This window comes from Streptomyces zhihengii (genome assembly GCF_016919245.1).
GTDB lineage: Bacteria > Actinomycetota > Actinomycetes > Streptomycetales > Streptomycetaceae > Streptomyces > Streptomyces zhihengii.
The window spans coordinates 3529136-3585276 of record NZ_JAFEJA010000001.1; the positions used below are offsets into that span (position 1 = coordinate 3529136).

Below are 56141 nucleotides of genomic sequence, written 5' to 3' on the forward strand. Positions count from 1 at the left end.
TGGGCGTCGCGTACTGAACGCCCCCTCCGCGCCGCGCTGTTCAGGCCCCAGGGCCCTCCGGCGCACCGGGGCTGCGGAGCCGAGGCGCTCCGGGGCTCAGAGGCTGACGCCGACCGTCACCGGCTCGTTGACCAGGGTGACGCCGAACGCGTCCCGGACCCCGGCGACCACCTCGCGGGCGAGCGCCAGCAGGTCCTCCGTGGTGGCCTCGCCCCGGTTGGTGAGGGCGAGGGCGTGCTTGGTGGAGATGCGCGCCGGGCCCTGCCCGTACCCCTTGGTGAAACCGGCCCGGTCGATGAGCCAGGCGGCGGAGGTCTTGGTGAACCCGTCGCCCGCGGGATACGCGGGCGGGGCCACGTCGTCGCCGAGGCGGTCGCGGACCCGGTCCAGGAAGTCGGCGTACTGCGCGGCGGTCAGGATCGGGTTGGTGAAGAAGGAGCCCGCCGACCAGGTGTCGTGGTCCGCGGGGTCGAGCACCATGCCCTTGCCCGCGCGGAGCGCCAGCACCGTCCGGCGCGCCTCGGCGGCCGGGACCCGCTCGCCGACCTCGATGCCCAGACGCCGTGCCGTCTCGGCGTACCGCACGGGGGCGGACAGGCCGCCCGCGTCCTCCAGCGCGAACCGTACGCGCAGGACGACATAGCGCTCGGGGTGCTCCTTGAAGCGGCTGTGCCGGTACGAGAAGGCGCACTCCTCGCCGGTCAGCGTGACCGTCTCGCCGGCCGTGCGGTCGTACGCGACGACCTCGGTGATCGTGTGCGACACCTCCTGGCCGTAGGCGCCGACGTTCTGGATCGGGGTGGCGCCGGCCGAGCCGGGGATGCCGGCGAGGCACTCGACGCCCGCCAGGCCCGCCTCGACGGTGCGGGCGACCGCGTCCGTCCAGTTGTCCCCCGCCGCCAGCTCCAGCCGGGTCCCGTCGAGCGAGAAGCCGCGGGTGGCGATGCGCAGGGCGGTCCCGTCGAAGCCCTTGTCGCCGATGACCAGGTTGCTCCCGCCGCCGACGATCAGCAGCGGGGTACCGGTGTCGTCGGCCTCACGGACGACGGAGATCACCTCGTCGTCGGTGGTGGCCACCACCAGGCGGGTGGCCGGACCGCCGAGCCGGAAGGTCGTCAGGGGAGCGAGGGGGGCGTCGTGGAGTACCTGCACGGGGACAAGGGTACGGTCCGCGCCCCCGCCACCTGGGCGGGGCCGCGGCCGGGCGACGCGGCGACCCGGTGCCCCGGGACCGTGCGGCCCCGGGGCACCGCGGCCCGGCCTCACCCGGCCGCCGGTGCCGGCTCGCCCCGGGCGGGGGCCGCGGCGCCGGCGGCGGCACCCGGCTCGGTGGCCACGGCCCGGCCGCCGCGCGGCACCCGGGCGGAGGGGATCATCAGGGCGGCCGCCGCGGCGAGGGCGACCACCGCCGCGCCGATCCACAGCGCCGGGACCGTGCCGTCGGTGAACGCCTGCCCCGACTCGTACCCGCCCCGCGCGGCGAACACCGCCCCGAGGACCGCGATGCCGAGGGCGCCGCCGACCTCGCGGAGGGCGTTGTTGGCGCCGGAGGCGATGCCCTGCTCGGCGGGGCGGACGCTGCCCATCACCACGCTCGCCGCGGGGGCGAAGAACAGCGCCATCCCGAGCCCGCCGAGGATCAGCCCCGGGAGCTGGGCCGGGTACGACATCCCGGGCTCCAGGACCAGGGCGTACAGGCCGAGCCCGGCCGCCTGGAGCGCCAGGCCGGCGGCGACGACGGGGCGCCCGCCGATCCGGTCGGAGAGGATCCCGGCGAACGGCGCGACCAGCAGCGGCATCCCCGTCCAGGGCAGCATCCGCAGCCCGGCCTCGGTGGGCGAGTAGCCGGCCACCGTCTGGAGGAACTGGCTGAGCAGGAAGATCGAGCCGAACATGCCGAGGAACATCAGCAGGCTCGCGGCGTTGATCCCGAGGAAGGCGCGGTCGCGGAACAGGCGCATCGGCAGCATGGGCGCCCGGGCCACCGTCCCGTGCCGCACGAACGCCGCCAGCAGGGCCGCGCCGCCGACGAGGGCGAGCAGCACGCGGGGGCTCGTCCAGCCGTGGCCCTCGCCGTTGACCAGCCCGTAGACGATCCCGAAGAGGCCGCCGCTGACGAGCAGGGTGCCGGGCACGTCCAGCCGGGCGCCGGGGGCGCGGGACTCGCCGAGCCGGAAGCGGGCGAGGGGCAGCAGCACGGCGCCGACCGGCACGTTCAGCCAGAAGATCCACTGCCAGGAGAGGTGCTCGGTGAGCGAGCCGCCGACCAGGGGGCCGCTGGCCACGGCCAGCCCGGTGATCGCCCCGAAGACGCCGAGGGCGGCGCCGCGGCGGGCGGCCGGGACGGCCGCGGTGAGCAGGGTGAGGGTCAGCGGCATCATGATCGCCGCACCCACGCCCTGCACGGCCCGCGCAGCGACCAGGGCACCGATGCCGGGGGCGAGCGCGGCGGCGGCGGAGGCCCCGGTGAAGACGGCGAGGCCCACGACGAAGAGCCTGCGCCGGCCGAACCGGTCACCGAGCGCGGCGCCGAGCATCAGCAGGACGGCGAAGGTCAGGGTGTAGGCGTTGACCGTCCATTCCAGGTCCTCCAGCGTGCCGCCGAGGTCGGCGCGGATAGAGGGGAGGGCGGTGGTGACGACGAGGTTGTCGAGGGCCGCCATGAATCCGGCGACGCTGGTGACGACGACGGTCCACAGCGCGGTGGCGCGCGGGACGGGACGCTGTTTCGGGTTCACTGCTCCCCCATGGGGTTAGTTATTGATGACTAACTTTTGCGGGCAGAACTCGGTGCAACGGGTGAACGCGGTGGAACGGACGGAACCGGAGGGAACGTGCCTCACGACCGGGACGGGAAGCGCGGTCACGCGGTGCGCGACGGCCGGCCGGTCACTCCCGCGGGCGGTGCGACTCCCCCTCCCCGCCCTCCGGGACGTCCTGACCCGGCGGTGGAGCGGGGCGGGCCGAGAGGTAGAAGCCGGACCAGATCCGGTGACCGGCCGGGAAGCCCATGGAGACCAGGACGTTGGCGAGCATCCCGTAGGCGAGGAACGTCGTGGTCTCGTCCACGTCGGCACCGAGGCCGACGTGGACGCCGTCCCACAACTCCAGCCAGCCGCGCCGGATCCGGTCGCCGAACGCGTGGTCGCCCTCGGCCTCGGCCGCCGCGACGGCGACGTACGTCTGCATCTGCATGAGCAGCTTCTCGGGATCCTCCGCGATCAGCCGCTGATAGGCCCCCGCCATGCAGTCGAGGGCCTCCCGGCCCTCCAGCCCGTCGGCGGCCCCGGCCAGCACGTCCCGCACATCGGTGAGACAGCGGGTGGCCGCCGCGAGGAAGATCGCCTGCTTGTTCGGGAAGAGCCGGAAGAGGTACGGCTGGGAGACGCCGACCCGCCGGGCGATGGCCTCGGTCGACGTGCCGTTGTACCCGGCACGGGCGAACTCGGCGATCGCCGCACGGACGACACTCTCCCGGCGCTCCTCGGCGCTCATCCTGACCATGCGATTAAGTTAGTGGCCAATAACTAACTTGGTCAAGCCCGTACGCGGCCCCGGCACGGGAGAGGGGGGCGCCCGTCCGGGCGCCCCCCTCTCCGTCACCGCTCACCGCTCACCGGCCGGCCGGCCCGCCGCGTCAGGCGAGCTGGACCACCGCGCGGGCCATGCCCAGCACCTTCTGGCCGGCGCAGGTGGCCGTCAGGTCGACCCGCACCCGCTGGTCGTCGAGGAGCGCCGCGACCTTGCCGCTGACCTCGACGACCGCGCCCTTGTCGTCGTTCGGCACGACGACGGGCTTGGTGAAGCGGACGCCGTACTCGACGACCGCGCCCGGGTCGCCGAGCCAGTCGGTGACCACCCGGATCGCCTCGGCCATGGTGAACATGCCGTGCGCGATGACGTCCGGCAGGCCCACCTCGACGGCGAACTTCTCGTTCCAGTGGATCGGGTTGAAGTCACCGGAGGCGCCCGCGTACCGCACCAGCGTGGCGCGGTCCACCGGGAAGCTCGCCGGGGGCAGTTCGGTGCCGACCTCGACGTCCGCGTACGCGATCTTCGCTGCCATCACGCCTCCTCGGCGGCGCGCGCCACCAGCTTCGTCCACGCCGTCACGACATGCTCGCCGGCCTCGTCGTGCACCTCGCCGCGGACGTCCAGGATGTCGTTGCCGGCCATGGACTTGATCGCCTCGATGGTGGAGGTGACCGTCAGCCGGTCCCCCGCCCGCACCGGGCGGCGGTAGGCGAACTTCTGGTCGCCGTGCACCACCCGGCTGTAGTCCAGCCCGAGCTGCGGGTCCTGCACCACCTCACGCGCCGCCTTGAAGGTGATGGCGAAGACGAACGTGGGCGGGGCGATCACATCGGCGTGACCGAGCGCGGCGGCCGCGTCCCGGTCGGTGTACGCCGGGTTCGCGTCACCGACGGCCTCGGCGAACTCGCGGATCTTCTCCCGGCCCACCTCGTACGGCGCGGTGGGCGGATAGGTCCGCCCGACGAAGGACTGGTCGAGCGCCATGGACTGGTTCCCTCCTTGGTTGACACGGTGATGCGGCTGCCGAGCACGGACAGGCGGCCCGTTGATCTCCGCCGGACCGCGCGAGGCGTCCGCACAAACGACACGAGGCCGCCCCCAGTGGGGACGGCCTCGTGCACAAGCCTGGTTCAGCGCGTTTCGCGGTGCGCCGTGTGCGAGTTGCAGCGCGGGCAGTGCTTCTTCATCTCAAGACGGTCCGGGTTGTTGCGCCGGTTCTTCTTGGTGATGTAGTTCCGCTCCTTGCACTCCACGCAGGCCAGCGTGATCTTCGGGCGGACGTCGGTGGCAGCCACGTGAGTGCTCCTTGACGGACGATGGACGGATGGATGCCCCTTCAGCGCCGAATGGCATTGATGGGGACATAAAAGAGTAGCCGATTGAAGGACCGACCCCGCAATCGGCTACTGTGTGTAGCGGTGACCGGACTTGAACCGGTGACACAGCGATTATGAGCCGCTTGCTCTACCGACTGAGCTACACCGCTTTGATGACGGATCCCCTCGCCCGAAGGCGAGGTTCACCGTTCACCAGAGCCCCAATACGGAATCGAACCGTAGACCTTCTCCTTACCATGGAGACGCTCTACCGACTGAGCTATTGGGGCGAGCGATGAAGACATTACACGGTCGCCCGCCGATCGCCCAAATCCGTTTCACCGCCCCGTCCCGGGCTCGGCGACGCCCCGGGCACCCCCGCCGTCACCCCGCGGCCACGCCCCCGTTGTCCGGCTTGCTCCCGGGGCGCCCCGCGCGTCCCGTACGCCACGAGTGACCACACCGGTACGACTATTGCGCTCCTCCTCGAAGCGCACCGCGCACACCCCTAGGCTCGCCTCACGCCTGGGGCGTGTTGCCGGTACGGCCAGAGTCCCCCGCCCTCACAGGAGCGCGATGCCCGACAGCCAGCCGCAGCCCTCCGACGGCGCGACCGCGGACTCCAGCGCACTGCTGCTGTGCGGCGCCCGGCTCACCGACGGGCGCACCGTCGACGTACGGCTCGGCGGCGGCCGCATCGAGGCGGTCGGCACGGCGGGCAGCCTGCCGCCCCACTCCGCCCGCATCGACCTCACCGGCCATCTGCTGCTGCCCGCGCCCGCCGAGCCCCACGCCCACGGCGACACCGCGCTCAGCGCCGAGACCCCCGGCCCGGTCTCGTACGCCCCCGCCGATGTGCAGCGCCGCGCCACCGAGGCGGCCCTCCTGCAACTGGGCCACGGCGCGACCGCACTGCGCTGCCATGTGCGGATCGGGGACGTGCAGGGGCTCGGCACGCTGGAGGCCGTGCTCGGGGCCCGGCGGGCGCTGCGCGGGCTGGCCGACCTGACCGCCGTCGCCGCGCCCCGGCTGCTGACCGGCGCGGCGGGCGCCGACGGGATCGCCGTCCTGCGGGACGCCATGAAGATGGGCGCCGGCGTGGTCGGCGGCTGCCCGGACGCCGACCCCGACCCCATCGGCTACACCGAACGCGTCCTGGAGATCGCCGCCGAGCACGGCTGCCCGGTCGATCTGCACACCCACGGTGACGACCCCGCCCGGCTGGCCCGCCTGGCGGCGATGGCCGGGGGGATGCGGCCGGGGGTCACCATCGGCCCCTGCGCGGGTCTCGCCCGCCTGCCGCGCGACGTCGCCGCGAGGACCGCCGACCGGCTGGCGGCGGCCGGTGTCCATGTCGTCTCGCTGCCGCAGGGCGGCTGCGCCGGGGTGGAGCACCGGGGGAACGCGCCGGTGCGGCTGCTGCGGGCCGCCGGGGTCCGGGTGGCCGCGGGCAGCGGCGCCCTGCGGGACACCGTGTGCAACCCGGCGGGCCGCGGCGACCCGCTGGAGGCGGCCTACCTGCTCGCCTCGCAGGCCGGGATGCGCCCTTCGGACGCGTACGACTGCGTGGCGGGCGCCGCCCGCGAGGTGATGGGCCTGCCCGAGGTGCGGGTGGAGGCCGGTTTCCCGGCGGAGCTGCTGGCGGTGCGCGGCACCCAGCTCTCGGGCGTGCTGTCCCTGGCGTACAGCCGCATCGTGATCCACCGGGGCAGAGTGGTGGCGCGCACCAGCGCGGTGCGGGAGTACTGCGACTCGGCGGCCGCGGTCGCGCTCGAACTCCCGCGCCAGGGACGGCCGGACCCCGGCCCCTGACGCCCCGTCACGGTGCGGGCCCCGGGCCCGACGCGCCGTCACGCGGAGCCGATGCGCGGTGGGGCAGCCGGTCGCCCGTCCGCCCGGCGGGCGGTGGCGGGGGTGTCGCGGGGCGGCTTCGTGGGCGGGGAACGGGCTTCGGACGTACGGTCGTAGGCATGCGCATCGTCATCGCAGGTGGACACGGTCAGATCGCCCTCCGTCTCGAACGGCTGCTCTCCGCGGCGGGTCACGAGGTCGCGGGCATCATCCGCAGACCCGAACAGGGCGACGCCCTGAGGGCGGCCGGCGCCGAGCCGGTGCTCCTCGATCTGGAGAGCGCCTCCGTGGAGGAGGTGGCCGGGGTGCTCCAGGGCGCGGACGCCGTCGTCTTCGCCGCGGGAGCGGGCCCGGGCAGCGGGACCGGCCGCAAGGACACGGTGGACCGCGGCGCGGCCGTGCTCTTCGCCGACGGCGCCGAACGGGCCGGTGTGCGGCGCTGCGTCGTGATCTCCTCGATGGGCGCGGACTCCGCGCACGAGGGCGACGAGGTCTTCGACGTGTACCTGCGGGCCAAGGGGGCCGCCGACGACTACGTGCGCAGCAGGAGCGCGCTCGACTGGACCGTGCTGCGGCCCGGCATGCTCACGGACGACGCCGGTACGGGCCTGGTGCGCCTGGAGGCGTCGACGGGCCGGGGACCGGTCCCCCGCGACGACGTCGCGGCCGTGCTCGCGGAGATGGTGGAGTCGACCGCCACCGCGGGGCTCACCCTCGAACTCGTCTCCGGTTCCGTGCCGGTGGCGGTCGCCGTGAGGGACGTCGCCGGCAACTGAGGCGCTCCGCACCGATGAATTCCGCCCCCTCCCGAAGTCCTTGAGGTCATGAACCGACAGACACCCGGCATCAGCCCGTCGATCGTCACGCGGGACGAGCAGGTCTACGCCTACATCCGCGGTTCCGTGCGCATGGACGAGTTCGCCGTGCTCGCGGACCGGCTGCCCGAACTGGTCGGCTGGCTCGCCGGACGCGGGACCCCCTTCGCCGGGGCGCCGTTCTTCCGGTACAACGCCCTCGACATGGACGCGGAGTCGGTCGTCGAGGCCGGCGTGCCCGTGACCGTGACGCCCGAGCCCGAGGGCGACATCGGCATCGGCGTCCTCCCGGCCGGCCGCTATGTCACGGTGACCCACCTCGGCCACCCCGACGAGCTCTTCGACGTCGTGACCCGGCTGCGGGAGTGGGCCCGGCACGAGGGCCTGGAGTGGGACATGACCGAGGTCGGCGGGGTGGAGCACTGGGCCTGCCGGCTGGAGTCCTATCTGACGGATCCCCGGGTGGAGCCGGACCCGTCGAAGTGGGAGGTCGAACTCGCCTTCCGGCTGGCCGACTGAGCCGCCTCGGGCGGCCCTCCCGCCCACGGCGGGCCGGCTCCCGCGTCACGTGCACAGCAGAACGGCCCCTGATTGCGTTTCCGCTGATCAGGGGCCGTTCCATCGCGTGGCGGCGCCAGGATTCGAACCTGGGTAGGCTAAGCCGACGGATTTACAGTCCGCTCCCATTGGCCACTCGGGCACACCGCCATGGGATTGCCGCCGGAAGCGGACCCTCTGCGGGGCTGTGCTCCGTGGCGACGACGTAAACGATACCCGATGCGCGGGGGTGCTCCGCCACCCGATTGATCAGCACTCGGGGCGGGGGCGGGTGGCTAGGCTTGGGCGAGCGGTGCGGGCTTTCAGGACCGCACCGAAGCCACCCGACGAAGGAGCCACAGGACATGGCCGACTCCAGTTTCGACATCGTCTCGAAGGTCGAGCGGCAGGAGGTCGACAACGCCCTCAACCAGGCCGCCAAGGAGATCTCCCAGCGCTACGACTTCAAGAACGTCGGCGCGTCGATCGCCTGGTCCGGCGAGAAGATCCTGATGCAGGCGAACTCCGAGGACCGCGTCAACGCGATCCTGGACGTCTTCCAGACGAAGCTGGTCAAGCGCGGGATCTCGCTGAAGGCGCTGGACGCGGGCGAGCCGCAGCTCTCCGGCAAGGAGTACAAGATCTTCGCCTCCATCGAGGAGGGCATCTCCCAGGAGAACGCCAAGAAGGTGGCGAAGGTCATCCGCGACGAGGGCCCCAAGGGCGTCAAGGCGCAGGTCCAGGGCGAGGAGCTGCGGGTCAGCTCCAAGAGCCGGGACGATCTGCAGGCCGTGCAGGCGCTGCTCAAGGGGCAGGACTTCGACTTCGCGCTCCAGTTCGTGAACTACCGGTGACCTCGCCCGGGTGACCGGGTGCGCACGGGGGCGGACGGCTCGGCCGTTCCGCCCCCGCGTCGTCGCACGGGGGCGGGCGGGGCGGCTGGGCTGGGCGGGCTGGGCGTCCGAATCCCGCCAGCGGGCGGCCGGGGCGGGGCGCAGACTCGTAGGTGCAAGGCGAGACGGAACACCTTCGGAAGGACCCGGGCCATGGCCACCGTGCACGAGATCGTCGACAGTCCGCTCGGCGAGCTGCTGCTGATCGGCGAGGCGTCCGACACGGCCGCGGGCGGCACCGCGCTCACCTCCCTGTCGCTGCCCGGGCAGAAGGGGGCCGCGCTCGTGGCGGACGGCGGGCGGCGGGAGCCGGCGGCGTTCCGGGAGATCGCGCGGCAGCTGGAGGCGTACTTCGCCGGGGAGCGGATCCGTTTCACCGTCGCGTGCACGCCCGGCGGGACGGAGTTCCAGCGCAGGGTGTGGCGGGCGCTGGAGGACGTGCCCTACGGGCGGACGACGACGTACAAGGAGATCGCCGCCCGGGTCGGCACGTCCGCCGTCGGCGTGCGTGCCGTGGGCACGGCGATCGGGCGCAATCCGCTGCTCGTGGTGCGCCCCTGCCACCGGGTGATCGGCGCCGACGGCGCGCTGCGCGGCTACGCGGGGGGACTGCCGGCCAAGGCGCACCTGCTGGGCCTGGAGGGCGCGCTCCCGTCGTGAACGAGGAGCTCTTCCCGAGGGAGCGGGCGGTCGTCGCGCCCGGGGCGGTGCACGTGCCCGGGTGGCTCGGCGCGGATCTCCGGCGCGAGCTGGTCGACGCCTGCCGTGCCTGGGGCCGCGGGCCGGTGCCGTTCCGGCACACCGCGCTGCCGGGCGGCGGGGTGATGTCGGTGCGGACGGTGTGCCTCGGCTGGCACTGGCAGCCGTACCGGTACTCCCGCACCGCCGACGACGTGAACGGCGCGAGGGTCGCGGCGTTTCCCCCGTGGCTGGTCGGCCTGGGGCGACGGGCGCTGGCCGAGGCGTACGGGGAGGACGCCGGTGCCGGGGGCGTGGCGGCCGGGGCGTACGGCGTGGAGGCCGGGGCCGGGGGCGTGGCGGCCGGGGCGTACGGCGTGGAGGCCGGGGCCGGGGGCGTGGCGGCCGGGGCCGGGGGCTACACGCCGGACACCGCGCTGATCAACTTCTACGAGGGGAACGCCCGGATGGGGATGCACCGGGACCGGGAGGAGCGCTCCACGGCCCCGGTGGTGTCCCTGAGCATCGGCGACCCCTGTGTCTTCCGGTTCGGCAACACCGCGTCGCGGGGCCGTCCGTGGACGGACGTGGAGCTGCGCTCGGGCGACCTCTTCGTCTTCGGCGGGCCGTCGCGCTTCGCGTACCACGGGGTGCCGAAGGTGCTGCCGGGCGCCGGGGATCCGGCGGCCGGGCTGGCGGGCGGCCGGCTGAACATCACCCTGCGGGAGACGGGTCTGCCCCGGGGCGCCTGAGGGCCGCCGTACCGTGTGCGCCCGCCGGTCACGCGGTGTTCGCCCGCCGGACGCCCCGCGGCCCGGGACGGGGCCGTGCGTGCCGGTACGGTGCCGCGCATGACCGACACGCTGCGCCGCTCGCTGGGGATGTCCGACGCGGTGGTCGTCGGCCTCGGCGCGATGATCGGGGCCGGGATCTTCGCCGCCCTCGGCCCCGCCGCACGGGCGGCCGGCTCCTGGTTGCCGGCGGGGCTCGCGCTGGCGGGTGCCGTCGCCTACTGCAACGCCATGTCCTCGGCGCGTCTCGCGGCGCTCCACCCGGAGTCGGGCGGCACCTACGTCTACGGCCGGGAACGGCTCGGTGACTTCTGGGGCTGGCTCGCGGGGTGGGCGTTCGTCGTCGGCAAGACGGCCTCGTGCGCGGCGATGGCGCTGACGGTGGGCGTGTACGCCTGGCCGGAGCAGGCGCACGCCGTGGCCGTCGCGGCGGTGGTGGCGCTGACCGCGGTGAACTGCGCGGGCGTGCGGAAGTCGGCCCTGGTCACGAGGGTGATCGTCGCGGCGGTGCTGGCGGTCCTCGCCGCGGTGGTCGTCGCCTGTCTGTCCTCGGACACCGCCGGTGCCGCCCCGGGGTCCGCGGCGGCCGGCGTGACACCGGGCGGGGTGCTCCAGGCGGCGGGCCTGCTGTTCTTCGCCTTCGCCGGGTACGCCAGGATCGCCACCCTGGGCGAGGAGGTGCGGGACCCGGCGCGGACGATCCCGCGGGCCGTGCCGGTGGCCCTCGGCATCGCGCTCGCCGTGTACGCCGCCGTGGCCCTCTCCGTCCTCGGGGTGCTGGGGCCCGGCGGCCTGGCGGAGGCGACGGCGCCGCTGGCCGACGCCGTGGCGGCGGCGGGTGTCCCGTGGCTGGGGCCCGTGGTGCGGGCGGGTGCCGTGGTGGCCGCCCTGGGCTCGCTGCTCGCGCTGATCCTCGGCATCTCGCGCACGACGCTGGCCATGGCCAGGGACGGCAGGCTGCCCCGCACGCTCTCGGCCGTCCATCCGCGGACCGGGGTGCCGCACCACGCCGAGATGGCCGTGGGGGCCCTGGTCGCCGTGGTGGCGGCGACGGCCGACCTGCGCGGGGCGATCGGCTTCTCGTCGTTCGGGGTGCTGGCGTACTACGCCGTCGCCAACGCGGCCGCCTGGACCCTGGGCACACCGGTGGCGCGGATCACCGCGGGCTGCGGCCTGCTGGGCTGTGCGGCGCTCGCCTTCTCGCTGCCCGCCGCCTCGGTGGCCGGCGGGGCGGGGACCCTGGCGGCGGGCGCCGTCGTGTACGCGCTGGTCCGGAGCCGCGAGCGGCGCCGGGACACACGGGGGTGACGGGCCGTGCGGCCGCTCGGACGTACGCGGAACCGTGGCCCCCGCGGACGCCGGGGCGGACGCGGGCCCACCGTGCCGGGCGGTCGCTCAGACGCCGGCGAAGGGGCGGTCCGTCGGGACGATCTCCCGGCCGAGCGGCATCAACGACACGGGGATCAGCTTGAAGTTGGCGATGCCGAACGGAATGCCGATGATCGTGACGCAGAGCGCGAGGCCGGTGACGATGTGGCCGATCGCGAGCCACCAGCCCGCGAGGACGATCCACAGCACGTTCCCGACGAGGGAGGGCGCGCCGGCGTCGTGGCGGTCCACGGTGGTGCGGCCGAAGGGCCAGAGCGCGTAGACGCCGATCCGGAACGCGGCGAGGCCGAAGGGGATCCCGATGATGGTGATGCACAGCAGGAGACCCGCCAGCAGATACCCCAGGAACAGCCAGAAGCCGCTCAGGACCAGCCAAATGACGTTCAGAATTGTCTTCACGGGCGATGACCTGCCATCTGCTCGAGTCGGGCGATCCGCTCCGCCATCGGAGGGTGCGTGGAGAACATCTTCGACAGTCCGCCCCGGCCGGGACCGAAGGGGTTGGCGATCATCATGTGACTCGCCGTCTCCAGCCTGGGCTCCGGCGGCAGCGGGAGCTGCTTGGTGCCGGCGTCGAGTTTGCGCAGGGCGCTCGCCAGGGCGAGCGGGTCGCCGGTCAGCTGGGCTCCGGAGGCGTCCGCCTCGTACTCCCGGGAGCGGCTGACCGCCAGTTGGATCACGGACGCGGCGAGCGGGCCCAGCAGCATGATCAGCAGCATGCCCACCAGGCCCGGTCCGTCGTCGTCGTCGGAGCGGCCTATGGGGATCAGCCAGGCGAAGTTGACCAGGAACATCACGACCGACGCCAGGGCGCCCGCGACGGACGAGATGAGGATGTCGCGGTTGTAGACGTGGCTGAGCTCGTGGCCGATCACGCCGCGCAGTTCCCGCTCGTCGAGGAGCCGCAGGATGCCGTCGGTGCAGCACACCGCGGCGTTGCGCGGGTTGCGGCCGGTGGCGAAGGCGTTGGGCGCCTGGGTCGGGGAGAGGTAGAGGCGGGGCATCGGCTGGCGGGCCGCGGTCGACAGCTCGCGGACCATCCGGTAGAGCGCCGGGGCCTCGAACTCGCTGACCGGGCGGGCGCGCATGGCCCGCAGGGCCAGTTTGTCGCTGTTCCAGTAGGCGTAGGCGTTCGTACCGAGGGCGACGACGAGCGCGACGAGCAGCCCCGTCCGGCCGAAGAAACTGCCGATGACGAGGATGATCGCGGACAGCCCTCCGAGGAGTACGGCTGTCTTGAGCCCGTTGTGCCGGCGGTGCACGGTACGCCCTCCAAGTGGTGCGGCGGGGGGACCCTTTGCGTGGTGTCGCTCCACTCTCCAGTGGACCCTTCTCTACTGGTCAACGCCAGGCGAAGGACGCGGGTTCCCCGGGCTCCCGGGCGGCGGGCGTGGGCCGTCCGGGTGGCGCCCGGAGCGGGGCGGTGCCGCTCAGAACAGCGTGTCGGCCGCGAAGCGCAGCACGAGCTGCGGATATCCGGAGAGCACGACGCCGATGACCGCGGTCAGGGCGATGGCCGCGGTGACGGGCGCGGGCGTGCGCCGGCGGACCGGCCGGGGGGCCTCGGCGGCGTCCGGCGCCTTCGCCGGGGCGCGGAAGAGCAGCGCCGTCCAGCGCAGGTAGTAGAAGAGCGCGATCACCACGTTCACGCCCATGACCACGGCGAGCCAGCCGAGTCCGGCGTCCACGGCGGAGGAGAAGACGGTCACCTTGGCGAAGAGGCCGATGATGCCCGGCGGCAGCCCGGCGAGGCAGAGCAGGAAGAAGCCCATGGCGAGCGCGGCGAGCGGGCGGGTGGCGTACAGGCCGCGGTAGTCGGCGACCCGGTTCGCCGGGTGGCTGCGCGCCACCAGCGCGGCGACCGCGAAGGCGCCCAGGTTCACCACGGCGTACATCAGCGCGTAGGCCACCGTGGCGCCGATCTGGTCGTCGCTGGAGTAGGCAGCGGCAGCGACGGGGACCAGCAGATAGCCCGCCTGCCCCACCGACGACCAGGCCAGCAGCCGGATCGCGCTGCCGTCCCGGGTGGGCGACTGGCGCAGCGCCGCCGCGTTGCCCGCCGTCATGGTCAGCGCGGCGAGGACGGCGAGCGCAGGGCCCCAGATGTCCGCGTAGCCGGGGAAGGCGACCACGGTCACGAGGATGAGGCCGGTGAAGCCGACGGCCTTGCCGACCACGGAGAGATACCCGGCGACCGGCAGCGGGGCGCCGACGTAGGTGTCGGGCACCCAGAAGTGGAAGGGGACCGCCGCGGTCTTGAAGGCGAAGCCCACCAGGGTGAGGGCGACGCCCGCCTCGGCGAGGGTGCCGAGCTGTCCCGGCACCTCCTCCAGGCCGGCGGCGACCTGGGTGAGGTGGAGGCTGCCGGTGGCGGCGTAGACGAAGCTGACGCCGAGCAGGGTGACGGCGGTGGCGGTCACCGAGGAGAGGAAGAACTTGAGCGCCGCCTCGCTGGAGCGCCGGTCCCCCCGCTTCAGGCCGACCAGGGCGAACGCGGGCAGGGAGGCGACCTCCAGGGCCACGATCAGCGTCGCGAGGTCCCGGGAGGCGGGCAGCAGCGCGGCGCCGGCCGCCGAGGAGAGCAGCAGGAACCAGTACTCGCCGGCCGGCAGCCGGCGCCGGGTCTCCGTCAGCGAGAGCACCGCGGTGAGCAGGGCGCCGCCCAGCACCAGGAACTGGATGGCGAGGGTGAAGTGGTCCGCGGTGTAGCTGCACGTCCCGGGGTCGGTGGTGAGGCAGAACGTGGAGCGGTCGCCCTCGCGCAGCGGCGCGAGGGAGAGCAGGGCGGCCGCCAGGCCCGCGATCGCGACCGCCCCGAGGAGCGGCTTGCGCCGCTCCTCGACGAAGAGGTCCGCGACCAGGACCACGAGGGCGGTGAGGGCGGTGATGGTCGGCGGGGCGATCGTGAGCCAGTCGACCGACTGGACGAGGCTGGTGACGCTGTCGGCGGCCACGGTCACGACTTGCCTCCTGCGAGGAGCTGCTGCACTGCCGGGTCGGTGAGGCCGAGGAGGACCGCGGGCCACAGTCCGGCGAGGACGGTGAGGGCGACCAGGGGCGTCCAGGCGGCGAACTCGTGGCCGCGGACGTCGGTCAGGCCGGGGGCGTCCGTCTCCGGGACGGGCCGGGGGCCGCCCATGCAGACCCGCCGCACGACGATCAGCAGATAGGCGGCGGTGAGCAGGGTCCCGAACGCGGCGATCGACATGAACACCAGGAACGCGGGCCGGCTGAGCCCCTCGGCGGGGTCGAAGGCCCCGAACAGCGCGAGCATCTCGCCCCAGAAGCCGGCCAGGCCCGGCAGCCCCAGGGAGGCGACGGCGGCGAAGGCGAGCAGGCCGCCGAGCCGGGGCGCCCGGCCGTAGAGGGCGGCGCCGCCGGCTCCGGCGAGGGTGTCGAGGTCGGCCGTGCCGTAGCGGTCCTTGACCGCGCCGACCAGGAAGAACAGCAGGCCGGTGATGAGGCCGTGGGCGACGTTGGCGAAGAGGGCGCCGTTGACGCCGGTGGGCGTCATGGAGGCGATGCCGAGCAGCACGAAGCCCATGTGGCCGACGGAGGAGTAGGCGATGAGGCGCTTCAGGTCGCCGCGTGCGCCGTTGCGGGCCAGGGCCAGGCAGGCGAGGGACCCGTAGACGATGCCGACGACGGCGAAGGCCGCGAGGTAGGGGGCGAACACGCGCATCCCGTCGGGCGCGACCGGCAGCACGATGCGCACGAACCCGTAGGTGCCCATCTTCAGCAGGACGCCCGCGAGGAGCACCGAGCCGACGGTCGGGGCGGCGGTGTGGGCGTCGGGCAGCCAGCTGTGCAGCGGCCACATCGGGGTCTTCACCGCGAGCCCGATCCCGATCGCCAGTACGGCGGTGACCTGCACGGACGTGGTGAGGCCGCGGCCGTTGTCAGTGGCGAGTGCCACCATGTCGAAGGTGCCGGCCTTCAGCCCGATCAGCAGGAGGCCGAGCAGCATCACGACCGAGCCGAGCAGCGTGTAGAGGATGAACTTCCAGGCGGCCGCCTGCCGTCCGGCACCGCCCCAGCGGGCGATGAGGAAGTACATCGGGACGAGCACCATCTCGAAGGCCAGGAAGAAGAGCACCAGGTCCAGGACGGCGAAGGTCGCGAGGGTGCCGGCCTCCAGGACCAGGAGCAGGGCGACGAACGCCTTCGGGGAGGGTCCCGCGGGCCTGGTGAAGTAGCTGTGGAGCGCGCAGAGGAAGGTCAGCAACGCCGTCAGCACGAGAAGGGGGAGCGAGATGCCGTCGACACCGAGGTGGATCCGCACGTCCAGTGCCGGGATCCAGCTGATGTCCGTCGTGGCCTGCATCGCCGAGGGGCGGTCGTGGTCGAAGCCGAGCGCCAGGACCACCGCGGCGACGAGCACCGCGCCGGTCACGGTCACACCGTGGCGCAGCACGGCCTGGTCGGGGCCGGATCCGCGCAGTCCGGGCGGTGCGGGCAGCAGCGCGGCGGCGGCCCCGGCGAGCGGGGCGAGGACGACGAACGCGAGAAGGAACTGCATCACGGACTCGCTGATATCGATCACGGCTCACGACCCCGCGTTCACGTTGGACAGGACGACGGCGACCACGGCGAGGACGACCGAGCCCGCGAGCAGCGCCGCGAGGTAGGTCTGCACATTGCCGGTCTGCGCACGCCGGACGGCGGTGCCGAGCCAGCGGACTCCGGTGCCCGATCCGCTGACGTAGGTCTCGACGACCTCGCGGTCCAGGAAGCGGACGAGCCGCGCGCCCGCCCGCACCGGGCGTACGAAGAGGGCGGAGTAGACGGCGTCGAGGTGGAAGCCGGCGGCGGCGTGCCGGTGCAGCGGGCCGAGCAGCAGCCGCGAGGGGTCGGCGGGGTCGGGGGCGTCCGAGACGGAGCCGTACGCCGGGGTGTGCGAGGCGATGGCCTCGGCCTCGGAGACGGCCGGTTCCGCGTCGGGGTGGGCGGCGACGGCGCCGATCGGGGGGTGGCCGGCGAAGGCCGTGGCGTGGCGCCAGGCGGCGTAGGTGACGAGGCCGCCGACGAGGGCGACGCCGGTGCCGAGCACGGCCGTGGTCAGCGTGGGCGCCAGGTCGTGGCCGTCGAACCAGCCGGGCAGCAGGCCGGTGGTCAGCCCGAATCCGAGCGAGGGCACCGCGAGGACCCAGAGCACGGCGGTCATGGCGACGGGCTGCCTGCCGTGGTCGGGCGCCTCGGTGCCCCGGCCGCGGAAGGCGAGCAGCCACAGGCGGGTCGCGTACGCGGCGGTCAGCAGGGCGGTCACCAGACCGGCGATCAGCACGGCCCAGCCCGCGGCGGCGGGGGCGGTCCCGGAGTCGCCGAGGGCGGTGTGCTCGGCGGCGACGAGGACGGCTTCCTTGGAGAAGAAGCCGGCGAACGGCGGGATCGCCGCGAGGGCGAGCAGGGCGACGGTCATCGTCCAGAAGGCGTCCGGGACGCGCCGGGACAGGCCGCTCATCCGGGACATGGCGGCGAGCGAGTTGGTGCCGGCCGCGTGGATGATCACGCCGGCGGCGAGGAAGAGCACGGCCTTGAAGGCGCCGTGGGACAGGAGGTGGAAGACGGCGGCACCACGGTCGCCGACGGCCAGCGCGCCGGTCATGTAGCCGAGCTGACCGATCGTGGAGTAGGCGAGGACGCGTTTGATGTCGTCCTGGGCGAGGGCGGCGAGCGCGGATCCGGTCATCGTCACGGCGGCCATCACGGCGAGCACCGTCATCGCGGCCGCGGAGGCCGCGAACAGCGGGAGGAGCCGTGCGGTGAAGTAGACGCCGGCCGCGACCATCGTCGCGGCGTGGATCAGCGCGGAGACGGGCGTCGGGCCCGCCATCGCGTCGGGCAGCCAGGTGTGCAGGGGGAACTGCGCGGATTTGCCGGCCACGCCGGCGAGGAGCAGCAGGGCGACGAGCGTGGGGTTCTCGACGGTGCCGGCGGCGACGGCGTCGAGGATGCCGGTGATCCGGAAGGTGCCGGCGTCGGCGGCGAGCGCGAACAGCCCGATGAGGAACGGGACGTCACCGAGCTTGGTGACGAGGAACGCCTTCAGGGAGGCGGCGCGCGCCTCGGGCGTCTCCCAGTAGTGGCCGACGAGGAAGTACGAGCAGATGCCCATGATCTCCCAGCCGACCAGCAGCACCATCAGGTCGCCGGAGTAGACGACGAGCAGCATCGCGGCGGTGAAGAGGGAGACCAGCGCGGCGTAGGAGGGATAGCGCGGATCGTCGCGGAGGTAGGCCGTGGAGTAGATCTGCACACAGGTCGCGACGACGCCGACGAGGACGGCGACCAGGGCCGCGAAGCCGTCGATGTACAGGGCCAGGTCGATCGGGACGGAGCCGGTGGGGGTGAGTTCGGTGGCGGCCTCGATCGCCCGGCCGCCGTCCTGCCGCAGGGCGACGACGACGGCGAGCACGGTCGCGGCGAGGACGGGCAGGACGGCCAGCGGCCGCACGAACCCGGGGGCGGTGCGGCCGAGCAGCAGTCCGGCCGCCGCGCCGAGGAAGGGAAGGAGGGGGACGAGGACGGCGAGGGTCGTGGTGGTCACGCGGTGGCCTCGGCCTTCTCCTCGCGGTCCGCGGGTGGGTCACCGGCGTCGGACGGCGCGTCGTGGCGGCTCTCGGCGGTGTCCCTGAGGCGGTCGACGTCCGAGGAGCCGCGGTTGCGGTAGACCATCAGCACGATCGCGAGGCCGATCCCGATCTCGGCGGCGGCGATGGCGATGACGAAGAGGGTGAGCGCCTGGCCGGCGTGGAGCGTGTCGCGCAGCCAGACGTCGAAGGCGACCAGGTTGAGGTTGACGGCGTTGAGCATCAGCTCGACGGACATCAGCACGAGGATCGCGTTGCGGCGGGCGAGGACGCCGTAGAGCCCGACGCAGAAGAGCAGGACCGCCAGGACGGCGGGGTAGGCGAGGTGCATCAGCGGGTGCCCTCCGGGTCCTCGGTGTCCTTGATGTCCTCGGCGTTCTCGGCGTTCTCGGCGTTCTCGGCGTTCTCGGCGTTCTCGGCGGGGCCTCCGCCGCCGGGGCGGGGCCCGCTCACCGTCCGGGAGCGGGTGGCGCCGGTGCCGGCGGCCGCCCGGTCGGCCGCGCCCTTGCGGGAGAGGACGATGGCGCCGACGAGGGCGGCGAGCAGCAGGACGGACAGGCCCTCGAACGGCAGCACCCAGTGCTGGAAGAGCATCTGGCCGGTGACCTCGGTCGAGCCGTGGGCCGGTCCGTCCAGGTCGATCCAGGTGGTGCGGAAGGCGTCCAGCACCACCCACAGGAGGGCGGCGGCCGCCGCGGCGGCGACCCCGACGGCGAGCGGCCGGTTGCCGGAGTCGGCGTCCGGGGAACGGCCGATGGGGGCCCTGGTGAGCATCAGCCCGAAGAGCAGCAGGACGACCACGGATCCGACGTAGATCAGCACCTGCACCCAGGCGATGAACTCGGCGGTCAGCAGGAGGTACTCGACGGCGAGGCCGCCGAGCGCGACGACCAGCCAGAGCGCGGCGTGCACGAGCTGACGGGTGGTCACGGTGATGAGGGCCGCGCCGAGGGTGACGAGGCCGACGAGGAGGAACGCGACCTCCACCCCGGTCGGGGAGAGGAAGCCCTGCGGGGCCGCCTGGGCGAGCGTCATGCGGGGCCTCCCTCGCCGGAAGCGGGGCCGGGGCCGGAAGCGGGGCCGGGGCCTGGGCCGGTGGCCGGTCCCGGGCCGGGCGGGTCCGGGGTCGCCGGGGTCTCCGCCGCGGCGGCTGCCTCGGCCGCCTCGGCTGCCGCGAGCTTCTCGGCGGCCTTGCGCGCCGCCGCGACCTCCTTGGGCTCCTCGGCCCCCGGGTCGAGCGGCGGCGGTGCGGGCACCGTCCACATCCACTCGCGGAGCTTGTCGCGCTCATGGGTGAGCTCGTGGATGTCCGTCTCCGCGTACTCGAACTCCGGGGACCAGAAGAGCGCGTCGAACGGACACACCTCGATGCAGATGCCGCAGTACATGCAGAGGGAGAAGTCGATGGCGAACCGGTCGAGGACGTTGCGGCTGCGCTCGCGGCCGCCGGGGGCCGCCGCGGGCACCGTCTCCTTGTGGGAGTCGATGTAGATGCACCAGTCCGGGCACTCCCGGGCGCAGAGCATGCAGACCGTGCAGTTCTCCTCGAACAGGCCGATCACCCCGCGGCTGCGGGGCGGCAGTTCGGGCAGGACGTCCGGGTACTGCGCGGTGACGGACTTCCTCGTCATCGTCCGCAGGGTGACGGCCAGGCCCTTGGCGAGGCCGGATCCGGGGATCGGGGTCACGACTGGATCACCACCTTGACGATGCCGGTGAGGGCGATCTGGGCGAGGGCGAGCGGTACGAGCACGGTCCAGGCGAGCTTCTGGAGCTGGTCCTCGCGCATCCGGGGGTAGGACACCCGCAGCCAGATGACGACGAAGGCGAGCACCGCGGTCTTGAGCAGGGTCCACACCCAGCCCAGCCCGTCGGCGCCGAACGGACCGTGCCAGCCGCCGAGGAACAGCACGGTGGTCAGCCCGCACAGGACGACGATGCCCGCGTACTCGGCGAGCAGGAACAGGGCGAAACGCAGGCCGGTGTACTCGGTGTAGGCACCGAAGATGATCTCGGAGTCGGCGACCGGCATGTCGAAGGGCGGGCGCTGGAGTTCGGCGAGCCCGGCGACGAAGAAGACGACGGCGCCCGTGATCTGCCAGGGCAGCCACCACCACTCGAAGGCGTCGAGGATGCCGGGCAGCGAGACCGTGCCCGCCGCCATGGCGACGGAGGCGGCGGTGAGCAGCATCGGCAGCTCGTACGCGAGCAGTTGGGCGGCCGTCCGCAGACCGCCGAGGAGGGAGAACTTGTTGGCGGACGCCCAGCCCGCCATGAGCGAGCCGAGCACGCCCACGCCCATCACGGCGAGCACGAAGAAGATGCCCGCGTCGACGACCTGCCCGACCGCTCCCTCACCGGGGCCGATCGGGATGGCGACGAGCACCAGGAGGTAGGGCAGCAGGGCGACGGCGGGGGCGAGCTGGAAGATGCGGCGGTCGGCGGCGGCCGGGACCACGTCCTCCTTCTGCGCGAACTTCACCCCGTCGGCGACGAGCTGGGCCCAGCCGTGGAAGCCGCCGGCGTACATGGGGCCGAGGCGGCCCTGCATGTGCGCCATGACCTTGTGCTCGGTCTGGCCGACGACCAGCGGGAGGACGAGGAAGACGGCGAAGACGACGAGGAGCCGGACGGCGACGTCGAGAACGTCGTTCACGCGGGGTCGCCTCCGGTGCGGTCGGTCGGGGTGTGGTCGGTCGCGGTGGGGCGTCCGGTGCCCTCGGCGGGGGTGCCTTCGGCCGGGGCGGCGTCCTCGGCGGAGGCGCTTTCGGCAGGGGCGGTGCCTTCGGCAGGCTCGCCCTCGGCGGGGGCGGTGCCTTCGGCCGGGTCGCCGTCGGCCGGGGCGGCGCCCTCGGCCGGGGCGGGCGAGGCCGGGGCGGGCGAGGCCGGGCGGGCCTCGTCCTCCGCCGGACGCGGGGCGCCTCCCGCCGGGGTGGCCTCGGTGGGGGTGGCGTCCCCGGAAGGGTCGCCATCGGCCGGGGCGGTGCCTTCGGCAGGCTCGCCATCGGCAGGGGCGGTGCCTTCGGCAGAGTCGGCGCCCTCGGCCGGGGCGGGCGAGGCCGGGCGGGCCTCGTCCTCCGCCGGACGCAGGGCGCCTCCCGCCGGGGTGGCCTCGGTGGGGGTGGCGTCCCCGGAAGGGTCGCCTTCGGCCGGGGCGGTGCCTTCGGCCGGGGCGGTGCCTTCGGCCGGGGCGGTGCCGTCGGCAGAGTCGGCGCCCTCGGCCGGGGCGGGCGTGGCCGGGCGGGCCTCGTCCTTCGCCGGACGCAGGGCGCCTTCCGCCGGGGTGGCCTCGGTGGGCGGGGCGTCCGTGGGGGCGGCTCGCTCGGCGGGAATGGCCCCGGTCGGCGCCGTTCCCCCGGCGGGGGCAGGTGCCGGGCGGGCGGGGCCTTCGGACGGTGTGCCGTCCGCGGTGCCGTCGCCCTCGGCGGGGCGGGGCGGTGGGGCGTCGAAGGCCGGGCGGGCGTGGTGCCACGGGGCGTCCGAGCTGCGGGGGCGGTCCGCGGGCGCCGGGGAGGCGGGGGCCGCCGGCGGGGCGGCCTGGGAGGCCGAGCCCTCGGCGGCGCTGCGCGAACGACGCGGCGGCGCCGCGGGGGCCGCGGCCTGGGAGGCGGAGCCCTCGGAGACGCTGCGGGTGCGGCGGGGCGGGCGTTCGCCCGGGGTGGCGGCTGCGGCCGTGCGCGGGGTGCGGGCCGGGCGGGACGGGGCCGGCGGGAGCTGGCCCTTCAGTGGGCCCCACTCGTTCGGGTCGGGCACGCCCGGCGGCAGCATCTGGCGGCGCTTCGGGCCGTCGTGGCCCGCGGCCGCCTCCCCCGGCTCCTTCGCGCCCGGCCATGCCTTGGCCACCCGGGCCGCGAGGACGAAGTCCTTGCGCAGCGGATGGCCCTCGAAGCCGTCCGGCAGCAGCAGCGGGTCGAGGTGCGGGTGGCCGGTGAAGGAGATGCCGAACATCTCGTGGGTCTCCCGCTCGTGCCAGCCCGCCCCGGCGTACACGCCGACGGCCGTCGGCAGGGCGGGCGCGTCGTGGGGGACGGTGGTGCGGACGAGGAGGCGGCGCACCGCGCCGTCCGCGAGGGCGACGAGGTGGGCGCAGACCCGGAAGCCGGTGCCCGGCTCGTCGACCGCGCTCAGCCAGTCGAAATAGGTGCAGCCCAGGGTGGTGCGGGCGGTTTCGAGCGCGGTGGTCCAGGACGCGGCGGGGACGTCCACGGTGAGGAGCTCGTAGCCGCGTTCGGCGGTGGCGTCCGGGCCGAAGATCTCGGTGACGGCGCCGGGCAGGCGGTCGTAGGCGTTCACCGGTCGCCCCCGTCCGTCCCGGGCGCGGGAGGCGGGGTGACCAGGCCACTGCGCAGGGCCGCCGCAGAGGGGCGGGGGCCGTCGTGGCGGTAGCGCTCGCCGAGCGACTCCCGGGCGATCTTCTCCTGGAGCTTGAGGATGCCCTGGAGCAGCGCCTCGGGCCGCGGCGGGCAGCCGGGCACGTAGACGTCGACGGGGATGATCTGGTCGACGCCCTTGGTGACGGAGTAGGAGTCCCAGTACGGACCGCCGCAGTTGGAGCAGGCGCCGAAGGAGATGACGTACTTGGGCTCCGGCATCTGCTCGTAGAGGCGCTTGACGGCCGGGGCCATCTTGTCGGTCACCGTGCCCGAGACGATCATCAGATCGGCCTGGCGGGGACCGGGCGCGAAGGGGATCACACCGAGCCGGATGAAGTCGTGACGCGCCATGGAGGCGGCGATGAACTCGATGGCGCAGCAGGCCAGGCCGAAGTTGAAGACCCAGAGGCTGTAGCGGCGGCCCCAGTTGAGGACCACCTTCATCGGTTCGGGGGCCAGGCGCGACAGCGCGCCGAGCCGCTTCGGCCCGGGGAGGTCCACAGGGGTCACGCCCATGTCAGGACGCCCTTCTTGTACGCGTAGAGCAGTCCCACGGCCAGGAAGCCGAGGAAGATGAACATCTCGACGAGGGTGGTCGCGCCGTAGCCGTCGGCGGCGAAGACCGTCGCCCAGGGGAAGAGGAAGATCGAGTCGACCGCGAAGATCACGTAGAGGAACGCGTAGACGTAGTAGCGGACCTGGGTGTGCGCCCAGCCGTCGCCGACGGGGTCGACACCGCACTCGTAGGTGAGCAGCTTCTCCGGTGTGGGCACCACGGGCCGCAGCAGACGCCCGGCGCCGAAGGCCACCGCGACGAAGAGCACCCCGAGCACACCGAGCAGTCCGACGACCGCGTAGCTCTGGAAGTAGTCCGCCGCGAGTTGGGCCACGGTCGGTTCCGGCACGTCCGTCCTCGCTCCCTGTGACGCCGGCGATCCCCGCTCGTCGCCGCGCTGCTCCGGCCCCGCGCCCCCCGGGGGCCCGCGCGCCCGGCGGCCGGGCCGCCGCCGGCCGGGACGCCGTACGCCGTCTGTCGTCTGTCTCGTACGCACGGGAGTCTAGGCCCTGCCCACGGGAGGGTGAGCAGTCGCGTCACGTATCAGGTGGGGTTATCCCTACATCCTCCCACCCATGTACCCCATGGCGTACGTCCGTGGCGCCGGGCAGGCTTGGCCCCATGACCAGCAGCAGGACGGCAGCCGCCGACGACCAGGGGGGACCCCCGCCCGTGCGCCTCGCATTCGACCGCCAGACCTGGAAGGAGATCGCCCACCTCCTGGCCAACTTCCCGCTGGGGGTGGTCGCCTTCGTCTACGCGGTGGTGACCGTGTCCGTCGGCGCGGGCCTCGCCGTCACCGTCGTGGGACTGCCCCTGCTCGCCCTCGGACTCGTCGGCGCGCGCGGCATCGGCCGGGCGGAGCGGGCGAGGGCCCGGGCGCTGCTCGGCGTGCGGGTCGAGGAGCCGAGTCCGCAGCGCGGCGGTGCGGGGGCCCTCGCCTGGATCTGGACCCGGGTGGCGGACCCGGTGGGCTGGCGCGCGGTGCTGTACTCGGTGATCCGGCTGCCCTGGGGCGTGCTGACCTTCTCCGTCACGCTGGTGGGGCTGATCGTGCTCTGGCCGCTGCTGCCGTTCCTCGCCCGGGGCATGGCCAACGCCGATCGCGCGATGGTCCGGGGACTGCTGTCGCCCTCCGACGAACTGGAGCGGCGGGTGGCGGAGTTGGAGTCGGACCGCGGGGTGGTCGTCGACACCGCCGCCGCCGACCTGCGCCGGATCGAACGCGACCTGCACGACGGGGCACAGGCCCGGCTGGTGGCCCTCGCGATGGGCCTCGGCCTCGCCAAGGAGAAGCTGCTGGAGGATCCGGAGGCGGCGGCCGCGATGGTCGACGAGGCGCACGGCGAGGTGAAGCTGGCGCTCCAGGAACTGCGCGACCTGGCCCGCGGCATCCACCCCGCCGTCCTCACCGACCGCGGCCTGGACGCCGCCCTGTCCGCCGTCGCCTCCCGCTGCGCCGTACCGGTGCAGGTCACGGTGGATCTGGCGGAGCGGCCGGCGGCGGCCATCGAGGGCATCGCCTACTTCACCGTCTCCGAGCTGCTCCAGAACATCAGCAAGCACGCCCGCGCGACACGGGCCGGTGTCGACGTGTGGCGGGCCGACACACGGCTGCTGATCCAGGTCACCGACGACGGCCGGGGCGGCGCCCGGCTCGACGGCGGCACGGGCATGGCCGGTCTCGCCGAGCGGCTGGGCGCGGTGGACGGCCTCTTCGCCCTGGACTCCCCCGCCGGCGGGCCGACGACGGTGACCGCGGAGCTGCCCTGGCGCGACCGCGCACCCGGCGACGGGGCCCCGGCCCCGGCCGGGCGGGGAGCGGACCGGGCCCGCCGGGGCAGGTGACGGCAGCGGGAGGGATGGCGGCGGGGGCGGGGGGGGGGGGGGGGGGGGGGGGCCGCCCCCCCCCCCCCCGCCCACGGCCCCGTCCCGCGTCCGCCCGAGCCGGCCCTCCGGGGTAGGGAAAACCCCCCGTCGGAACGGATACCGCCCTCATGGTGGCGGCCGGGCGGATCGAACAGGCTGGGGGCATGACAGCAGGCATGGCAGAACGGACGGACCCGATGACCGCGGATCACCGATACGACACGCAGCCCCGCTCCCGGACGCGAGCGCTGCCTCCCGTGCTGCGGGCACCGCTGGAGGGCCGGACCTGGCGGGAGCTCGGCTGGATCGTGCTGAGCCTGCCGATGAGCATCCTGTTCTTCGTGTTCGCGGTCACCATGACGTCGGTCAGCGCCGGGCTGCTCGTCACCTTCGTCGGCATCCCGCTGCTGGCCGGCACCTTCGCGGCGCTGCGCGGGCTCGGTGCCGTCGAGCGGATGCGGGCGCGGGCCCTGCTGGACGCCGACGTGGCCGCGCCCGGGCCGGTGTCCGGCGGCAGGGGCGGCTTCGGCGGGTGGCTGGCGGGGACGCTGAAGAGCGGGGTCTCCTGGCGGCACCTGCTCTACTCGCTGCTCCACTTCCCGTGGGCGGTCTTCGGCTTCAGCCTGGTGGTGCCGCTGTGGACGGCCGGCTGGACGCTGCTGCTGTACCCGCTGTGGCAGTGGACCCTGCCCCTGTACGGCGGCCAGGACGGGATCCAGCTCTACGGCGACGGCACCCACAACTACTACCTGGACTCGCCCCTGGAGATCGCCGCGACCAGCGTCATCGGCCTGCTGCTGACCCTCGCCACACCGTGGGTGATCCGCGGTCTGAGCAGCGTGGACCGGCTGATGGTGGTCGGCCTGCTGGGGCCGTCGCGGCTGGCCAGCAGGGTCGTCGAGCTGGAGTCGGACCGCGGGGTGGTCGTCGACACCGCCGCCGCCGACCTGCGCCGGATCGAACGCGACCTGCACGACGGGGCACAGGCCCGGCTGGTGGCCCTGGCCATGGACCTGGGCCTCGCCAAGGAGAAGCTGCTGGAGGATCCGGAGGCGGCGGCCGCGATGGTCGACGAGGCGCACGGCGAGGTGAAGGTCGCGCTCCAGGAGCTGCGCGACCTGGCCCGCGGCATCCACCCCGCCGTCCTCACCGACCGCGGCCTGGACGCCGCCCTGTCCGCCGTCGCCTCCCGCTGCGCCGTACCGGTGCAGGTCGAGGTCGACCTGGACCGGCGGCCGGCGGCGGCCATCGAGGGCATCGCCTACTTCACCGTCTCCGAGCTGCTCCAGAACATCAGCAAGCACGCCCGCGCCACCCGCGCCCGGGTGGAGGTGTGGCGGGTGGAGGACCGGCTGATGCTCCAGGTCCGGGACGACGGCCGGGGCGGCGCCGACGCCACGGGCGGCAGCGGGCTGGCCGGACTGGCGGAGCGGCTGGGCGCGGTGGACGGGGTGCTGGCCGTCGACTCCCCGGCGGGCGGCCCGACGACCGTCACGGCCGAACTCCCCTGGCGCGGCTGACCCGCACCGCGGGTGCGCGCCGGCGCGCACCCGCGCCCGGCGCGGTCGTCCGCGGCGCTCGCACGCGCCCGATGCACCCGATGCACCCGGCGTGCCCCTCAACCTCCGGCGCCCGCCCTGCGTCCCTGAAGCCGAAAGCGCGCAGCCCGCACCTGATCGCGCCCCGATCCTGGGATGCTGGACGCGACAGACCGGACGTGGGACGAGCAGGGGGAACAGGGCTGTGGACGACAGGGTGCGGGTGGTCATCGCCGAGGATTCGGTACTTCTCCGGGAGGGCCTCACCCGGCTGCTGACCGACCGGGGGCACGACGTCGTCGCGGGCCTCGGCGACGCGGACGCGCTGATGAAGACGATCGCGGAGCTCGCGGGCCGGGGCGAACTGCCGGACGTGGTGGTCGCCGATGTGCGGATGCCGCCCACCCACACGGATGAAGGGGTGCGGGCCGCGGTGCGGCTGCGCCGCGAGCACCCCGGGGTCGGTGTGCTGGTGCTGTCCCAGTACGTCGAGGAGCAGTACGCGACCGAGCTGCTCGCGGGCAGCAGCCGGGGCGTCGGCTATCTGCTGAAGGACCGGGTCGCCGAGGTGCGGGAGTTCGTGGACGCCGTGGTGCGGGTCGCCCGCGGCGGCACCGCGCTGGACCCGGAGGTCGTGGCGCAGCTGCTGGGCCGCAGCCGCAAGCAGGACGTGCTGGCCGGGCTGACGCCGCGTGAGCGGGAGGTGCTCGGCCTGATGGCGGAGGGCCGGACGAACTCCGCGATCGCCCGGCAGCTCGTGGTGAGCGACGGGGCCGTGGAGAAGCACGTCAGCAACATCTTCCTCAAGCTCGGTCTCTCGCCGAGCGACGGGGACCACCGGCGGGTTCTGGCCGTTCTGACGTATCTGAACTCCTGACCGCCGGATCGACATGTCCGACAGCCGCGTCCGAATCCTGACGGCGGCCTCCCGGACCCGCCGGGGGCGGGGGACCCCCGGCCGGACCCGGCCGCGGCACCCCGCACCCGCCCCGGAGGGACTAGGGGGGTCCGCCGTCAGGATTCAGGGGCGGGTGTCGCATGACAAAGCGCACCGCCACGGCGTCTCATAGGTTCGTCCGACATGTGAGCGGTCCGGGGAAGGGCACCCTTACGGTCGTAGGGTTGCCGATGGGACGGCCGGTGGGCCGGCCGGGCCCGATGAGCCGCCTCGACGAGGGAGGTCCAGTTCAGTGACCAGCCAGGTCAGTAGCCCGGCCGAACAGGCCGGCGAGGCCGATGGGGCCGGGCAGTCCCAGGAACCCCATGATGCCGTCGTCGGCGAACAACGCAGACCCGGGGGCGCGAAGGAGGTCCGCCGGCTGGACCGGGTGATCATCCGGTTCGCGGGCGACTCGGGCGACGGTATGCAGCTCACGGGTGACAGGTTCACCTCGGAGACGGCGTCCTTCGGGAACGACCTCTCCACGCTGCCGAACTTCCCGGCCGAGATCCGGGCGCCCGCCGGAACCCTCCCGGGCGTCTCGTCCTTCCAGCTCCACTTCGCCGACCACGACATCCTCACCCCCGGCGACGAACCGGACGTCCTCGTCGCGATGAACCCGGCGGCGCTCAGGGCCAACATCGGCGACGTGCCCCGCGGCGGCGAGATCATCGTCAACACCGACGAGTTCGCCAAGCGGGCGATGGCCAAGGTCGGCTACGCCACGTCCCCGCTGGAGGACGGCTCGCTGGAGGCGTACCACGTCCACCAGGTGCCGCTGACGACGCTCACCATCGAGGCGCTGAAGGAGTTCGGCCTGTCCCGCAAGGAGGCCGAGCGCAGCAAGAACATGTTCGCGCTGGGCCTGCTGAGCTGGATGTACAACCGGCCCACCGAGGGCACGGAGAGCTTCCTGCGCCAGAAGTTCGCGAAGAAGCCGGCCATCGCCGAGGCGAACATCGCGGCCTTCCGGGCCGGCTGGAACTTCGGCGAGACGACCGAGGACTTCGCCGTCTCCTACGAGGTGGCCCCCGCCGGCTCCGCCTTCCCCACCGGCACCTACCGCAACATCTCCGGCAACCTGGCCCTCTCCTACGGCCTGGTCGCCGCCTCCCGCCAGGCCGACCTGCCGCTGTACCTGGGCTCGTACCCGATCACCCCGGCCTCGGACATCCTGCACGAGCTGTCGAAGCACAAGAACTTCGGTGTGCGCACCTTCCAGGCCGAGGACGAGATCGCCGGCATCGGGGCCGCGCTCGGCGCGGCGTTCGGCGGTTCGCTCGCCGTGACCACCACCTCCGGTCCCGGTGTGGCGCTGAAGTCGGAGACGATCGGCCTCGCGGTGTCGCTGGAGCTGCCGCTGCTGATCGTGGACATCCAGCGCGGCGGCCCCTCCACCGGCCTGCCGACCAAGACCGAGCAGGCCGACCTGATGCAGGCCATGTACGGGCGCAACGGAGAGGCGCCGGTCCCGGTGGTCGCCCCGCGCACCCCGGCGGACTGCTTCGACGCGGCACTGGAGGCGGCCCGGATCGCGCTGGCGTACCGCACCCCCGTCTTCCTGCTCTCGGACGGCTACCTCGCCAACGGCTCCGAGCCCTGGCGGATCCCGGAGGTGGACGAACTGCCCGATCTGCGGGTGCAGTTCGCCACCGGCCCCAACCACGAGCTGGACGACGGCACCGAGGTGTTCTGGCCCTACAAGCGCGACCCGAGGACCCTGGCGCGGCCGTGGGCCGTGCCGGGCACCCCCGGGCTCGAACACCGCATCGGCGGCATCGAGAAGCAGGACGGCACGGGCAACATCTCCTACGACCCGGCCAACCACGACTTCATGGTCCGCACCCGCCAGGCCAAGGTCGACGGCATCGAGGTGCCCGACCTGGAGGTCGACGACCCGGACGGCGCGCGCACCCTCGTCGTCGGCTGGGGCTCCACGTACGGTCCGATCACCGCGGCCGTCCGCCGGCTGCGGGCCGAGGGGCACCCGATCGCCCAGGCCCACCTGCGCCATCTGAACCCGTTCCCGGGGAATCTCGGAGAGGTGCTGAAGCGTTATGACAAGGTGGTCGTCCCCGAGATGAACCTCGGCCAGCTCGCCCTGCTCATCCGGGCCAAGTACCTGGTCGACGCGCACAGTTACACCCAGGTGAACGGCATGCCGTTCAAGGCGGAGCAGCTCGCACAAGCGCTCAAGGAGGCCGGCGGTGTCTGAGACGAACACGCTGTTGTCGCTGGTGCCGAAGGCCGAGGCGCAGCAGTCCATGAAGGACTTCAAGTCCGACCAGGAGGTGCGCTGGTGCCCCGGGTGCGGGGACTACGCGATCCTCGCGGCCGTGCAGGGCTTCATGCCCGACCTGGGTCTGGCGAAGGAGAACATCGTCTTCGTCTCGGGCATCGGCTGCTCCTCCCGGTTCCCGTACTACATGAACACCTACGGGATGCACTCGATCCACGGCCGCGCCCCGGCCATCGCCACGGGTCTCGCCTCCTCCCGCCGCGATCTGTCGGTGTGGGTCGTCACCGGTGACGGCGACGCCCTGTCCATCGGCGGCAACCACCTGATCCACGCCCTGCGGCGCAACGTCAACCTGAAGATCCTGCTGTTCAACAACCGGATCTACGGTCTGACGAAGGGCCAGTACAGCCCCACGTCCGAGGTCGGCAAGATCACCAAGTCGACGCCGATGGGGTCGCTGGACTCCCCCTTCAACCCGGTGTCCCTGGCCATCGGCGCCGAGGCGTCGTTCGTGGCCCGGACGGTGGACTCGGACCGCAAGCACCTCACCGAGGTGCTGCGCCAGGCCGCCGACCACGAGGGCACCGCGCTGGTGGAGATCTACCAGAACTGCAACATCTTCAACGACGGCGCCTTCGACGCGATCAAGGACAAGGAGCGGGCCCAGGAGGCCGTGATCCGGCTGGAGCACGGGCAGCCGATCCGCTTCGGGGCGGACGGCTCGAAGGGGGTCGTCCGCGACCACCTCACCGGTGACCTGCGGGTCGTGACCGTCACCGCCGAGAACGAGGCCGACGTCGTCGTCCACGACGCGCACAACCCGAGCCCGACGACCGCGTTCGCGCTGTCCCGGCTGGCCGACCCGGACACCCTGCACCACACGCCGATCGGCGTGCTGCGCAGCGTGCGGCGGCCGGTCTACGACACGCTCATGGCCGACCAGCTCGAAAAGGCCGTCGAGCAGCACGGCAAGGGCGACCTGTCGGCCCTCCTCGCCGGGAACGACACCTGGACGGTCGCCGGCTGACGCGAGCCGGCGGGGCACGAGGCGGAGGCCGGGACCACGAGGTCCCGGCCTCCGCCGCGTGCGCCCCGGGGTCAGGCGGTGGCCGCCGGGCGCGCCTTCTCCTCGTCGTACGCGGCACGCGCCGCCGCCACCTCGGGCACCTGCCGCTCGGTCCAGCGGGCGAGGGCCCAGACCTGCTCGGCGGCCTCCCGGCCCAGGCCGGTGAGCGTGTAGTCGACCCTCGGCGGGATGACGGGCTTGGCGTCACGGTGGACGAAGCCGTCGCGCTCCAGGGTCTGGAGCGTCTGGGCGAGCATCTTCTCGCTGACGCCGCCGATCCTGCGGCGCAGCTCGCTGAAGCGGTGCGACCGCTCCAGCAGCGCGGCCAGCACCAGGACGCCCCACCGGCTGGTGACATGTTCGAGGATCAGCCGGGACGGGCACATCGCGCTGTTCACATCCGGGACGATCACGTCCGGGAAGCCCACCGTCTCGTCGCTCGCACTCACTCCCATGCCAGTACCTTACTTCAAAGTGGGTACTTTCTCCAGGTTAGTTCCCTGCTTACAGTGGGTTGAGGGCCTCCGCGAGGGGGCCTTCACCCCCACCGAAACGGAGAACCTCATGGGCATCGTCGTCACCGGCGCCACCGGAGCACTCGGCCGCCTCGTCGTGGACGAGCTGCTCGCCACCGTCCCCGCCGCGGAGATCGCGGCCGTCGTCCGCGACAAGGAGAAGGCCTCCGCGCCGGCGGAGCGGGGCGTGGAGATCCGCCTCGGCGACTACGACCGGCCCGAGACCCTGGAGGGCGCCTTCCGCTCCGGGGACCGGGTGCTGTTCGTCTCCGGCAGCGAGGTGGGCCGCCGGGTCGCCCAGCACACGGCCGTGATCGCGGCGGCGAAGGCCGCCGGCGTCGCCCAGCTCGCCTACACGGGGATCCTGGGCGGGCCCGACGCGGACTTCGACCTCGCCGACGAGCACCGGGCCACCGAGCGGCTGATCCTCGAATCGGGCGTGCCCCACACGTTCCTGCGCAACGGCTGGTACACGGAGAACTACACCGCGAACCTCGGCCCGGTCCTGGAGCACGGCACGGTCGTCGGCAACGCGGGCGACGGACGGATCGCCGCCGCCTCGCGCGCCGACTACGCCGCCGCGGCGGCCGCGGTGCTGACCGGCGAGGGGCACCTGGGCAAGGCGTACGAGCTGAGCGGCGACACCGCCTGGTCGCTCGCCGAGTACGCGGCCGAGCTCTCCCGGCAGACGGGCCGCACCATCACCTACACCGAGCTCACCCCCGAGGCGCACCTGTCCGTCCTGGTGGGCGCGGGCCTCCCGGAGGCGTTCGCGCGCATCCTCGTCGACGTGGACGACGCGATCGGGCGCGGCCGGCTGGCGGGCACCGGCGGCGACCTGGCGCGGCTGGCCGGACGGCCGTCCACCCCGCTCGCCGACTCGGTCGCCACCGCGCTGGCCGGCCGCTGAGGAGCCGCCCGCGAAGGTCATGACCGTATGGCGATACGGGCATGACATCCGGCCCCCGCGCGGCGTACCTTTGCCCGGAAACGCGCGCGCGGGGACAGGAGGGCCGGTGAAGTCGCAGAACGAACAGCGGACAGGACTGCTGTACGGGATCGGCGCCTACGGGATGTGGGGTCTGGTCCCGCTCTTCTGGCCGCTGCTCAAGCCGTCCGGGGCCGGCGAGATCCTCGCCCACCGGATGGTGTGGTCGCTGGCCGTCGTCGCCGTCGCGCTCCTGGCGCTGAAGCAGTGGGGCTGGATCCGCGACCTGGTGCGCAGCCCGGGCAAGCTGGCGCTCGTCACCGTGGCCGCGGCCGTCATCACGGTCAACTGGGGCGTCTACATCTGGGCCGTCAACACCGGCCGGGTGGTCGAGGCCTCGCTCGGCTACTTCATCAACCCCCTGGTCACCATCGCCATGGGCGTGCTGCTGCTCGGTGAACGGCTGCGCCCGGCGCAGTGGGCGGCGGTCGGCACCGGCTTCGCCGCGGTGCTCGTCCTCGCCGTCGGCTACGGGCAGCCGCCGTGGGTCTCGCTCACCCTCGCCTTTTCCTTCGCCACCTACGGCCTGGTGAAGAAGAAGGTCAACCTGGGCGGCCTGGAGTCGCTGGCGGCCGAGACGGCCATCCAGTTCCTGCCCGCGCTCGGCTTCCTGCTGTGGCTCGGCGCGGACGGCTCGGCGAGCTTCGGCGCCCACGGCACCGGCCACGCCGCGCTGCTCGCCGCCACGGGCGTGGTGACGGCCGTGCCCCTCATCTGCTTCGGCGCCGCCGCGATCCGGGTGCCGCTGTCCACCCTGGGGCTGCTCCAGTACCTGGCGCCGGTCTTCCAGTTCCTGCTGGGCATCCTCTACTTCCACGAGGCGATGCCGGCCGAGCGGTGGGCCGGGTTCGCGCTGGTGTGGCTGGCGCTGTCGTGCCTCACCTGGGACGCGTTGCGCAACGCCCGGCGCAACCGGGCCGAGGCCCTGCGCCTCGCCGTCGAGGCCGCGGCCTCCGGGGCCGCCCCGCTGCCGCCCGCGCCGCAGTCGGGCGTGGTCACGGGCGGGCTGCCCGGCGCGCCCGCGGACCCCGCCGCGGACCCGGCCCGCGCGGCCGGCGAACCCCGCCCGACCGCCTGAAGCACCCGGCGCGCACGGCCCCTGCCCCCGAAAGACCCGGGGGCAGGGGCCGTTCCCTTGGCGGGGTGGGGCGGGAACGGCGGGGGTCAGGCGGTGGGGTCGTCCGTCCGGCGGGCGCGGTGGGTGCGCACCTTGTGGCGGTTGCCGCAGCGTTCCATCGAGCACCAGCGGCGGCGGCCGGGGCGGGAGGTGTCGACGAACAGCAGCGCGCAGTTGTGGGTGGCGCACTCGCGGACGCGGTGCGCGTGGGGACCGGTGAGGAGGTCCACCGCGTCGCGCGCGACGGTCGACAGCAGGGCGGCGACCGGGGCCTCGCCGGGGGCCCAGGCACGGGTGCCGTCGGCGGCGATCAGCGGGACGAGCGGGGGCACCGCCGCCGCCGCGTTCACCGCGGCGAGCCCGGCGGGGGCGGGCGCGGCGCCGTGCGCCCGGGCCGCCATGACCCCCCACAGCGCGTCGCGCAGACCGCGTGCGGCCGCCGCGCCCGCGTCGTCGGCCGCCAGCCGGAGCCCCGGGGGCAGCCGGCTCTCGGCGGCCCAGGCCGCCAGCGCCCGCGGCCCGGTCAGCACCTCGAAGCGGGCGTACTCGCCGGGTCCGCCGGTGGCCAGCAGTTCCAGGCAGAGCGCGCCCGGGTCGAAGCGGAACGTCTGCCCGTCGGGGTGACGCAGCAGCAGTCCCGGCGTTTCCGTTGCCCTCGTCGTCATGTAACCACTATAAGTGGTTACATGACGCTGCACTGGAAACTCGTGATCGACGCCGAGGACCCCCACGCCCAGGCGGACTTCTGGGCGGCCGCCCTCGGCTACCGGGTCGAGGACAACAGCCCCCTGATCGACCAACTGCTCGGCCGGGGCGCGGTGCCCCAGGAGCTGACCGTGGAATCGCACGGACGGCGCGCCTGGCGGGATCTGATCGGCGTCCGGCATCCGGACGACCCCTTCGACGAGGTGAGCGGGGCCGGCCTCGGCCGCCGGATCCTCTTCCAGCGCGTGCCGGAGGAGAAGACGGGCAAGAACCGGCTCCATGTCGATGTGCACGCCGCGCCCGGTGAGCGCGACGCCGAGACCGCCAGGCTCGTGGCACTGGGGGCGACGAGCCTGCGCCAGGTGCGCGAACAGGGCGGCGAATGGACCGTGATGGCGGATCCGGAGGGCAACGAGTTCTGCGTCCAGTGACCGCCCCGAGCCGTCCGCAATACGAACGTCGGTGACCGATTTCCGCCCTTGACGGTATGTCGGGGGCGGGCCGACCATTCAGCACGCACGACGCACCACCGCACATCCGCACGACCGCATCACCGCGAGTCCGCTCCACGTTCATGCTCCAGCGCCCCGTGCCACCGTCGGCCCGGGGCGTCGTCACGCACGTTCCGTCCTCACCCATACGGAATCCGGAGCCCCCACATGAACCTCTCCGTTCCAGGACGCACGCTCACCGCCGCCGTGTTCGCCCTCGCCGGACTGCTCGCCGCGGGTGCGCCCGCGGCGACCGCGGCACCGGGCGCGCCGGCCGCGGCACTCGCCGCGCCCGACATACCGCTCGCCAACGTCAAGGCGCACCTCACGCAGTTCCAGTCCATCGCCACCGCCAACGGCGGCAACCGGGCGCACGGCAGACCCGGGTACAAGGCGTCGATCGACTACGTGAAGGCCAAGCTCGACGCGGCCGGCTTCACCACCACCGTCCAGCAGTTCACCTCCTCCGGCGCCACGGGCTACAACCTGATAGCCGACTGGCCCGGCGGCGACACCGGGCAGACGCTGATGGCCGGCGCGCACCTCGACTCGGTGAGCTCGGGAGCCGGCATCAACGACAACGGCTCCGGCTCCGCGGCCGTGCTGGAGACCGCGCTCGCCGTCTCCCGCGCGCAGTTCCAGCCGGCGAAGCACCTGCGCTTCGCCTGGTGGGGAGCGGAGGAGCTGGGTCTCGTCGGCTCCAAGTACTACGTCAACAACCTGCCGTCCGCGGACCGGGCGAAGGTCGCCGGGTACCTGAACTTCGACATGATCGGCTCGCCGAACCCGGGGTACTTCGTCTACGACGACGACCCGGTGATCGAGCAGACCTTCAAGGGCTACTTCGCGGGGCTCGGCGTCCCCACGGAGATCGAGACGGAGGGCGACGGCCGCTCCGACCACGCGTCGTTCAAGAACGTCGGCATACCGGTGGGCGGTCTGTTCACCGGGGCCAGCAGGACCAAGACCGCCGCCCAGGCGCAGAAGTGGGGCGGCACCTCGGGGCAGGCGTTCGACCGCTGCTACCACTCGTCATGCGACACGACGACGAACATCAGCGACACCGCGCTGGACCGCAACAGCGACGCCGTCGCCCACGCGATCTGGGCGCTGTCGGCCGGCACCACCGTCCCGCCGGGCGACGTCTACGAGAACGCCGCCGACGTGGCCGTCCCGGACGCCGGAGCGGCCGTCACCTCGACCGTGACCGTCTCCGGACGCACGGGCAACGCCCCGGCGACGCTGAAGGCGGGCGTCGACGTCAAGCACACCTACCGGGGCGACCTGGTGATCGACCTGGTGGCGCCGGACGGCACCGCGTACCGGCTCAAGAACTCCAGCAGCAGCGACTCCGCCGACAACGTGATCGCCACGTACACGGTCGACGCCTCGGCCGAGGCGGCGAACGGCGACTGGAAGCTGCGGGTGCAGGACGTGGCCCGGTACGACACGGGCTACATCGACAGCTGGCGGCTCACCTTCTAGGGCCGGCCGCAGGGCCGTCGCCGGTCGCAGGGCCGGTCCCGGGGCCGGCCCGAGGGCCGGTCGCAGGACCGGGCCGCGGCCGCTCCTGACCGCCGGAGCCCCGCCCCGCCGTCGCGGGGCGGGGCTCCGGTGCGCCGGGGCGCGGGGTCAGGCGGTGATGTCCTTCGTCGTGAAGCGCGCCCACGCCGCCGAGCCGAAGACCGCGGCGTACAGGGCCTGGAGGCCGAGGTTGCGGAGGATCCCGTCCCAGAGGAACGGCTCCCGCATCAGGTCGGAGAACGACATCCAGTGGTACGGGAAGAGATACGGGTGCACCGCGGAGAGCTGCGGGACGGTGCCGAGGATCTGGACGGTGATCAGCAGCCCCACCGTCGTCGCCATGGCCGCGATCCCGCTGCCGGTGAGCGTCGAGACGAACAGGCCGATCGCGGCGATGCCCGTCAGCGAGGCGGCGACCACCAGGGCGATCAGCAGCGCCCGCCACAGGCCCCCGGCGAAGGACACCGTGGTGCCGGAGATGGTGGTGACGTCCCCCAGCGGGAAGAGCAGCGCGCCGACGGCGAGCGCCGAGACCGCCACCACCAGCGTCGCCGCCGCGCAGAACGCGCAGACGGCGGTGAACTTGGCGAGCAGCAGCCGGGTGCGGCCGGCCGGGGCGACCAGCAGATAGCGCAGCGTCCCGGAGGCCGCCTCGCCCGCGATGCTGTCGCCGGCCACCACGGCGACGGCCATCGGCAGGAACACTGGCAGCGTCGCCGCGAGCGCGGCGAACACCAGGAACAGGCCGTTGTTGGTGATCTGCGCGACGAACGCGGGCCCGCCGCCCCCGGGGCCGCCGACGCCGCCGCCGTCACCGGTCTCGATCCGGACGGCGACACCGATCAGCACGGGCACCGCCGCCAGCACGCCGAACAGGGCGAACGTCCGCCGGCGCCGGAAGGTGAGCCCCAGCTCCGACCGGAACAGCCCCAGCGAACGCCGCAGCCGCCCGGCGGCACCAAGGACCGCCTCCGGGGCGCCGCCCGCGCCGGTGCCGCCGGCCGGGCCGGGCTCCGAGGCGCTGCCCACGCCGGTGCCGGGCTCCGGGCCGGAGCCCCTGCCGGTGTCCTGCGCGGCGCCCGCGCCCGGCTCAGCCCGCGACATCGAAGCCCTCCCCCGTCAGTGCCACGAACGCGTCCTCCAGGGAGGCCCGTTCCGTGCCGAAGCCGCGGAGCCGGACGCCGCCGTGCACCAGGGCGGCGCTGAGGTCCGCCGGGTCCGTGCCGGGGCCCGGGGGATCGCCCGTCACCCGGTCGCCGTCCACGGTCACCCCGCGCACACCGTGCTCCGCCAGCAGCCGTGCCGCGTCCGCCGGGTCGGGGGTCAGCACCACCAGCCGGCCCCGGGCGCCGGCCGCCAGCTCGGCGACCGAGCCCTCGGCGACCAGCCGGCCCCGGGTCATCACCGCCGCGTGGGTGCAGACCTGTTCGATCTCGTCGAGCAGGTGCGAGGAGAGGAAGACGGTGGTGCCGTCCGCGGCCAGCTCGCGCACCAGGGTCCGGATCTCGCGCATGCCCTGCGGGTCGAGCCCGTTGGTCGGCTCGTCCAGCACCAGCAGGTCCCGGGGCCGCAGCAGTGCCGACGCCAGGCCGAGCCGCTGCTTCATGCCGAGCGAGTACGCCGACGCCTTCCGTCCCGCCGCCGCGGCGAGCCCCACCCTGTCGAGCGCCGCCGAGACACGGGTCCGCCTGGTCCGGGGGTCGGCGAGCGGGTCGGCCGCGTCGTAGCGCAGCAGGTTCTCCCGGCCGCTGAGGAACCCGTAGAGCGCGGGCCCCTCGATCAGCGCGCCGACCCGGGGCAGCACGCCGTGCAGCGCGCGCGGCACCGGGCCGCCGAGGAGGGTGGCGCTGCCCGCCGTGGGCTCGATGAGGCCGAGGAGCATCCTGATGGTGGTGGTCTTGCCCGAGCCGTTCGGGCCGAGGAAGCCGAAGACGCTCCCGGCCGGCACGTTCAGGTCGAGCCGGTCGACGGCGAGCCGGCCGCCCCGGTAGCGCTTGGTGAGCCCGCGCGTGGCGATGACGGCCGTCATGTCCCTGCCCCGTTCCTCGATGGCCCCGTCCGCTTGCGACGGAGAGCGGCCGTGCGGAGCGCCCCGCCGTACGCGGCGTACGGCGGGGCGCGGTGTCCGTGCGGCGTTGCGCTACTTCGCCGCGTCGGCGGCCTTCACCAGCGCGTCCTTGGTGACCGCGCCGACGTAGACGGTGCCGTCCTCGGTCATCAGGGCGTTCACCAGCCGGGTGGAGAAGACGGTGCCCTTGCCGAACTTGCCGGTGACCTTGTCGCCGAGCGAGTCCAGGAACTGGCCCGCCTCCGGCGGCAGTTCGCCGGTGTCCGGCGTGGCGCCGACCGGGCCGCCGGCCCCCTTGATCGTCGCGATGGCCGTCCAGCCCTCGCCGATGACCTCGAAGCCGCCGGCGTCCCGCTTGCCGCCCTCGAACTCCCGGTGGGCCTCCTTCTCCACCTCGTCGGCCTCGGTCACCTGGGCGCCCTTGGGCGGGGTGAAGTCGAAGGTGGACGCGGCGGGGCGGGCGAAGTCGACCTTGGTGAAGCCCGCGTCGACCACGGCCTTGCCCCCGCCGCCGGGCGTGAGGGTGACCTTCAGCGGCGTGCCCGTCTCGGCGTCGACCGCGATGGTGACGGCCTTGACCGTCGAGCCCTTCTGCTTCGGCTCGACGACGAGCCGGTAGGCGTCCCGGCCGGCCACCTGCGCCGTGCCGCCGACGCGGAACGACGTGGTGTCGGCGGAGGCCTTCAGCACCTCGTCGGCGAACTCCTTGGGCGTGGTGGGCAGTTCCGAGGGGAGGGCGCCCTTGTCGCGGGGGGCGTCCCGGTGCCCGGCGGCGTCCTTGCTGTGGAAGACCTCGTTCGAGGCGCTGTCGTACGCCCAGACCTCGTCACCGTTGCGGATGAGGCTGTACTCGGACGAGTCCTCCAGCACGGAGACCTTCTGGCGGTCCGGGCCGTCGGCGGCGACGCGCACGGTGTGGGTGCCGGACGCCAGTTCGGTGAGCTTGGACGACGGGTCCGCGGAGGAGCCGCCCCCGTCGCCGTCGCCGCCCGCGCCGGTCAGGGAGCCGGCCAGCCCGTCGAACGAGGGCAGTCCGAGGTCGGTGGTGATCCGCACCGTGCCGGAGAGCTGCTGGGTGTCGGAGGCCGCGATCTTCTCGATGAGCTCCTGGGCGGTGATCTTCGGCAGATCCGGGTCACCGGAGCTGGCGAGCGCCGGGACCAGGCCGATGGTCCCCGCCGCGACACCGGCGACCGCCAGCGGGACCAGGTAGCGGACGGCCTTGCGGCGTCCGCCTGCGAGGTCCCCGGCCTCGCCGGTGGAGTGTGCGCTGTCGTTCGGTGCCATGGTGTGCCCTACCTCCGTGGTTGGTCAGGGGTGGTGCTCTCCATCCATATGACCAAAACGCCCGCCCGGAGGCGTCAGCCCCCGGGCGCAAACCCGTGTACCCCTCTGGGATGACACCGAACCGCCCCAACTCCCCCGACCCGTAGGGGGCGGGGCCCGGGCCGGGGGCTCAGCCGGCGCGGTGGACGACCGCGTCGCAGAGCTCCTGGAGGGCCGCCTTCGCGTAGCCGTCCGGGAGCGGCGCGAGCAGCGCCCGGGCCTCCTGGGCGTAGCGCACGGTGTCCCGGCGGGCCTGCTCCAGCGCCGGGTGGGCGCGCAGCAGCCGCAGCGCCTCGGCGTGGCGGGCGTCGTCGGAGAGGTCGCCGTCGAGCAGGGCGGCCAGCTCCAGGTCCTCCGGACGGCCGTGCGCCTCGGCGGCGGCGCGCAGCAGCAGGACGGGCAGCGTGGCGATGCCCTCGCGCAGGTCGGTGCCGGGGGTCTTGCCGGACTCGTGGGAGTCGGAGGCGATGTCCAGGACGTCGTCGGCGAGCTGGAAGGCGACGCCGAGGCGCTCCCCGTACTGGGTGAGGACGTCCACCACGCGCTCGTCGGCGCCCGCCATCATCGCGCCGAACCGGCACGACACGGCGACCAGCGATCCGGTCTTGCCGGCGAGGACGTCGAGGTAGTGGTCGACCGGGTCGCGGCCGTCGCGCGGGCCCGCGGTCTCCAGGATCTGGCCCGTGACGAGGCGCTCGAACGCCTCCGCCTGGATGCGGACGGCCTCGGGGCCGAGGTCGGCCAGGATGTGCGAGGCGCGCGCGAAGAGGAAGTCGCCGGTGAGCACCGCGACCGAGTTGCCCCAGCGGCTGTTGGCGCTGGCCACCCCGCGGCGGACGTCCGCCTCGTCCATCACGTCGTCGTGGTACAGCGTGGCGAGGTGGGTGAGCTCGACGACCACCGCCGAGGGCACGACACCCGGCGCGTACGGGTCGCCGAACTGGGCCGCCAGCATCACCAGCAGCGGGCGGAAACGCTTGCCGCCCGCGTGGACGAGGTGCTGCGCGGCCTCCGTGATGAACGGAACCTCGCTCTTGGTGGCATCGAGCAGGCCCGCCTCGACAGCCGACAGCCCGGTCTGGACATCGGCCTCAAGAGCCTGGTCCCGCACGCTCAGCCCGAACGGCCCGACGACGGTCACGAGGGGGTCTCCTGTCTGCTGACGATCACACGGATTGTCGATCTGTCGCTCGATTCACTCAAGTCAGCGTATCCGGTCGCGTTTCGATCACCATGAGCGCCTTCCCGCCGCCCCCGGTATGTTCGTGATCGGCGGCAATCCCCTGGTACAGGGCTTTTGCCCTCCGCTTCCCCGCCCCCCATGATCCCTGCTCCCCGCCGTCCCGGTGCACCGGCGTCACCCCGCGTCCCGTCCGCTTCACCCGCCCGCCCCGCAGACCGGCACCCGACCGTCCCGTCCGCCCACCCCGCGGGCCCCCGACCGCCCCGGCGGGAGGGGCCCCGGGCCGCACCGCAGGGGCCCGCCATGCGCGTCCGCACCGACTTCCCCCACGAGACGGTCCGCGAGGACGTCCGCGTCCCCCTCCCGGACGGCGTCACCCTGCACGCGCGCCTCTGGCGGCCGGTGACCGGGGCGCCCGTGCCCGCCCTGCTGGAGTACGCCCCGGACCGGCTCACCGACGCCTCCGCGGTACGGGACGCGGAACGCCACCCCTGGTACGCGGGCCACGGCTACGCCTCCGTACGGGTGGACGTCCGCGGCCACGGCAACAGCGACGGTCTGCCGGGCGAGGCGTGCGGGGCGGGCGAACTCGCGGACGGGGTGGCCGTCGTGGAGTGGCTGGCCCGGCGGCCGTGGTGCTCCGGACGGGTGGGCATGTTCGGCCTCGGGCGGGCCGGCCGCTGCGCCCTCGGGATCGCCGCGCTCGCGCCCGGCCCGCTCCGGGCGGTGGTGGCCGTCGGGGCGGGCGACGACCCGTACGGCGACGACGGCCCGTGCCTCGGCGGCGCGGTGACCGGCCGGGGCCTGCACGGCGGCGGCGCGGCCCGGCTCGCCGACGCGGCACGGCCGCCGGACCCGCGGTACACGGGCGAGCGGTGGCGGCGGATGTGGCTGCGGCGGCTGGAGGCGGTGGAGCCGGCCGCGCACACCTGGCTCGCGCAGCGGCGGGACGCCTGCGGGCGGAGCGCCGGGACCGGCGACGGCACGGCGGCGGTGCGCGCCGCCGTGCTGGTGGTCGGCGGGCTGCACGACCCCGCCCGGGACAGCGTGGTGCGCCTCGTCGAGCGGCTTCCCCGGGGCCGGGTGAGCGGTCTGGTCGGCCCCTGGCCCCACGACTACCCGGACCGCGCGGAGGGAGGGGACGACGGCATCGGCTTCCTCCAGGAGACGCTCCGCTGGTGGGACCGGTGGCTCGGGGACGGCGCCGCGGACGAGCCGCCGTGGCCGGCGCTGCGCTGCCGGCCCGGGGCGGCAGACCCGGCGCCGGGCGGCTGGACGGCGACCGACTGGCCGCCGCCGCGGGTCACCGAGGTGCCGTACGCCCTCGGCGGCGGCCCCGTCCGGGTGGCGTCACCCCCGCACACGGGCGTGGACGCGGGCGCCTTCCGCCCGGCCGGGCGGGCCGGGGACCTGCCGCCGGACCAGCGCGAGGAGGACGCGCGGTCGGTGTGCTTCGAGTTCCCCGTGGGCGAGGAGCCGGTCACCGTGCTCGGCCTGCCGCGGCTGACCCTGCGCCCGCGCGCCCCGTACCCGCCCGGCCCCGTCACGGCCCGCCTCTGCGACGTCGCCCCGGACGGCACCTCCGTGCTCGTGACCCGGGGAGTGCTCCGGCTCCCCGGGTCGGGCGACGCCGCGGACGCGGGGGCGGGCGTGGGCGGGTACCGCGAACCGGACGCGGACGCGGGCCGAGACGCGGCCCCGGGCTCAGACCCAGGTGCGGACGGAGGCCCGGACGCGGCTCTGGACTCGGGCCCGGACGCGGACGCAGGCCTGGACGCCGACAGCGCGGCCGGCACCGCGACCGGCGCCGGGCCGGGCTCGGGCACCGCGGCCGGGCCGGGTGCCGCGGCGCGTACCGCTGCCGCTGCCGGGGCAGGTGCCGGTGCGGGCAGCGCTGCCGGTTCCGGACCGGGTGCCGGGGCCGCAGCCGCGGCCGGTGCGAATGCCGCGGCCGGAGCGGGTGCCGGGCCCGGGTCCGCTGACGGTCGGGGGCCGGCCGTGGAGGTCACGCTGTCGCTCGCCGCGCATGTCTTCGCGCCCGGGCACCGCGTCCGCGTCTGCGTCTCGTCGGCCTACTGGCCCTGGATCTGGCCGGAGCCGGGGGCCGACGGCTTCACCCTGGAGCCGGCCGGGTCCCGGCTCGTGCTGCCGGTGCTCGGGCCGGACGGCGGGCCGGAAGACGGCACCGCGCCCGTCCCCGAGGCCGAACCCGAGCACGCGGACGCGCCCGCCGTCGCCGTACCCCAGACCCTCGACGCCGGGCGGCCGCCGCTGCTGGTGACCCGGGACGTCGCCGAGGGGCTGTGGACCGTGGCGTCCACGCCCGGCCCCGGCGGCACCCGGGTCCACCCGGACGGGCTGGAGTACACGGAGGAGGTGCGCGAGACGTACACGATCCGGGACGGCGACCCGCTCTCCGCCCGCGCGCACAGCGTCCGCACCGTCCGGCTGCACCGGCCCGACGCGGGCTGGGACGTCCGCGTCGAGGCGACCTCGACCACCGAACGGGACGCGGCGGGCTTCCGCACCACCGACGAACTCGTCTGCCACGACGGGCAGGAGGTGGTCTTCCACCGCACCTGGGAGGAACGCTTCCCCTACCCCGCGCCCTGAGCCCGGGGCGGCGGCGGGGACGCTCCCGTGCGGCGGCGCGGCCCACGTAACGTGTCGTCCACACCCGTGGAAAGCGAGGCAGGCACCGATGTCCGAGCAGAGCCCGCTCGATCTGGCCGAGGGCGATCCCTTCGGCCCGCACAACCTCCCGTACGGCGTTTTCACCACCGCGGACGAACCGGAGCGCCGCAGGCTCGGCGTGCGCATCGGCGACCACGTGCTCGACGCCGGGGCGGCGGCCCTCGCGCTCGGCTCCCCGTACGCGGATCTCCTCGCCCAGCCGGACCTCGGCCCGCTGCTCGCCGCCGGGCGCACCGCCTGGCGCGACGTGCGCCGCGCGCTCACCGCGTGGGTCACCGTCCCGGCCCACCGGCCGGACATAGAGCCCCTGCTGCACCCGGTCGGCGCGGTGACGATGCATCTGCCCTACGACGTGGCGGACTACGTCGACTTCTACGCGAGCGAGAACCACGCCACCAACGTGGGCCGGATCTTCCGCCCGGACGGGGACGCGCTCACGCCCAACTGGAAGCATCTGCCGATCGGTTACCACGGCCGGGCGGGCACGATCGTGGTGTCCGGCACCGATGTCGTCCGCCCCTCGGGCCAGCGGAAGACCCCGGCCGACGCGGCGCCCGTCTTCGGGCCCTCCGTCAAGCTGGACATCGAGGCGGAGGTCGGCTTCCTCGTCGGCACGCCCTCGGAGCTCGGCAGCCCGGTGCCGCTGGACGCCTTCCGCGACCACGTGTTCGGGCTGTTCCTGCTCAACGACTGGTCGGCGCGCGACATCCAGGCCTGGGAGTACGTGCCGCTCGGCCCGTTCCTCGGCAAGTCCTTCGCGACGTCCGTCTCCGCCTGGGTGACCCCCCTGGAGGCGCTGGACGCGGCGCGCACCGCGCCGCCCGCCCGGGACGTCGAGCCGCTGCCCTATCTCGACGACGCCTCGGACGAGGAGCCCGGCGGCTTCGACCTGCGGATCTCGGTGGCGATCAACGGCCATGTGGTGGCCGAGCCGCCGTTCGCCTCCATGTACTGGACCGCGGCGCAGCAGCTCGCCCACATGACGGTGAACGGCGCCTCGCTGCGCACCGGCGACCTGTACGGCTCGGGCACGGTCAGCGGGCCAGAGGTGCACCAGCGCGGTTCGCTGCTGGAGCTGACCTGGAACGGCCGCGACCCGATCGATCTCCCCGACGGCAAGCGCACCTTCCTGGAGGACGGCGACGAGGTCACCCTCACGGCCTGGGCCCCCGGCCCGGACGGGGTGCGCGTCGGACTGGGCGAGGTCACGGGGCGGATCGTTCCGGCGTCCTGACCCGCACGGGCTCCCGCCGCCGCGACGGCGGTCGCGACCGGGCCCCGGCACCCCCGGCTCAGGGGTGCCGGGGCCCGGCGCCGTACCGCGGTGGTCGGACGGGACGGCGCCGTACCTCGGTGGTCAGGTGGGACGGCGCCGCCGTGCCGGGGCGGGCCGGCGGGTCAGACGGCCCGCCACAGGGCCGGCACCGCCGGGGGCTCCCAGCCCGGCTGCGCCAGGTGGTTCTGGAGGCAGACGTACGCGGCACCGCCGTAGGTGACCCGGGCGCCGGCCGCGTAGGAGGTGCCCGCCGCCCAACTGCCGCCGGGCGGCGGGGTGGTCGGTCCCCCGGTCGGGGACGGGCCGGGCGTCTGCGGCACGTTCAGCACGAAGTCGAAGGCCGCCTCCCGCGCGCCGCCGGCGTCCCGCACGGTCATCAGCAGCCGCGGGTCGAAGAGGCTGTCGGTGGAGTTGCGGGGCTCGCCCGGGAAGTAGAGCTGGGTGGTCAGCACCGGCCGGCCGGGCGCCTGCACCTTGACGTGGATGTGCCGGGTCCGGCCCGGATAGAGGCCGGGGACGATCGTGGTCAGGGTGAACGCGCCGCCGGCGTCCGTGTACTGGTGACCGCGGAAGCGGAACCCGGTGTTGTCGTAGGCGCCGTTGACGTCCGCCTGCCAGAAGTCCAGCAGCGTGTTCGCGACGGGACGGCACGCCAGACCGAAGACGTACCCGGTGACGGTGAGCCGGGTGCCGGGGGTGCCCGGGTCCAGCAGCGAGGTGCGGCGCGGCGAGTTGGGCTTGAAGTAGGGGCCCTCCATCTGCGGCGGCGTCGGGTCGTCTCCGTCGTCGCACTCGGGGGTGAGCTCCGGCGTTCCGCCGGCCGTGCCCGCGGTGCGGGCCAGCGCCGGGACGCCCATCAGCACCGCCGGGGCCGCGACGGACGCGGCGAGCGCGGCGCGCAGCACGGTCTTGCGGCTGGGGTGACGGGCGGGTGCGCCCTGTTCCGCCGGGGGTGACGCCTCGCCGGGGGTGGCGCCGCCGGGGGTGGTCTCGCCGTCCATGCCTGCTCCTTGTGGGGGCTTCGGGGATCGGCACCGAACCTAGGCGCGGGGCTCCGGGCGGGCGATGGACTCGATCCGGTGTTCGTGGTGAATTTCCCCGCCGGCGTCCGCGCCCCGCCGGAAGTCACCGGGGCTGACGCCGGTCTCCCTGCGGAAGAAGCGGCAGAAGTACGCCGGATCCGAGAAGCCGACCCGCCCGGCGACCTGGCGTACCGACATGTCGGTGCGTGCCAGCAGCCGTTGCGCCTCGTGGGTGCGGGCGGCCCGGACCAGTTCCCCCGGGGTGCGGCCGGTGGCGGTCTTGACCGCCTCGGTCAGATAGCCGGCCGTGACGCCGATCCGGCCGGCGCAGGCGCCGACGGACCACAGCTCCGGGTCGGCTCCGCCGATCAGCCGGACGAACTCCGCGGCCACCGCGCCGGCCCGGCCCGGGCCGGCCGAGGGGGCGGGCCGGTGCCCGGGCGGCGGGGCGGCGCTCACCGGCATCCGGGATGCCCGCACCACCAGCACATGGAGCAGGGCGCGCAGCACGGAGTCGAAGCCCCGGGCCCCGCGCCCGTACTCGTCGGCGAGTTCGGCGACGAGCCGGGTGACGCCCGAGTGCCCGGCCTCGTCCAGGGTCAGCCAGGGCCGCTCGCCGAGTCCCCGCAGCAGGTCCCGGTCGCCGGGGTGGTCGCGCAGGAAGCCGTCGGTGAAGAGGACCACGGAGCCGTCCAGTCGGCGCGCGTCCTCCCAGTGGTGGACCTGGCCCGGCGCGATCACGCACAGATGGGGCGGCGCCAGCTCCCAGCGGGCCAGGTCCACGACATGGGCGCCGGTGCCGCCGGTGACGTGGACGATCTCCCAGAAGGTGTGCCGGTGCGGGAAGTCGGCCCGCGACATCGGGCCGATGGTGTCGAAGGTGCCGATCGCGAAGGGCATCGCGTTCGGCATCGGCACCTCCAGCCGGTGCATGGGCAGGGTGCCCTCCCGGGGCGCCCTGCACGGGGTGGTCCCCGGTGTCACGGTGGTGCCGCGCATCGTCTCGCTCCCTCGCCGACGGGCCATTGGTCCGGACCTGTTGGGGCGGCCACACCCTGCCACGCGCCGCCCCTGCACGGAACGGGGCCGCGGGCCCGCGGGCCGCCGCCGGGGGTGGCAGATCTTGCCCTCCCTCTCGCGAAGACGCAGGTCAGCGCGGTGCCGACAGGGCCTCAGGTGGCGCAATACTGTGGCAACACCATGGCGCGCACCGCATCGGTAGGGTCCGTCGCATGCCAGCCGAACGCATCCGTGAGCACGCAGTGCCCGTCGCCGCCGCCCGTCGGCGACGGCTGCGCGCGGACCAGGCGCGGCAGCTCGCGGATCTGCTGCGGCACCAGATCCGCACCTCCGGCTTCCCCGGCGGCGTCCTCCCCCTGGAGGGCACCATCGGGGCCGACTACCGGGTGTCGCGCAACACCGTCCGCCAGGCACTGGACCTGCTGCGGGCGGAGGGGCTGATCGAACGGCAGCCCGGTGTCGGCACGGTGGTGGTCGCCGAGAAGTACCCGCACGGTCTCGACCGCCTGATGGGCCTCGCCGAGACCCTCCGCGAACACGGCACCGTCACCAACGAGGTGCGCACCGCGGGGCCGGTCACCGCGCCCGGTCCGGTGGCCCGGCGGCTGGGCGTCGCCGAGCACTCCGAGGTGCTCTACATCGAGCGTCTGCGCCGCCTCGGCGGTCTGCCGCTCTCCCTCGACCTCACCTACGTCCCGATGGACATCGGATCGGGCCTGCTCGACTGCGACCTGGAGCACAACGACGTGTTCCGGCTGCTGGAACGCCTCACCGGGCAGCCGCTCGGCACGGCGGACATCACCCTGGAGGCCGTCAACGCCGACGCGCACTCCGCCGCCGTCCTCCAGGCGCCGCGCGGGGCCGCCGTGCTGATGCTGGAACGGCTCACCCACCTGCGCGACGGACGCCCCGTGGACCTGGAGTTCATCCGGTTCCGCGGCGACCGCATCGCCATGAGCGGACTGCTCCACCGCGCCCGCTGACCGGCCGGCCCGCACCCGCGGCCGCCCCTGACGGTACGCCGCGGCGTGCCCTCCCGCCCTTCCCCCGCCACTCCTGGAGACCGCCATGCCTCTGGCGCCCCAGCGGGCCGACGTGCCCGTGACCATCGACGAGTCGAAGTGCATCACCGGCTGCACCCTGTGCGTCGACATGTGCCCGCTCGACTCCCTCGCCATCCGCGAGGACGACGGCAAGGCCTACATGCACGTGGACGAGTGCTGGTACTGCGGCCCGTGCGCCGCCCGGTGTCCCACCGGCGCGGTCACGGTCAACATGCCCTACCTGCTCCGCTGAGAGAGGCCCCGTCCCCATGAAACGCACGGCACCCCGCACCCTGCTCGCCCTCGCGCTCCTCGTCCCGGCCGCCGCCGGCTGCGGCGGCTCCGCCGGGGCCGGCGGACCGGACACCGTCACCGTGACCGTCGGCTACCAGTCGAAGACCATCAACACCGTCACCGCCGGCACCCTGCTGCGCTCCCTCGGCTACTTCGAGGAGGAGCTGGCCCGGCGCGGCGCGCGCGACGGCGTCAGGTACGAGGTCCGCTGGCAGGACTACGCCACCGGCGCGCCCATCACCGCGCAGATGACCGCGGGGAAGATCGACATCGGCTCCATGGGCGACTTCCCCCTGCTGCTCAACGCGGCCCGGGGCAAGCAGCTCGACCGGCCCACCCGGCTCGTCTCCGTCACCGGCTACAACCTCCGCGGCGGGCTCAACACCATCGTCACCGCCCCCGGATCCGGCCTCGACTCGCTCCGCGACCTCAAGGGGAAGAAGGTGTCCACCAGCGTCGGCTCGGCCGCCGACGGCACCCTGGTGCGGGCCCTCCAGCAGGAGGGCCTGGACCCGGGCAAGGACATCCGCAAGCTCAACCAGCAGCCCGCGGTGGGCGCCTCCGCGCTCCAGTCCGGCAGCGCCGACGCCCTCTCGCAGTTCGTGGCCTGGCCGGGGCTGCTCGCCTACCAGGGACGGGCGAAGGCCCTCTACGACGGCGCGGCCCTCGACCTGCCGACCTTCCACGGGGTCACCGCCCGCGAGGACTTCGCCGAGAAGCGCCCCGCCGTGCTGGAGGACTTCCTGCGCGCCCAGATCCGCGCGACCCGGTACCTGCGCGAGAAGCCGGTCGAAGCGGCGGAGTCCGTCGCGAAGGCCACCGGGCTGCCCGCCGAGGTCGTCTACCTCTACAACGGCGCCAACGGCATCGCCACCTTCGACACCACCGTCAAGCCGGAGCTCGTCGCCGCGCTGAAGAAGGACGTCCCGGTGCTGGCGTCGGCCGGGCTCGTGGGCGAGGTCGACGCGGAGACCTTCGTGGACTCCTTCGTCGACGACGGCCCGGTGCGGCGCGCCCACGGCGCCGGCTACGACGAGGCCCTCGCCGCGAAGGCCCCCGCCGCGCGGAGCGAACTGTGGCGCGGGGACGGCACCACCGCCTCGTACGACGAACCGGGCGCGCTGCTCGCCGCGGTGGCCGCGGCGGGCGACGGCGCCGTCCGGGCGGCGTACGTCCCCGACACCACGACCGGGACGCAGTGGTTCGCCGACAAGGCGGTGTGGGTCGCCGACGGTGCGCGGCTGCTGCCGTTCGTCGCCCCGTCGGCCGCCGCCGACTGGATCGCCGGGCACCCGGGAGCGCGGACGGTGTCCTGGGAGCAGGCCCTGGAACGGGCCTCATGACCCGCGGCGTCCGCCTCACCGTGCGCGCCCTGTCGCTGGCCGCCGCGCTCGGCCTGTGGCAGTTCCTGACCGCCGCGGACGTCAACCTGTGGCTGCGGTTCGAGCAGTTCCCCACAGTCACCGAGGTGGCGGAGGCCTTCGGGCGGCGCGTCCGGGGCGGCACGTACTGGCAGGACCTGGCCGACAGCGTCACCCGGATCGTGACCGGCTTCCTGCTCGCGGCCCTCGCCGGAGTCGCGGTGGGCACGGCCCTCGCCCGCTCCCGGGTGGCCGAGGACGTCGTCGGCCCGCTGCTGGAGGTGCTGCGCCCGATCCCCGCGATCGCCCTGGTGCCGGTGGCGATCCTGCTCTTCCCCAGCAACGAGCAGGGCATCGTCTTCATCACCTTCACCGCGGCGTTCTTCCCCGTCGCGGTCTCCACCCGGCACGCGGTGCGCGCGCTCGCGCCCGTCTGGGAGGAGGCGGTGCGGACCATGGGCGGCGGCCGCGGGCGGGTGCTGTGGTCGGTGGTCCTGCCGGGCGCGCTGCCCGGCATCCTCGGCGGGCTCTCCGTCGGCATCGGGGTGTCGTGGATCTGTGTGATCTCCGCCGAGATGATCTCCGGCGAGTACGGGGTGGGCTACCGGACCTGGCAGGACTACACGGTCGTCGACTACCCCGGCGTCTTCGTCGGCATGGTGACCATCGGCGTCCTCGGCTGGCTCACCTCCACCGCGGTCGAGGTGGCGGGCCGCCGGGTCACCCGGTGGCTGCCCGGCGGCGCGGGGGCGACGGACCGGCCCGCCCCGGCGCGCCCGGCCCGGGTTCCGGCGACCCCGGCCCGGGTGCCGGTGCCCCGCACACCCACCACCGAGGAGCACGCATGAGCACCACGACGGCCGGCGCGGACAGCGCCACCGGCAGCGCGACCACGGGCGCCGGGCTCGGACTGCGCGGGGCGGCGCTGGGACGGCGGGGCGAGGGCGGAGCCGTGCTGGACGGCGTCGGGCTGGACGTCGTCCCCGGCGAGATCCTCGCTGTCGTCGGCCCCTCCGGCTGCGGCAAGTCCACCCTGCTGCGCACCCTCGCCGGACTGCTGCCCCCGCTCTCCGGCGAGGTCACCCAGGACGGCGAGCCCGTGCGCGGCCCCGGCGCGGAACGCGCGCTGGTCTTCCAGGAGGACGCGCTGCTGCCCTGGCGGACCGTGCGCCGCAACGTCGAACTGCCGCTCGCCGTCCGGGGCGTGGCCCGCGCCGCGCGGCGCGCGACCGCCGAGGCGTGGCTGGAGCGCACGGGCCTCGCGGGCCACGGGGGCAAGTACCCCCACCAGCTCTCCGGCGGCCAGCGCCAGCGCGTCCAGCTCGCCCGCGCCCTCGCGGGCGAGCCGCGCGCCGTGCTGATGGACGAGCCGTTCGGCGCGCTGGACGCCAGGACCCGGGCCGGGATGCAGCGACTCCTCGTCGAGGTGCTGCACGGCACCGGCGCCACCGTCGTCTTCGTCACCCACGACGTCGACGAGGCGCTCTTCCTCGGCGACCGGGTCGCCCTGCTCGGCGGCGGCACCCTGCTCGACGTCCTCGGCGTGCCCCGGCCCCGGGACCGCCAGGCGCGGACCGACCCCAGGACCCGGGCGCTGCGGCGCACCGTCCTCGCCTCCCTCGACACCGACTGACCGACACCTCAAGAAAGGCCCAGCCATGCGGATTCCGGCGATCGAGGACGCGGACGAGATGAGCTGCGACGTGCTCGTCGTGGGCGGCGGCACCGCCGGGACCATGGCCGCGCTCACGGCGGCCGAGCACGGCGCCGACGTGCTGCTGCTGGAGAAGGCGCACGTCCGCCACTCCGGCGCCCTCGCCATGGGCATGGACGGCGTGAACAACGCCGTCGTGCCCGGGCGGGCCGAACCCGACGACTACGTCGCCGAGATCACCCGTGCCAACGACGGGATCGTCGACCAGTCCACCGTCCGGCAGACGGCCACCCGCGGCTTCGCGATGGTGCAGCGGCTGGAGTCGTACGGGGTGAAGTTCGAGAAGGACGAGCACGGCGAGTACGCGGTCCGGCAGGTCCACCGCTCGGGCTCGTACGTGCTGCCCATGCCCGAGGGCAAGGACGTCAAGAAGGTGCTCTACCGGCAGCTCCGCCGCCGGGAGATGCGCGAGCGCATCCGCATCGAGAACCGGGTGATGCCGGTGCGGGTGCTGACCCACGGCGGGCGGGCCGTCGGCGCGGCCGGGTTCGACACCCGCACCGGGCGGTTCGTCGTCGTCCGGGCGGGCGCCGTGATCCTCGCGACCGGCGCGGCCGGACGGCTCGGCCTGCCCGCCTCGGGCTACCTCTACGGCACCTACGAGAACCCGACCAACGCCGGCGACGGCTACGCCATGGCGTACCACGCGGGCGCCGAGCTCACCGGCATCGAGTGCTTCCAGATCAACCCGCTGATCAAGGACTACAACGGCCCGGCCTGCGCCTACGTCGCCAATCCGTTCGGCGGCTACCAGGTCAACCGGCACGGCGAGCGGTTCGTCGACTCCGACTACTGGTCGGGCCGGATGATGGCCGAGTTCGCCGAGGAACTGGCCTCCGACCGCGGCCCGGTCTACCTGAAGCTCAGCCATCTGCCCGAGGAGTCGGTGGCCGCGCTGGAGGGCATCCTGCACACCACCGAGCGCCCCACCCGCGGCACCTTCCACGCGAACCGCGGCCACGACTACCGCACCCACGACATCGAGATGCACATCTCCGAGATCGGCCTGTGCGGCGGGCACTCGGCCTCGGGCGTACGCGTCGACGACCACGCGCGCACCACCGTGCCCCGGCTGTACGCCGCCGGCGACCTGGCCTGCGTCCCCCACAACTACATGATCGGCGCGTTCGTCTTCGGCGACCTCGCCGGCGAGGACGCCGCCCGCTACCGCGCCTACGCGGGCGAACTCCCCGCCGACCAGCTCCGCGAGGCGCACGAACTGGTCTACCGGCCGCTGCGCAACCCCGACGGGCCGCCGCAGCCGCAGGTCGAGTACAAGCTGCGCCGCTTCGTCAACGACTACGTCGCCCCGCCGAAGAGCGGCGCCCGGCTGTCGCTCGCCGTGGAGCACTTCGAGCGGATGCGGGGCGAGATCGCGGCGATGGGCGCCACCACCCCGCACGAGCTGATGCGCTGCGCGGAGGTGTCCTTCATCCGCGACTGCGCCGAGATGGCCGCCCGCGCCTCGCTGGCCCGCACCGAGTCCCGGTGGGGCCTCTACCACCAGCGGACCGACCACCCCGCCACCGACGACGAGGGCTGGCTGCACCACCTCGACCTGCGCAAGGCGGCCTCGGGGGCGATGGAGTTCACCGCCCGGCCGGTGGCGCCGTATCTGGTGCCGGTCGACGAGTACAGCCCCGCCGGCGGCCCGTCACGCCATCTCGGGGAGGTCGCCCTCGCCCAGGTGGCCACCGCCGGGCCGCGCGAGGTGGCGCCGACCGGGTCCCGCATCGCCGCGCGCGCCGCCGCGGGCGCCGGGCCCGCCACGGCCTCGCCCCGGATCCTGGACCTGCTGGCCCTCGCCGAGGGCGACCCCGAACTCCCCGCCCTGCGGCCCTATCTGGGCGACGGCGACCCGGCGGTGCGCAGGGCCGCCGTCGCCGCGCTCACCGAGACCGCCCCCGAGGGCACCGGCCCCGCCCTCGCCGGGGCGCTCGCCGACGCCGACGCCGGGGTCCGGGCGGCGGCGGCCGACTCGCTGCGCGAACTGGTGGAGACCCTGCCGCCCGAGCCCGCGCTGCGCGACCCGCTCCTCACCGCCCTCGCCTCCGCCGACCCCGTGGTCGCGGCGGCCGCCCTCGACGTGCTGCGCGAACTGCGCCTGGGCGCCGCCCCGGCCTATGCCGGGGCGCTCGACTCCCCCGGCATCGCCGTCCGGATCGCCGCCGTGCGGGCGCTGGTGTCCGTCGACGCCGTGCCGGAGCTGACCCGCGCCGCCGCCGACCCGGCCCGGGAGGTGCGGGTCGCCACGGCCAGGGGGCTCGCCGCGGTGACCGGCCCGGGGGTGCTCGCCCCGCTGACGGCGCTGACCGCCGACCCGGACCCGCTGGTGCGGGCCGCCGCCTACGAGGCGCTGGGCGCGGCGGGCTGCCCGCCGGACCTCGCCGCCACGGCCCGGGCCGCCCTGTCCGACCCGGCCTGGCAGGTCCGCGCGGGCGCGGCGAAGGCCCTCGGCGCGGCCGCTCCCGCCGACGCGGTGCCGGCCCTCGCCGAGACCCTCGGCGACCCCAACGCCGACGTCCGCAAGGCCGCCGTCCTCGCCCTCCTCCGCCACCCCGCCACCCCCGCCGCCCGCACCGCCCTGACCTCCGCCACCACCGACCCCGACGCGGACGTCCGCGCCTACGCGGGACGGGTCGACACGGGGTGATCCCCGCACGCCGAAGGTCCGGCGCCTCCCGGGGGAGGTGCCGGACCTTCGGCGTGACACGGCGGGTCAGCGGACGAAGGTGCCCGCCTGGCTCGCCAGGTCGAGGAAGTACTGCGGGGCGACGCCGAGCACCAGGGTGACGGCGACGCCGACGCCGATGGTGGTGATCGTCAGGGGCGACGGGACGGCGACCGTCGGGCCCTCCGGCTTCGGCTCGCTGAAGAACATCAGCACGATGACCCGGATGTAGAAGAACGCGGCGATGGCCGACGAGATCACACCGACCACGACCAGCGCGCCCGCGCCGCCCTCCGCCGCCGCCTTGAAAACGGCGAACTTGCCGGCGAAGCCCGACGTCAGCGGGATGCCGGCGAAGGCGAGCAGGAAGACCGCGAAAACCGCCGCCACCAGCGGCGAACGCCGCCCGAGTCCGGCCCACTTGGAGAGGTGGGTCGCCTCGCCGCCCGCGTCGCGGACCAGGGTGACGACGGCGAAGGCGCCGATGGTCACGAAGGAGTACGCGAGCAGGTAGAAGAGGACGGAGGAGACGCCCGAGGGCGTCGTGGCGATCACACCGGCGAGGATGAAGCCGGCGTGCGCGATCGACGAGTAGGCCAGCAGGCGCTTGATGTCCGTCTGGGTGATGGCGACGATCGCGCCGCCCAGCATGGTGACGATCGAGACGGCCCACAGCACCGGCCGCCAGTCCCAGGCCAGGCCCGGCAGCACCACGTAGAGCAGCCGCAGCAGCGCGCCGAAGGCGGCCACCTTGGTCGCGGCGGCCATGAAGCCGGTGACCGGGGTCGGGGCGCCCTGGTAGACGTCGGGCGTCCACATGTGGAACGGCACGGCGCCGACCTTGAAGAGCAGGCCCATCAGGATCATCGCGCCGCCGATCAGCAGCAGCGCGTCGTTGCCCATGGTGTCGGCGAGCGCCGGGTCGATCGAGCGGACGCTGCCGTCGACGACGTCGGCGATCCGGGCGTACGAGACGGAGCCCGCGTACCCGTAGAGCAGCGCGATGCCGAAGAGCAGGAAGGCCGAGGAGAAGGCGCCCAGCAGGAAGTACTTGACCGCCGCCTCCTGGGACATGAGGCGCTTGCGGCGGGCCAGGGCGCACAGCAGGTAGAGCGGGAGGGAGAAGACCTCCAGCGCGATGAAGAGGGTCAGCAGATCGTTGGCGGCCGGGAAGACCAGCATGCCGGCGATCGCGAACAGGGCGATCGGGAACACCTCGGTGGTGGTGAACCCGGCCTTGACCGCGGCCTTCTCCTGGTCGCTGCCGGGCACGGCGGCCGGTTCGGCGGCGAAGGAGTCGATCCGGTTGCCGTGCGCCTCGGGGTCGAGGCGGCGTTCGGCGAAGGTGAACACCGCGACGACCGACGACAGCAGGATCACGCCCTGGAGGAACAGCGCGGGGCCGTCGACGGCGATGGCGCCCATCGCGGCGATCCCGGCCTTCGTCGTGGCGTGCCCGCCGGCGGCGAGCCCCACGACGGCGGCGAAGGAGGCCGCGAGCGCGACCACGGTCACGAAGAGCTGGGCGTGGTACCGGGCCCGGCGCGGCGCGAAGGCCTCCACCAGGATGCCGACGAGGGCGGCGCCCACGATGATCAGCACCGGTGCGAGCTGGTCGTACTCGATGTGGGGTGCGGGGATCTTGCCGAGCGGCTCGGCCTCCGCCGCCATTGTCCACAGGCTGTGGACAGCTTGCTGGCTCACTTGGCCGCCTCCACCTCGGGCCGGGGGTCCTGCTTCTGTACGTCGGACATGGTGTGCTCCACGGCCGGGTTGACGATCTCCGTCAACGGCTTCGGGAACACGCCGAGGAAGAGCAGCAGCGCGATCAGCGGCGCGACGACCACCAGTTCACGTGCCTTCAGGTCGGGCATGGTGCTGACCTCGGCCTTCACCGGCCCGGTCATGGTGCGCTGGTAGAGCACCAGGGTGTAGAGCGCGGCGAGCACGATGCCGGAGGTGGCGATCACACCGGCCACCGGATACGCGGAGAACGTCCCGACCAGCACCAGGAACTCGCTGACGAACGGGGCGAGTCCGGGCAGCGACAGGGTCGCGAGGCCGCCGACGAGGAAGGTGCCGGCGAGCACCGGGGCGACCTTCTGCACACCGCCGTAGTCCGCGATGAGACGCGAACCGCGGCGCGAGATCAGG

The 56141-nt window shown here is 74.2% G+C and carries 53 protein-coding genes and 3 tRNA genes (2 of these 56 running past the window's edge); 25 read left to right on the forward strand and 31 right to left on the reverse strand.

Annotation, left to right across the window (positions count from 1 at the left end; translation table 11 throughout):
* Nucleotides 1-17, forward strand: partial view of an NAD(P)-dependent oxidoreductase gene (locus tag JE024_RS14680; RefSeq protein WP_205374010.1) — the end only. The gene continues 616 nt to the left of window position 1, outside the view; 17 of the gene's 633 nt are visible here — the last part of the coding sequence; the start codon falls outside the window, past its left edge; the stop codon is at nucleotides 15-17.
* 79 nt (nucleotides 18-96) lie between these two features.
* Here JE024_RS14680 and JE024_RS14685 read toward each other — a convergent pair whose 3' ends face one another.
* The 8 genes from JE024_RS14685 to JE024_RS14720 form a co-directional block, all read right to left on the reverse strand.
* A complete protein-coding gene (locus JE024_RS14685) occupies nucleotides 97-1152 on the reverse strand; it encodes a UDP-N-acetylmuramate dehydrogenase (RefSeq protein WP_205374011.1) in 1056 nt (351 codons plus the stop codon).
* A 110-nt stretch (nucleotides 1153-1262) separates the two neighbouring features.
* On the reverse strand, nucleotides 1263-2738 hold the full coding sequence (locus tag JE024_RS14690; RefSeq protein WP_205374012.1) for a DHA2 family efflux MFS transporter permease subunit: 1476 nt from the start codon (nucleotides 2736-2738) through the stop codon (nucleotides 1263-1265).
* A gap of 151 nt (nucleotides 2739-2889) precedes the next feature.
* Entirely contained in the window at nucleotides 2890-3495 is a 606-nt protein-coding gene (locus JE024_RS14695; protein ID WP_205376546.1) for a TetR/AcrR family transcriptional regulator, read from the reverse strand.
* A gap of 142 nt (nucleotides 3496-3637) precedes the next feature.
* Complete coding sequence (locus JE024_RS14700) at nucleotides 3638-4066, reverse strand: MaoC family dehydratase (RefSeq protein WP_205374013.1); 429 nt, start codon at nucleotides 4064-4066, stop codon at nucleotides 3638-3640.
* Nucleotides 4066-4518, reverse strand: a complete 453-nt coding sequence (locus JE024_RS14705) for a MaoC family dehydratase N-terminal domain-containing protein (RefSeq protein ID WP_205374014.1) — start codon at nucleotides 4516-4518, stop codon at nucleotides 4066-4068. Before JE024_RS14705 ends, JE024_RS14700 begins: the two co-directional genes overlap by 1 nt.
* 146 nt (nucleotides 4519-4664) lie before the next feature.
* The gene (gene rpmG, locus JE024_RS14710; protein WP_003956487.1) at nucleotides 4665-4829 is read right to left on the reverse strand and encodes a 50S ribosomal protein L33; all 165 of its coding nucleotides are present in this window, start codon (nucleotides 4827-4829) and stop codon (nucleotides 4665-4667) included.
* Between the two features lie 118 nt (nucleotides 4830-4947).
* Nucleotides 4948-5020 (reverse strand) — tRNA-Met (locus JE024_RS14715).
* A gap of 47 nt (nucleotides 5021-5067) precedes the next feature.
* Nucleotides 5068-5140: transfer RNA gene (locus JE024_RS14720), tRNA-Thr, on the reverse strand.
* A gap of 286 nt (nucleotides 5141-5426) precedes the next feature.
* Here JE024_RS14720 and JE024_RS14725 point away from each other — a divergent pair.
* The 3 genes from JE024_RS14725 to JE024_RS14735 all read left to right on the forward strand — a co-directional run bounded on the left by JE024_RS14725 (nucleotide 5427) and on the right by JE024_RS14735 (nucleotide 8035).
* Nucleotides 5427-6662, forward strand: a complete 1236-nt coding sequence (locus JE024_RS14725) for an amidohydrolase family protein (RefSeq protein ID WP_205374015.1) — start codon at nucleotides 5427-5429, stop codon at nucleotides 6660-6662.
* A 158-nt stretch (nucleotides 6663-6820) separates the two neighbouring features.
* Complete coding sequence (locus JE024_RS14730) at nucleotides 6821-7477, forward strand: SDR family oxidoreductase (RefSeq protein ID WP_205374016.1); 657 nt, start codon at nucleotides 6821-6823, stop codon at nucleotides 7475-7477.
* A gap of 48 nt (nucleotides 7478-7525) precedes the next feature.
* Nucleotides 7526-8035, forward strand: a complete 510-nt coding sequence (locus tag JE024_RS14735) for a GyrI-like domain-containing protein (protein WP_205374017.1) — start codon at nucleotides 7526-7528, stop codon at nucleotides 8033-8035.
* Between the two features lie 107 nt (nucleotides 8036-8142).
* Here the strand turns inward: JE024_RS14735 and JE024_RS14740 are convergent.
* Nucleotides 8143-8224, reverse strand: a tRNA-Tyr gene (locus JE024_RS14740).
* A 194-nt stretch (nucleotides 8225-8418) separates the two neighbouring features.
* Between JE024_RS14740 and JE024_RS14745 the strand changes: the two genes are divergently transcribed.
* The 4 genes from JE024_RS14745 to JE024_RS14760 all read left to right on the forward strand — a co-directional run bounded on the left by JE024_RS14745 (nucleotide 8419) and on the right by JE024_RS14760 (nucleotide 11723).
* Nucleotides 8419-8907: a YajQ family cyclic di-GMP-binding protein gene (locus JE024_RS14745; RefSeq protein WP_187741848.1), complete on the forward strand. Its 489-nt coding sequence runs from the start codon at nucleotides 8419-8421 to the stop codon at nucleotides 8905-8907.
* A 192-nt stretch (nucleotides 8908-9099) separates the two neighbouring features.
* Nucleotides 9100-9606 carry a methylated-DNA--[protein]-cysteine S-methyltransferase gene (locus JE024_RS14750; RefSeq protein ID WP_205374018.1) on the forward strand — a complete coding sequence of 169 codons (507 nt, stop codon included), beginning with the start codon at nucleotides 9100-9102 and terminating at the stop codon, nucleotides 9604-9606.
* A complete protein-coding gene (locus JE024_RS14755) occupies nucleotides 9603-10376 on the forward strand; it encodes an alpha-ketoglutarate-dependent dioxygenase AlkB family protein (protein ID WP_205374019.1) in 774 nt (257 codons plus the stop codon). The genes JE024_RS14750 and JE024_RS14755 overlap by 4 nt, the downstream gene beginning before the upstream one ends.
* A gap of 99 nt (nucleotides 10377-10475) precedes the next feature.
* Entirely contained in the window at nucleotides 10476-11723 is a 1248-nt protein-coding gene (locus tag JE024_RS14760; RefSeq protein ID WP_244882855.1) for an APC family permease, read from the forward strand.
* A gap of 87 nt (nucleotides 11724-11810) precedes the next feature.
* Here JE024_RS14760 and JE024_RS14765 read toward each other — a convergent pair whose 3' ends face one another.
* The 12 genes from JE024_RS14765 to JE024_RS14820 form a co-directional block, all read right to left on the reverse strand.
* Nucleotides 11811-12203 carry a YccF domain-containing protein gene (locus JE024_RS14765; RefSeq protein WP_205374020.1) on the reverse strand — a complete coding sequence of 131 codons (393 nt, stop codon included), beginning with the start codon at nucleotides 12201-12203 and terminating at the stop codon, nucleotides 11811-11813.
* On the reverse strand, nucleotides 12200-13066 hold the full coding sequence (gene htpX / locus JE024_RS14770) for a zinc metalloprotease HtpX (protein WP_205374021.1): 867 nt from the start codon (nucleotides 13064-13066) through the stop codon (nucleotides 12200-12202). The genes JE024_RS14765 and htpX overlap by 4 nt, the downstream gene beginning before the upstream one ends.
* Nucleotides 13067-13234: 168 nt before the next feature.
* Nucleotides 13235-14764, reverse strand: coding sequence for an NADH-quinone oxidoreductase subunit N (locus JE024_RS14775; RefSeq protein ID WP_205374022.1), 1530 nt, complete (start codon nucleotides 14762-14764; stop codon nucleotides 13235-13237).
* A complete protein-coding gene (locus JE024_RS14780) occupies nucleotides 14761-16323 on the reverse strand; it encodes a complex I subunit 4 family protein (RefSeq protein WP_205376548.1) in 1563 nt (520 codons plus the stop codon). The genes JE024_RS14775 and JE024_RS14780 overlap by 4 nt, the downstream gene beginning before the upstream one ends.
* Before the next feature lie 27 nt (nucleotides 16324-16350).
* Nucleotides 16351-18351 (reverse strand): NADH-quinone oxidoreductase subunit 5 family protein, encoded by a 2001-nt coding sequence (locus JE024_RS14785; protein WP_205374023.1) that lies wholly within the window; start codon nucleotides 18349-18351, stop codon nucleotides 16351-16353.
* A complete protein-coding gene (nuoK, locus tag JE024_RS14790; RefSeq protein WP_205374024.1) occupies nucleotides 18348-18725 on the reverse strand; it encodes an NADH-quinone oxidoreductase subunit NuoK in 378 nt (125 codons plus the stop codon). The genes JE024_RS14785 and nuoK overlap by 4 nt, the downstream gene beginning before the upstream one ends.
* Nucleotides 18725-19429: an NADH-quinone oxidoreductase subunit J family protein gene (locus JE024_RS14795; RefSeq protein WP_244882858.1), complete on the reverse strand. Its 705-nt coding sequence runs from the start codon at nucleotides 19427-19429 to the stop codon at nucleotides 18725-18727. Before JE024_RS14795 ends, nuoK begins: the two co-directional genes overlap by 1 nt.
* Nucleotides 19426-20082 carry a NuoI/complex I 23 kDa subunit family protein gene (locus JE024_RS14800; RefSeq protein ID WP_205374025.1) on the reverse strand — a complete coding sequence of 219 codons (657 nt, stop codon included), beginning with the start codon at nucleotides 20080-20082 and terminating at the stop codon, nucleotides 19426-19428. The genes JE024_RS14795 and JE024_RS14800 overlap by 4 nt, the downstream gene beginning before the upstream one ends.
* Entirely contained in the window at nucleotides 20079-21050 is a 972-nt protein-coding gene (locus JE024_RS14805; protein ID WP_205374026.1) for a complex I subunit 1/NuoH family protein, read from the reverse strand. Before JE024_RS14805 ends, JE024_RS14800 begins: the two co-directional genes overlap by 4 nt.
* The gene (locus tag JE024_RS41095) at nucleotides 21047-22687 is read right to left on the reverse strand and encodes an NADH-quinone oxidoreductase subunit C (RefSeq protein ID WP_244882860.1); all 1641 of its coding nucleotides are present in this window, start codon (nucleotides 22685-22687) and stop codon (nucleotides 21047-21049) included. Before JE024_RS41095 ends, JE024_RS14805 begins: the two co-directional genes overlap by 4 nt.
* On the reverse strand, nucleotides 22684-23283 hold the full coding sequence (locus JE024_RS14815; RefSeq protein WP_205374027.1) for an NADH-quinone oxidoreductase subunit B: 600 nt from the start codon (nucleotides 23281-23283) through the stop codon (nucleotides 22684-22686). Before JE024_RS14815 ends, JE024_RS41095 begins: the two co-directional genes overlap by 4 nt.
* On the reverse strand, nucleotides 23274-23672 hold the full coding sequence (locus JE024_RS14820; protein ID WP_205374028.1) for an NADH-quinone oxidoreductase subunit A: 399 nt from the start codon (nucleotides 23670-23672) through the stop codon (nucleotides 23274-23276). The genes JE024_RS14815 and JE024_RS14820 overlap by 10 nt, the downstream gene beginning before the upstream one ends.
* A 272-nt stretch (nucleotides 23673-23944) precedes the next feature.
* Between JE024_RS14820 and JE024_RS14825 the strand changes: the two genes are divergently transcribed.
* From JE024_RS14825 to JE024_RS14845, 5 genes are all read left to right on the forward strand, one after another.
* Nucleotides 23945-25171, forward strand: coding sequence for a sensor histidine kinase (locus JE024_RS14825; RefSeq protein WP_205374029.1), 1227 nt, complete (start codon nucleotides 23945-23947; stop codon nucleotides 25169-25171).
* Between the two features lie 218 nt (nucleotides 25172-25389).
* On the forward strand, nucleotides 25390-26712 hold the full coding sequence (locus tag JE024_RS14830) for a sensor histidine kinase (protein WP_244883174.1): 1323 nt from the start codon (nucleotides 25390-25392) through the stop codon (nucleotides 26710-26712).
* A 235-nt stretch (nucleotides 26713-26947) separates the two neighbouring features.
* Nucleotides 26948-27607 carry a LuxR C-terminal-related transcriptional regulator gene (locus tag JE024_RS14835; RefSeq protein WP_280521574.1) on the forward strand — a complete coding sequence of 220 codons (660 nt, stop codon included), beginning with the start codon at nucleotides 26948-26950 and terminating at the stop codon, nucleotides 27605-27607.
* A 313-nt stretch (nucleotides 27608-27920) separates the two neighbouring features.
* Complete coding sequence (locus JE024_RS14840) at nucleotides 27921-29885, forward strand: 2-oxoacid:acceptor oxidoreductase subunit alpha (RefSeq protein ID WP_205374032.1); 1965 nt, start codon at nucleotides 27921-27923, stop codon at nucleotides 29883-29885.
* Nucleotides 29886-29934: 49 nt separating this feature from the next.
* Complete coding sequence (locus JE024_RS14845; protein ID WP_372449866.1) at nucleotides 29935-30936, forward strand: 2-oxoacid:ferredoxin oxidoreductase subunit beta; 1002 nt, start codon at nucleotides 29935-29937, stop codon at nucleotides 30934-30936.
* Nucleotides 30937-31007: 71 nt separating this feature from the next.
* On the opposite strand, the gene JE024_RS14850 is transcribed toward JE024_RS14845, so the two are convergent.
* The gene (locus JE024_RS14850; RefSeq protein ID WP_372449809.1) at nucleotides 31008-31430 is read right to left on the reverse strand and encodes a winged helix-turn-helix transcriptional regulator; all 423 of its coding nucleotides are present in this window, start codon (nucleotides 31428-31430) and stop codon (nucleotides 31008-31010) included.
* Between the two features lie 109 nt (nucleotides 31431-31539).
* On the opposite strand from JE024_RS14850, the gene JE024_RS14855 reads away from it, so the two are divergent.
* Together JE024_RS14855 and rarD are read left to right on the forward strand one after the other, a co-directional pair.
* Nucleotides 31540-32400 (forward strand): SDR family oxidoreductase, encoded by an 861-nt coding sequence (locus JE024_RS14855; protein ID WP_205374034.1) that lies wholly within the window; start codon nucleotides 31540-31542, stop codon nucleotides 32398-32400.
* Between the two features lie 106 nt (nucleotides 32401-32506).
* The gene (gene rarD, locus JE024_RS14860) at nucleotides 32507-33556 is read left to right on the forward strand and encodes an EamA family transporter RarD (protein WP_205374035.1); all 1050 of its coding nucleotides are present in this window, start codon (nucleotides 32507-32509) and stop codon (nucleotides 33554-33556) included.
* Nucleotides 33557-33642: 86 nt separating this feature from the next.
* On the opposite strand, the gene JE024_RS14865 is transcribed toward rarD, so the two are convergent.
* Entirely contained in the window at nucleotides 33643-34260 is a 618-nt protein-coding gene (locus tag JE024_RS14865; protein ID WP_205374036.1) for a CGNR zinc finger domain-containing protein, read from the reverse strand.
* Nucleotides 34261-34281: 21 nt separating this feature from the next.
* Here JE024_RS14865 and JE024_RS14870 point away from each other — a divergent pair, with 21 nt between their 5' ends.
* A complete protein-coding gene (locus JE024_RS14870; RefSeq protein ID WP_205374037.1) occupies nucleotides 34282-34731 on the forward strand; it encodes a VOC family protein in 450 nt (149 codons plus the stop codon).
* Nucleotides 34732-34959: 228 nt separating this feature from the next.
* Nucleotides 34960-36276, forward strand: a complete 1317-nt coding sequence (locus tag JE024_RS14875) for a M28 family peptidase (RefSeq protein ID WP_205374038.1) — start codon at nucleotides 34960-34962, stop codon at nucleotides 36274-36276.
* A gap of 147 nt (nucleotides 36277-36423) precedes the next feature.
* Here the strand turns inward: JE024_RS14875 and JE024_RS14880 are convergent, their stop codons facing one another.
* The 4 genes from JE024_RS14880 to JE024_RS14895 form a co-directional block, all read right to left on the reverse strand.
* A complete protein-coding gene (locus tag JE024_RS14880; RefSeq protein ID WP_205374039.1) occupies nucleotides 36424-37419 on the reverse strand; it encodes an ABC transporter permease in 996 nt (331 codons plus the stop codon).
* Nucleotides 37406-38344 carry an ABC transporter ATP-binding protein gene (locus tag JE024_RS14885; protein ID WP_205374040.1) on the reverse strand — a complete coding sequence of 313 codons (939 nt, stop codon included), beginning with the start codon at nucleotides 38342-38344 and terminating at the stop codon, nucleotides 37406-37408. Before JE024_RS14885 ends, JE024_RS14880 begins: the two co-directional genes overlap by 14 nt.
* 111 nt (nucleotides 38345-38455) lie before the next feature.
* Nucleotides 38456-39670, reverse strand: a complete 1215-nt coding sequence (locus JE024_RS14890; RefSeq protein WP_205374041.1) for a LolA family protein — start codon at nucleotides 39668-39670, stop codon at nucleotides 38456-38458.
* Between the two features lie 169 nt (nucleotides 39671-39839).
* Nucleotides 39840-40850 carry a polyprenyl synthetase family protein gene (locus JE024_RS14895; protein WP_205374042.1) on the reverse strand — a complete coding sequence of 337 codons (1011 nt, stop codon included), beginning with the start codon at nucleotides 40848-40850 and terminating at the stop codon, nucleotides 39840-39842.
* A 345-nt stretch (nucleotides 40851-41195) separates the two neighbouring features.
* Here JE024_RS14895 and JE024_RS14900 point away from each other — a divergent pair, with 345 nt between their 5' ends.
* Complete coding sequence (locus JE024_RS14900; protein ID WP_205374043.1) at nucleotides 41196-43505, forward strand: CocE/NonD family hydrolase; 2310 nt, start codon at nucleotides 41196-41198, stop codon at nucleotides 43503-43505.
* A gap of 88 nt (nucleotides 43506-43593) precedes the next feature.
* Nucleotides 43594-44820: a fumarylacetoacetase gene (fahA, locus tag JE024_RS14905; RefSeq protein ID WP_205374044.1), complete on the forward strand. Its 1227-nt coding sequence runs from the start codon at nucleotides 43594-43596 to the stop codon at nucleotides 44818-44820.
* A 164-nt stretch (nucleotides 44821-44984) separates the two neighbouring features.
* On the opposite strand, the gene JE024_RS14910 is transcribed toward fahA, so the two are convergent.
* Both JE024_RS14910 and JE024_RS14915 read right to left on the reverse strand, forming a co-directional pair.
* Entirely contained in the window at nucleotides 44985-45863 is an 879-nt protein-coding gene (locus tag JE024_RS14910; protein WP_205374045.1) for a dioxygenase family protein, read from the reverse strand.
* Between the two features lie 39 nt (nucleotides 45864-45902).
* Nucleotides 45903-46883, reverse strand: coding sequence for a helix-turn-helix transcriptional regulator (locus JE024_RS14915; RefSeq protein ID WP_205374046.1), 981 nt, complete (start codon nucleotides 46881-46883; stop codon nucleotides 45903-45905).
* A gap of 233 nt (nucleotides 46884-47116) precedes the next feature.
* On the opposite strand from JE024_RS14915, the gene JE024_RS14920 reads away from it, so the two are divergent.
* From JE024_RS14920 to JE024_RS14945, 6 genes are all read left to right on the forward strand, one after another.
* The gene (locus JE024_RS14920) at nucleotides 47117-47887 is read left to right on the forward strand and encodes a GntR family transcriptional regulator (protein WP_205374047.1); all 771 of its coding nucleotides are present in this window, start codon (nucleotides 47117-47119) and stop codon (nucleotides 47885-47887) included.
* 85 nt (nucleotides 47888-47972) lie between these two features.
* Nucleotides 47973-48200 carry a 4Fe-4S dicluster domain-containing protein gene (locus JE024_RS14925; protein WP_147987623.1) on the forward strand — a complete coding sequence of 76 codons (228 nt, stop codon included), beginning with the start codon at nucleotides 47973-47975 and terminating at the stop codon, nucleotides 48198-48200.
* A 16-nt stretch (nucleotides 48201-48216) separates the two neighbouring features.
* Entirely contained in the window at nucleotides 48217-49584 is a 1368-nt protein-coding gene (locus JE024_RS14930) for an ABC transporter substrate-binding protein (protein ID WP_205374048.1), read from the forward strand.
* Nucleotides 49581-50450 (forward strand): ABC transporter permease, encoded by an 870-nt coding sequence (locus JE024_RS14935; protein ID WP_205374049.1) that lies wholly within the window; start codon nucleotides 49581-49583, stop codon nucleotides 50448-50450. The genes JE024_RS14930 and JE024_RS14935 overlap by 4 nt, the downstream gene beginning before the upstream one ends.
* The gene (locus JE024_RS14940; protein WP_205374050.1) at nucleotides 50447-51235 is read left to right on the forward strand and encodes an ABC transporter ATP-binding protein; all 789 of its coding nucleotides are present in this window, start codon (nucleotides 50447-50449) and stop codon (nucleotides 51233-51235) included. The genes JE024_RS14935 and JE024_RS14940 overlap by 4 nt, the downstream gene beginning before the upstream one ends.
* A 25-nt stretch (nucleotides 51236-51260) precedes the next feature.
* Entirely contained in the window at nucleotides 51261-53969 is a 2709-nt protein-coding gene (locus tag JE024_RS14945; RefSeq protein ID WP_205374051.1) for a fumarate reductase/succinate dehydrogenase flavoprotein subunit, read from the forward strand.
* Nucleotides 53970-54035: 66 nt separating this feature from the next.
* Here the strand turns inward: JE024_RS14945 and nuoN are convergent, their stop codons facing one another.
* Nucleotides 54036-55691, reverse strand: coding sequence for an NADH-quinone oxidoreductase subunit NuoN (nuoN, locus tag JE024_RS14950; protein WP_205374052.1), 1656 nt, complete (start codon nucleotides 55689-55691; stop codon nucleotides 54036-54038).
* Nucleotides 55688-56141, reverse strand: the 3' portion of a protein-coding gene (locus JE024_RS14955) for an NADH-quinone oxidoreductase subunit M (RefSeq protein ID WP_205374053.1). Its footprint extends 1118 nt past the window's final position; the window shows 454 of its 1572 coding nt (coding positions 1119-1572); the start codon falls outside the window, past its right edge; its stop codon occupies nucleotides 55688-55690. The genes nuoN and JE024_RS14955 overlap by 4 nt, the downstream gene beginning before the upstream one ends.

Coding starts and splice junctions, on each gene's coding strand:
- JE024_RS14695 (WP_205376546.1), bottom strand. CDS start 3,495: ATGAGCGCCGAGGAGCGCCGGGAGAGTGTCGTCCGTGCGGCGATCGCC.
- JE024_RS14700 (WP_205374013.1), bottom strand. CDS start 4,066: ATGGCAGCGAAGATCGCGTACGCGGACGTCGAGGTCGGCACCGAACTG.
- JE024_RS14705 (WP_205374014.1), bottom strand. CDS start 4,518: ATGGCGCTCGACCAGTCCTTCGTCGGGCGGACCTATCCGCCCACCGCG.
- JE024_RS14725 (WP_205374015.1), top strand. CDS start 5,427: ATGCCCGACAGCCAGCCGCAGCCCTCCGACGGCGCGACCGCGGACTCC.
- JE024_RS14730 (WP_205374016.1), top strand. CDS start 6,821: ATGCGCATCGTCATCGCAGGTGGACACGGTCAGATCGCCCTCCGTCTC.
- JE024_RS14735 (WP_205374017.1), top strand. CDS start 7,526: ATGAACCGACAGACACCCGGCATCAGCCCGTCGATCGTCACGCGGGAC.
- JE024_RS14745 (WP_187741848.1), top strand. CDS start 8,419: ATGGCCGACTCCAGTTTCGACATCGTCTCGAAGGTCGAGCGGCAGGAG.
- JE024_RS14750 (WP_205374018.1), top strand. CDS start 9,100: ATGGCCACCGTGCACGAGATCGTCGACAGTCCGCTCGGCGAGCTGCTG.
- JE024_RS14760 (WP_244882855.1), top strand. CDS start 10,476: ATGACCGACACGCTGCGCCGCTCGCTGGGGATGTCCGACGCGGTGGTC.
- JE024_RS14780 (WP_205376548.1), bottom strand. CDS start 16,323: ATGCAGTTCCTTCTCGCGTTCGTCGTCCTCGCCCCGCTCGCCGGGGCC.
- nuoK (WP_205374024.1), bottom strand. CDS start 18,725: ATGCACCTCGCCTACCCCGCCGTCCTGGCGGTCCTGCTCTTCTGCGTC.
- JE024_RS14795 (WP_244882858.1), bottom strand. CDS start 19,429: ATGACGCTCGCCCAGGCGGCCCCGCAGGGCTTCCTCTCCCCGACCGGG.
- JE024_RS14815 (WP_205374027.1), bottom strand. CDS start 23,283: ATGGGCGTGACCCCTGTGGACCTCCCCGGGCCGAAGCGGCTCGGCGCG.
- JE024_RS14825 (WP_205374029.1), top strand. CDS start 23,945: ATGACCAGCAGCAGGACGGCAGCCGCCGACGACCAGGGGGGACCCCCG.
- JE024_RS14830 (WP_244883174.1), top strand. CDS start 25,390: ATGACCGCGGATCACCGATACGACACGCAGCCCCGCTCCCGGACGCGA.
- JE024_RS14845 (WP_372449866.1), top strand. CDS start 29,935: ATGAAGGACTTCAAGTCCGACCAGGAGGTGCGCTGGTGCCCCGGGTGC.
- JE024_RS14850 (WP_372449809.1), bottom strand. CDS start 31,430: ATGGGAGTGAGTGCGAGCGACGAGACGGTGGGCTTCCCGGACGTGATC.
- JE024_RS14855 (WP_205374034.1), top strand. CDS start 31,540: ATGGGCATCGTCGTCACCGGCGCCACCGGAGCACTCGGCCGCCTCGTC.
- JE024_RS14865 (WP_205374036.1), bottom strand. CDS start 34,260: ATGACGACGAGGGCAACGGAAACGCCGGGACTGCTGCTGCGTCACCCC.
- JE024_RS14870 (WP_205374037.1), top strand. CDS start 34,282: ATGACGCTGCACTGGAAACTCGTGATCGACGCCGAGGACCCCCACGCC.
- JE024_RS14875 (WP_205374038.1), top strand. CDS start 34,960: ATGAACCTCTCCGTTCCAGGACGCACGCTCACCGCCGCCGTGTTCGCC.
- JE024_RS14880 (WP_205374039.1), bottom strand. CDS start 37,419: ATGTCGCGGGCTGAGCCGGGCGCGGGCGCCGCGCAGGACACCGGCAGG.
- JE024_RS14885 (WP_205374040.1), bottom strand. CDS start 38,344: ATGACGGCCGTCATCGCCACGCGCGGGCTCACCAAGCGCTACCGGGGC.
- JE024_RS14890 (WP_205374041.1), bottom strand. CDS start 39,670: ATGGCACCGAACGACAGCGCACACTCCACCGGCGAGGCCGGGGACCTC.
- JE024_RS14900 (WP_205374043.1), top strand. CDS start 41,196: ATGCGCGTCCGCACCGACTTCCCCCACGAGACGGTCCGCGAGGACGTC.
- fahA (WP_205374044.1), top strand. CDS start 43,594: ATGTCCGAGCAGAGCCCGCTCGATCTGGCCGAGGGCGATCCCTTCGGC.
- JE024_RS14910 (WP_205374045.1), bottom strand. CDS start 45,863: ATGGACGGCGAGACCACCCCCGGCGGCGCCACCCCCGGCGAGGCGTCA.
- JE024_RS14915 (WP_205374046.1), bottom strand. CDS start 46,883: ATGCGCGGCACCACCGTGACACCGGGGACCACCCCGTGCAGGGCGCCC.
- JE024_RS14920 (WP_205374047.1), top strand. CDS start 47,117: ATGCCAGCCGAACGCATCCGTGAGCACGCAGTGCCCGTCGCCGCCGCC.
- JE024_RS14925 (WP_147987623.1), top strand. CDS start 47,973: ATGCCTCTGGCGCCCCAGCGGGCCGACGTGCCCGTGACCATCGACGAG.
- JE024_RS14930 (WP_205374048.1), top strand. CDS start 48,217: ATGAAACGCACGGCACCCCGCACCCTGCTCGCCCTCGCGCTCCTCGTC.
- JE024_RS14935 (WP_205374049.1), top strand. CDS start 49,581: ATGACCCGCGGCGTCCGCCTCACCGTGCGCGCCCTGTCGCTGGCCGCC.
- JE024_RS14940 (WP_205374050.1), top strand. CDS start 50,447: ATGAGCACCACGACGGCCGGCGCGGACAGCGCCACCGGCAGCGCGACC.
- JE024_RS14945 (WP_205374051.1), top strand. CDS start 51,261: ATGCGGATTCCGGCGATCGAGGACGCGGACGAGATGAGCTGCGACGTG.